Source organism: Corynebacterium sp. HMSC062E11 (genome assembly GCF_001811845.1).
In the GTDB taxonomy this organism is placed as follows: domain Bacteria; phylum Actinomycetota; class Actinomycetes; order Mycobacteriales; family Mycobacteriaceae; genus Corynebacterium; species Corynebacterium hesseae.
The window spans coordinates 1-55,838 of sequence record NZ_KV806784.1 but is presented as its reverse complement, the minus strand read 5'-3'; the positions used below and the strand labels follow the sequence as shown (position 1 = coordinate 55,838).

The following is a 55,838-nucleotide window of genomic DNA, read 5'->3' as shown; positions in this document are numbered from 1 at the left end:
TGAATATCCAAGCCCCGACGGTGGAATGCAGGCGGGTGGCCTTCCAGCGGGCAGAGCGCTTAGGCTGCTGCTGTGCGGCGTTCGCGGTTGCTTTGTTCTTCGGGCGGCGGCGAATCCACCACATGTAGAGGCCTCCACAGGCCATGACCCACAACCACGAAGCGGCTAGCTCCGAGTAGAGCTCACCGACCTTGCCCAGGTGGAAGCTTTCGTGCAGGGAGGAAATCCAGCGGCGCAGCGGCATCTCGCCTAGGCCCGAGTAGGTGGGGTAGTCCCTGATGACCTTGGCGGTTGCGGGGTCGATGAAGACGGTGCGCTGCAGGCTCTCGTCGATGCTTTCATCGGAGACCAGCACGCGCGTGGAATCCGTCGGTGTCGTGGCCGGCCAGACCTGCGTGACCGGCATGTCGGGGTGTTCCTGCTGCGCGGCCTGGATTTGTTCCTCCAAGCTCAGCGGATTCTCCACGGTAGGCACCGTCAATACGTCGTGGTAGACCACTTTCTCCAGGGAGGGCGCCACGGCATAAAGACAGCCGGTCAATGCCGCGATGAGGATGAAGGGGCCGACGAACATGCCGCCATAAAAGTGGATGCGTTGAATGAAGGATCGCAGAGCCGTCCGACTCATAAGTAGTGCTCTTTCGGGGTCTATTGATTAGGGCCTCTGCTGAACGTTCGCGGGGCGTTCAGGAGGGGCGATGGACAGGTGCTGATATCAACTGCACTAGTAGTCGGAGGCGAGGGTTTCTCGGTTCCCAGGTATTGAAAAACTTTTTAACTAACTGGGGTCCTCGGTGCTCAAAGGATGAAAATCCCGCGAGATAAGGCGCGAGAAGCAAGAAACAGTCAAGAAAAAATCTTCGCAGCTCAACGGGTAAAAATAGCGTCGCGGAGTGCTGTTTTAGGCCTGTTTGTGGTTAATGAAGCAAGAAAGCGATCCCTATTCGCTCCAGAACGGAACATAGCGCAACGAACGCGGACCGGCGTTGGGATCGTAGGCATGGATGAGTCCTTCCTCGACGGTGGCGGCAAGCAGGCGTGTGGCCTGAGCGGCTTGTGAATTCTTCAGCCCGAAGCGCTGACGGATTGAGGAATTGTTAACGGGGAGGTTCTCGAGGAAGCGAAGGCAAGCGTGTTGATAGACGGCTTGGGTCTTTTCTTCCATAGTCATCAGCGCAAAGGGGCGGTAGGCGCTGAGGGAGACGGTGGTACTTCCGTTGGCGCGAATGAGAGCAGGTGGGAAGTGCTCGGCTTCGAGTGAAGAGACGATTTTATCCCAGCCACTTCCGCGTTGCTCGACAAAATGCGCCAGACGTAAAGCTTCACCGAGATGGGTATTGCGTGTGGTGGACGCCGAGTCAATGAACCGTTGGGGGTCGATAAGCGGGGTGCCTGGGTTGGTTACTTCGACCCGATCGCTGAAAATCTCCACGGTTAAGAACCGGCCACGCTGTTCAAGATCCTGGTGCATGAGCGCATTTGCTAGCACCTCGCGGAAGGCTACCGTTGGCAACAACGGAGTCACTACGCGCTTACCACTGGAATCAATATGTTCGCCACCTGGACGAATGGTGTTGAAGAGCGTGACTATGTGGGTGAAGGAAGACGCATAGCCTTCGGTGAATTCCCATTCTCGTTCCACCTCCGTGCGTGAAGGACCGTTGAAATGTAGGACGCGGGGAGCGCGCCCGCGCAGCTCCGGAAAGTCCTGAAGAGAGCGCGCATACATGAGCGCGGACCAAGCCGGAATATGCCAGCCTTGCTCGTGTGAGTAGGAGATGGCTTTGGCGCTCCTCAACGTGTCGATGAGGGCGGCGCCTGTCGTATGTGGGAGTTCCGGTCTATTAAGGAAGAAAGCCTCAGGATCAAGCAGGTCGGTAATCGATTCGGGCTCAAGGCCCTCGGCCACTACTGTGTTCTCAAATTCGAACTGGTTGAGTTTTTGCCAGAGCTGACGTTCCTCATTGGGAAAGTCCATGAGGTTTTTCATGTAGCTGCCCTTGCGGAAATACCGCTTCCCTTCGAAGGAATACGGGGCGGACAATGCGGCGGGGATGCGCAGAAGCACAACGAGATGTCCATCAACCGTGATCTCGTCGAAGGTCAGTTCAGGGGCTGGGCTAATGACGCGGTTGAGCCAAGGAAGGAGATCCTCGTTTCCCTTCCCTTTGGTGAGCTGCCAATTAAAGGTCGTCCCGACGATGGTTCGGTCGTCGTTGACACCCCACACGAGATATCCCGCAGGCTCATCATGCAGGCGCGCCGAATTTCCCAAGGCGCAAGCATATTTCGCAATCTCCGCGCCGGAGGATAGCTTGTTTACCTTGAACTCGAGCCACGGTAGCTCAGCCGGAAGCGTTGTAAACCGTTTCACGCGGGCTACAAGTTGTTCCTCAGGCGCAGTATTGATGGGAGTCATGAGTAAAAGTATGCGCGAGAAGCAAGAAACAGTCAAGAAAAAGTCTTCGCAGCTCAACGGGTAAAAATAGCGTCGCGGAGTGCTGTTTTAGGCCTGTTTGTGGTTAATGAAGCAAGAAAAGACCGCCTCGAACTCCGGGGAGGAGACGAAGCGGTCTTTTGTTAAGCGCCTAGCGCAGAATTACTTCTTCAGGCCGTCAATGATTTCGTTGAAGGCAGCGACCGGGCGCATGGTCTGGTTGAGCTTCTCCTCGTTCGGGGCGTAGTAGCCGCCGAGGTCGACGGGGGAGCCCTGGACGTCGAGAAGCGCCTGCTCAATCTCGCCAGCCTTGGCCTCGAGGGCCTCAGCAACCGGCTTGAAGGCCTCGGCCAGCTCGGCGTCGTCAGTCTGCGCAGCCAGCTCCTTGGCCCAGTTGAGGGTCAGGAAGAAGTGGGAGCCGCGGTTGTCGTTCTCGCCTACCTTGCGGGACGGGGACTTGCCCTCATCCAGCAGGGTCTCGGTGGCCTTGTCCAACGCTGCGGCCAGCACGCCAGCCTTGGCGTTGCCGTTGGTGTTGTGCTCGTGGCGGAAGGACTCAGCCAGGGCCAGGAACTCACCGAGGGAGTCCCAGCGCAGGTGGTTCTCCTCCTGAACCTGCTGGACGTGCTTCGGAGCGGAGCCGCCGGCACCGGTCTCGAACAGGCCGCCGCCAGCCATGAGCGGAACCACGGACAGCATCTTCGCGGAGGTGCCCAGCTCCAGGATAGGGAAGAGGTCGGTGTTGTAGTCACGCAGGACGTTACCGGTCACGGAGATGGTGTCCTCGCCCTTGCGGATGCGCTCCACGGAAATCTTGGTTGCGGTGACCGGATCCTCGATGGAGATGTCCAGGCCCTCGGTGTCGTGATCCTGCAGGTACTTCTTGACCAGCTCGATGAGGTTGGCGTCGTGGCCGCGCTCCGGGTCGAGCCAGAAGATGGCCTTCATGCCGGACAGGCGGGCACGGTTGACAGCCAGCTTGACCCAGTCCTGGATCGGGGCGTCCTTGGTCTGGCAGGCGCGCCAGATATCGCCAGCTTCCACGTCGTGGGAGATAAGAGCCTCACCCTTGGAGTTGCGAACCTCAACGGTGCCCGCAGCCGGCACCTTGAAGGTCTTGTTGTGGGAGCCGTACTCCTCAGCCTTCTGTGCCATGAGGCCGACGTTCGGGACGGTACCCATGGTGGTCGGGTCGTAGGCACCGTTAGCCTTGCAATCCTCGATGACAGCCTGGTAGACACCGGCGTAGGAGGAATCCGGGATGACGGCGAGGGTGTCCTGCTCTTCGTCGTTCTTGTTCCACATGTGGCCGGAGGTGCGGATCATGGCCGGCATGGAGGCGTCAATAATGACGTCAGATGGAACGTGCAGGTTGGTAATGCCCTTGTGGGAGTTGACCATCGCGAGGTCCGGACCCGCGGCCAGCGCGGCGTCGAAAGCGGCCTTGATCTCAGCACCGTTCTCCAGCTTGTCCAGGCCCTCGTAGATAGCGCCCAGGCCGTTCTCGCCATTGAGGCCAGCGGCCTCGAGCTCCTCGCCGTACTTCTCAAAGACATCAGCGAAGAAAGCGCGCACGACGTGGCCGAAGATGATGGGGTCAGAAACCTTCATCATGGTGGCCTTGAGGTGAGCGGAGAAGAGAACGCCCTCTTCCTTGGCGCGGGCAACCTGTGCCTTGAGGAACTCATCGAGTGCCTTGGCGGACATGAAGGTGCCGTCGATAACCTCGCCCTTGAGGACCGGCAGCTTCTCCAGCAGGGTCTGCTCGCCCTCGGCGGTCTTCAGAACGATGGAGAGGGTGTCCTCCTCCGGCATGATGACGGACTTCTCGTTGTGGCGGAAGTCGTTAGCGTCCATGGTGGCCACGTTGGTCTTGGAATCAGCGGACCAAGCGCCCATCTTGTGCGGGTTCTTCTTAGCGAAGTTCTTGACTGCAATCGGGGCGCGGCGGTCGGAGTTGCCCTCACGCAGAACCGGGTTCACAGCGGAGCCCTTGACGGCGTCGTACTTCTCCTGAGCCTCTTCGTACTCCGGGAGATCAAAACCGGCTGCCTGCAGCTCAGCGATGGCCTTCTTCAGCTGCACCAGGGAAGCGGAGATGTTCGGCAGCTTAATGATGTTGGCTTCCGGCGTCTTGGCCAGCTCGCCGAGCTCAGCCAGGGCATCGGAGACCTTCTTGTCACCAAGGCGCTCCGGGAACTGGGCCAGGATGCGGCCGGCTAGGGAAATGTCGCGGGTTTCCACCTCGATGCCTGCGGTGGACGCGAAGGCCTCCACGACTGGCTTGAAGGAGTAGGTCGCCAGCAACGGCGCCTCGTCGGTACGGGTCCAGATAATCTTTGCCATGGTTCTCCTAAAGAAGTTGAAAACTGTTCAACCTCACAGGATACCTGTCTTATTTTCTCGCGGTGCCGGTCCCCCTGTGACTCGCACCACCAGTGGGGGAGGTCTGTGTATTTGGCACAACCTTTCCGGCTGGACTTACGAGCAACGCGGCGAGAGTACTAAGGTCTGCCCCCGTGAAACCGATGAATACCAGTATCCAACGCCGTCCCGTCCCGCGCCAGACGGAAATCTCCGCGACGCGCCGCACCATCGTGATGATCGCCATGGCGCTGGGTGCCTTCGCCATCGGCACCACCGAGTTCACCTCGATGGGCCTGCTGCCACTCATCGCGGATGATTTCGGTATTACGGAAGACACGGCGTCGGTGGTTATCGCCGTCTATGCGCTTGGTGTCGTCGTGGGCGCGCCAGTGATTGCGGCGCTCACGGGCAAACTTCCACGCCGCCGACTGATTATCCTGCTCATAGGCTTTCTACTCGTGGGTAACCTGCTGACGGCCCTGGCCCCGAACTACGGTGTTCTGCTGGTGGCGCGCTTCATTGCGGGTCTGCCGCATGGCGCATACTTTTCCGTAGCTAATCTGGCGGCGGCCTCGATGGCCCCACCGGGCAAGCAAGGTTTTGCCATGTCGATGGTGGGCATGGGCCTTTCCGTTGCCACCGTGATCGGTGTACCGGCAGCCCAAGCCCTAGGCCAGGGACTGGGCTGGCATTCGGCCTACTACTTGGTCGTGGTCCTTGCAGCCTTAACGATGGTGCTGCTCTTTTTCCTCTTCCCGCACATGACGCGTATGCCGGAAACGGATATGTTCACCGAGCTCGGCGCGTTGAAGAACAGCCAGGTCCTGCTCACCGTGTTCCTCGGCACCGTCGGCTTTGGCGGCATGTTCGCCGTCTACACCTACATCACGTGGACCATGACGGAGGTCGCCGGCATGGATCCGAACCGCACCTGGATTGTGCTCATGGCCTATGGCATCGGTATGACTGTCGGCAACGTCGCTGGCGGTGCACTGGCGGACCGAAACCTGGAATTTGGCATCATCTTTGCTCTCATTTGCATGGTCGGTGTGTCCGTGGCCTTCTACTTCCTGGCCCACAACGCTTGGGCGGGCACGAGTGCCTTTGGTGTCTTGGCCTTCTTCGGCTCCATCCTCGTTCCTTCCCTGCAGTTGCGCTTGGTGAACGTGGCGGGGGATGCGCAGACCCTCGCGGCGGCCTTGAACCAGTCGGCCCTCAATATCGCCAATGCGGCGGGTGCTGCTATCGGCGGTGCGGTCGTGGGCGCAGGTTATTCCTATAACTCCACCGCCCTCGCTGGTGCGGGGTTGGCGGTGGCCGGCTGCATCACCTGGGTTATCACCATGTGGGACAAGCGCCGCCGCGGCCCTTCCGTGAAGATTATTGAACAGAGTTAGACTGGCCGGCATGAGTTTCACCATCGCCTCCGTCAACGTTAACGGCATCCGCGCGGCCTGCAAACAGCGCAATGAGAACAACCCGGGTATGAACGCGTGGTTGGAGACCACGCCGGCCGACGTCGTCCTCATGCAGGAGGTGCGCGCCAACCCCGAGCAGACCCAGAAGGCCCTGGCCCCAGCCCTGGAGGCCGGATGGAACCTGGTGCAGGCCGAATCCGCCGCCAAGGGCCGCGCGGGTGTGGGAATCCTATCGAAGCACGCGCTTGGCGACGTCGCCGTGGGCTTCGGCTCCTTCGCCGAATCCGGCCGCTTCATCGCCGCCACCGTGGAAGGCGTGCGCGTGGCCTCTTTGTATCTGCCCTCCGGCGATACTGATTCCCCGAAGCAGGATGAGAAGTACCTTTTCTTGGATGAATTCTCTGAAGTTTTGGATGAGATGGCCGCGACGTATCCGGAGTCTGTTATCGGCGGTGATTGGAACATCTGCCACCGCGCCCAGGACTTGAAGAACAACAAGCCCAACGAGAAGAAGTCCGGACACTTGCCGGAGGAGCGAGCCTTCATGGACCGCGTTTTTGGCTCTTTCCCGGATGATGAGCCCCAGGAGAAGAAGGGGCTTGGGGACTGGCTCGGCGTGGTGGACTACGAGACCAAGACCGCCTGGGAGGCGGCCAAGGATCCGCAATGGTTTGACGTCGCCAGGCGCCTGCACCCGGAGGCCGAGGGGCCCTATACCTGGTGGACCTACCGCGGCCAGGCTTTCAACAACGACGCCGGGTGGCGCATTGACTATCAGGCTGCCACGAAGGCCATGCTGGAGCGCGCGCAGCGCACGTGGGTGGAGAAGGCGCCGACGGTGGAGGAGCGCTGGTCCGATCACTCTCCGCTTCTGGTGGAGTACAAGTAGCCCACGCCAAGTAGTGGTACGATAATCCCGTCTTAACGTCCTTTCTATTTCGCAGGAGATGCTCATGACCCGCGCAATCATCTACTTTGTCCTCGGCGCTATTCTGCTTGCCCTGGGTATCTGGTGGTGGACCATCGTCGGACCGTCCTTTGCCTTCCTTGGCCCGATCGTCCTCCAGGGCGTTGGCGGCGCGTTCATGGTGGCCGGTTTTGCCGTCATGATGGACGTCATTAGCCCGACCTCCCGCAAGATTTAATCGACGCAGCGCCTCCCCGGCGGAGGCGGCAGAGTAGAGTGATCAACCATGACTGACTCCACTTCTGCATCGACCTCCGCTTCTCGAGTCCTCTCTGGCATTCAGCCCACGGCGGACTCCTATCACCTGGGTAACTACCTTGGAGCGCTCAAGCAGTGGATTGACCTGCAAGACTCCCACGAGGCTTTTTACTTCATCCCGGACCTGCACGCCATCACGGTGGAGCAGAATCCGGAGGAGCTGCGCCACCGCACCGTGGCGGGCGCCGCGCAGCTCATCGCATTGGGTATTGACCCGGCGAAATCCACCCTCTTTGTACAATCCCACGTCCCCGCACACGCGGAGCTGACGTGGGTTTTGCAGTGCCTGACCGGCTTCGGTGAGGCCTCCCGCATGACCCAGTTCAAGGACAAGTCCCTCAAGCAGGGCCAGGACCGCACGTCCGTGGGCCTTTTTACCTATCCCGTCCTGATGGCCGCGGATATCCTCCTGTATTCCCCGCACTATGTGCCGGTGGGGGAGGACCAGCGCCAGCACCTTGAGCTCACCCGCAACCTGGCGGAGCGCTTCAACAACAAGTACGGCGAGGTCTTCCGCGTGCCGGAGGCCTTCATTCCGGAGGGCTCGGCCAAGATTTATGACCTGCAGGAGCCAACGGCCAAGATGTCGAAGTCGGGCGCAAACCCGAAGGGCATCGTAAACCTGCTCGATGCTCCCAAGACCTCCGCCAAGCGCATCAAGTCCGCGGTGACCGATGACCTTGGCGTGGTGGCCTTTGACCGCGAGAAGCAGCCCGGTGTGTCCAACCTGCTGGCCATTCAGTCCGCGCTGACTGGCGAGAGCATCCCGGACCTCGTGGACAAGTACGAGGGCCAGGGCTATGGCCACCTGAAGGTGGACACGGCGGAAGCACTTGAGGCTTTCACCACTCCGCTGAAGGCTCGCTACGACGAGCTCATGGAAGACCGCGGCGAGTTGGAGCGTATTTTGGCCAAGGGCGCCGAGCACGCCACGGAGATTGCCACCCCGCTCGTGGACAAGGTCTACGAGGCGGTGGGCTTTCTCCCCGCGCGTCGCGGCTGAGTTGGCTAGCATGATGAAGACTGTGTAGAGGATTCTGTAACTTATTTCTGTAATTCATAAAAAGGGGAAAGCCTGTGGCGCCAACGACTCAACCCGATGAGAAGAAGACCGATGATTACGGCATCGAGCGTGCTTATGCCGATGAGCCGGGAGCGGTAGATAAGGTCCGCGAGAAGTCCGGTTTTATCGACCACATCATGAAGATGCTGGATCGCTACGGTAGCCAAGGCGGCAACCAGTTCGCGGCCGGAATTACGTATTTCTCGGTTCTTGCTATCTTCCCCATCTTCATGCTCACGGTGGCAGCCATCGCCACCGTGTTGGCCAATCGCCCCGATCTCATGCAACAACTGGAAGAGCAGATCGCGAACGCCGTGTCGGGCGATCTGGGGGATTCGATTACGGAGCTTCTCCATACCGCGATTGAACAGCGCGGTGCGATGTACGGCATCGGTGGCCTCACCACCCTGTGGTCTGGGCTCGGCTGGATGAATAACCTGCGCATCGGCATTTCGGCGATGTGGATGCAGGATCCGACTGACGCCCCGGGCAACTTTGTGACCAAGAAGCTCAGCGACCTGCTGGGGCTCATCGGCCTGCTCGTGGCCATGGTTATCGCCTTCGGCGTGACGGCGGCGGGCTCCTCCGGACTGACCCAAAAGATCTTCGAGTGGGTTGGTATCGAGTCCTTCCCAGGAATGGGAACGGTGCTGGTTATCGCCGGCATCGTGATCGGTCTCATCGCTAACTTCCTCGTCTTCTGGTGGATGGTGGCTTTCCTGCCGCGCACGAAGGTGCCCACCAAGTCTGGTCTGAAGGGCGCGGCTATCGGCGCTGTGATCTTTGAGGCCATCAAACAGCTGTCCACCGTCATCATGTCCTCCGCGGCAGGCAACCCAGCCGGTGCCGTGTTTGGCCCGGTGATCGTCCTCATGGTGGTCATGTACTTGGTCTGGCGCGTCGTGCTCTATGTTTCCGCATGGACGGCTACTACTGAAGAATCTCTCGAACTGCTGGTTCCGCCGGTTCCGGATCAGGCAGTCATCCGCGTCCGCAACGAGATCCGCCAGGGCCCGAACACGGGCGTGACCTTGGGCGCCGGTGCTGCCCTTGGTGCGGCCGCCGCGGGTGCGTGGGCCCTGCTGCGGCGAAAGTAGGGCGGGATGCTACCAGCGTCTTTTGCCCCGAACCTTTATGCGCACTTCACCCTGGATTCGCGCGCGACCTCACGCGAGCTCAGCGTGCAGCTAGCGGCTGCTGACGCCCACCTCGAAGGCCTCGGCTACCTCCCCGAGGACTCCGAACGCGAGGAACTCGCCGTTGCCGCCCGCATTCTCTGCGAGCCCTCGTCCCGAGCCAGCTATGACCAAATGATGGAATCAGGTGCTCGGCTCACGTGGGCGCAGCTCGATGACTACGCCACTACCGGCCGCTGGGGCGAGAACCATCATGCTGCCACACCCGCCGCGCCTGTTCAGGACGCCCCGCGCGCTACTCCCGGTACCCGAGTGCTTTTGGCCGTCATCGACTACGTCATTGCGGCGATTGGTGTCTCCCTCTTGCTAAGCGTCGGGGTGTACAACTCCACTCTCAATGAGGTCTGGCTCACCAGTTTCTCGGGGATCATCACGGTGGCCTATTACATCTGCTTCGAAGTCCTAGTTGGGGCAACGCCGGCGAAGCTGATAGCTGGATACACGGTGCGCGATGTCACCACCCACAACAAGCTCACCTGGCAGCAGAGCATCAAGCGCAACTGGTGGCGCGTGGCCTCCCTCGTGCCGCTCATCGGCCCGCTCATTGCCTTCTTTGGTGCCCTGTACGTGGTGACCACGATTGGTCCGAAGAATGCGCTGCGCGGCCAGCACGACATTATGGCTAACGCCGAAGTAGTGAAAAAGTAGCAACCACTACGACCAGGAGAGCGACGAGCCCTGCCACGAGCCACCCAATCCAGCCCTGCGAGTCCCCAAAGGATGAAGACCCCGCAGTCGCCTCCGGGGTGGCGGGCGTGGACGGCGTGGTAGGAGCCGGGGTGGTTGGTGCAGATTCCGAGGGCTCCTCTTGTCCAGCCGCGAAATCATCCACAAGCCCTACGCCATCGCCGGGGCGGACGTCGGAGGCTTCGTCGAGAAGCATCTGCGCCTGCTCCCAAGCGCGGAAACCATGCTCGACGGTTGTATCGAGGAGGACCGCCTGCAGGCGGCGCCCGCCGCGATTAATCGCGCCGACGAAGGTATGGTGCGCGTCCTCGGTATAGCCCGTCTTGCCGCCGATACCGTCCGGGTCGTTGAGGAAGAGCCCATTGTCGTTCCACAGCTCATAACCGGGCATGTCACCCCAGCCGGGAAACTCCACGTGCTCGGTATCGACGATGCGCGCGAAGGTGTCGTTGGCAAAAGCCGCGCGGTAGATCAACGAGATATCCGCCGCGGACGTCGACATGCCTGCCGCGTCCAAACCGGAGTAGCTCGCCGCCACCGTCGAGCGCGTGCCAATCTCCTGTGCCTTCGCGTTGACTTTCTCCAGCGCCTTCTCATCCCCGCCAACAGCCTGCGCGAGGGCGTGCGCGGCGTCGTTGCCGGAAGCCATGAGTAGACCCTGTAAAAGCTGCTCCACGGTATAGACACCATCGGGGCCGAGGCCGACGGCGGAGCCTTCGACGGAGGCGTCGTCAAGCGTGGCGGTGATGCGCTGGTCCAGGGGCAGCTCTTCGATGACCACGAGCGCCAGCAGCGCCTTGATGATGGAGGCTGGGCGGTAGCGCCCGTTGGGATCCTTCATGGCGATGATTTCGCCAGTATCCAGGTCGCTAACCATCCACGCCGAAGCCACAACGTCCTTATTGACCCGAAAACCGCGCGGGGCTGTCACACCGCACGCAGCGCCCTCAACCGCGGGAAGGGGAGTGGGCGCTTCCTGGCCAGGTGCCAACCTCTCAGAGGTGGTCGTCGGTTCCTCGGGAACAAGGGAATGCGGGCAGGAGTCGGTATCCGGCGCGGTGGTGCGCGTGGGCGATGAGGACTCTTCCTCTTCTGCAAACGCGGGCGGCGTCGCGGCCAAGGCGAGGGCAGTGAGGATCGCGGGGACATGTTTCATAGCGTGCTTAATCCTAGACCGCGTCCTAGGATGATCCTCATGCATGACGCACCTCTGATTAGCCCCGAAAATAAAGACTCCGGCGCTGAGATTTTCGCCGGCCTGCCCAAGGTGACGCTCTTGGCGCCGTTGCCCACGGATGCTTCCACCCCAGAGGAGCTCCGCGCGGCCACGCACGCTGTTGTGCAGGCGCTTGCCAGCGACCACGTGGTCTACGCCGAGCTCCGCCTGCGCCCCAGTGCTTTCTCCTTCGGTGCCGCCGAGGCGCTCGCTGCAGCGCGGGAAGGACTCGACGTTCCCGGAATTGATGCTCGCCTCATCGTTGAGGGCGATGCCAATAGCTGGGATGTAGGCGAAGGCGTTGCCGGTGCTGCGCTGACAAAGTTGTCTGCGGCTGAGAAGCTCCGCGCAGATTTCATCCCGTGGGAGCGGGACGTTGCCTCCTATGAGGATGCCGTGGTGGCTGTGCAGGCGGGTGCGACACGCCTTGTGCACGCCACTGATCTTGTCGATGACTTCAGCGCTGATCTCGACGGCGTTCGCCCTGGCAAGGCATCCGCGTGGGTGCGGGATCGCCGCATCGCGTTGACCTTCGCGCCGCTGGAGGAGCTGCCCGCAGAGGAGCTGGCTGACCATCCTCTGCCGCTGCTGCAGCAGCTTGGCTTTACCTGCACCGTGGCAGGCGAGAAGCTCAGTGACGTTTTCCTGGCCCTGAGCGAGACCTTCGGCTATGGGCTGGAGGAGTTCTTCGATCTCACTATCAAGGCGATTGAGAACTCTTTTGCCAGTGAAGAAGACCGCCAGCGCCTCATCGAGCAGGAAATCCTACCCGCCTACGAGGAGCTAGCGGATCCGGAATTCGCGGAAGACGCTTCTGATGTGAACGCTTCCGAAGCGGAAGAAGACAGCGAGTCTTCCGAGTAAAAACTAGAAGCGGGAGAAGCGCTTCGTCAGCATTTCCTCCAGGCCCTTCCAGGACTCCGCGTGCTCGGTGTAGGGCTTGGAGGGCACGTAGCCTGCGTGCTCGGTGGAACCCAGCATGTAGCCCAGGTAGTCCTGGAAGCGCGGGTTCTGCAGCATGTAGGAGTTGATGGAGTCATCCCCGGCCCAGTCGGCGGCATCTGCGCAGACCTCGTAGCAACGGCTCATCTGGTCCGTATCAACGGATTCGGGGCCCTTTTCAATATCGCGGACAATGCCGTAGAAGCTGTACTGGTTATCCGGGTGAACGGTGACCTCGAGCTCACCAGCGTTCGCTGCGGCAACGACTTCCTCCCAGGTGGATACCTTTGCTAGGTCGTGGTCATCGTTTTCCATGATCCAGCGCACCAGCACCTTGGAGCTGGGGAAGGTGAAGATTTCGCCCCACTTGCCCAAGAAAACCGGCTTGCCGTCGAGGTAGGTGCGCAGGGTGTAGACCGTCCTCTGATCGGCGGTGATCTTCACCGGGTCGATGCCCGCGGCTGCCCAGGGGGAGCTGTCATAAGGATCGGCGGATTCTGCGGCGGCCTTGCGCTCTTCCTCGGCCTTCTTGCGGGCTTCCTCTGCTGCTTCGCTGGCGGCGGAGATGCGGGTGGCGGCGTTGGTGGTTGCATCCTGGGTGAAGTCAGAGGAAGGAACGACCTTGACCACCTTGTCGAGGTCTTCGATGACCGAGCGCCAGTTGCTGTGGATAACGCGGCCCACGCCGGACCACTCACTCATGCCCTGTTCACCGGCGTAGTGATCGGCTCCGCGGGCAGGGTTGCGCAGGATGGAGTGCGATGCGAAGAAGATGACGGTGTGTTCCGCGGCGCAGACCTCCGCTAGTGCCTGTGCAATCTCCAGGCAGCGTGCGACGGTGGACACGTTCTCGTGGCTGGGGCGGCCGGCCAGGTGCTTCGGCATGCCGATGAGGTCGTAGACGCGTTTCTTTTCTGGCACGACACGGTCCGCCGCTTGGGAATTAAAGGCTTCCCACTTCGGGTGGTCGAGCAAGTCGTGCTTCGTGCCGGATTCGAGGAAGCAGAGCATCTCGGCTTCGGTGTTAAAGAGCAGGACGGATTCGTCGTCACCGAGAAAGGCCTGCCACTCGGAACCGTTCTGGCGCCACTTTGGCGCCCATAGGGTATAAAAATCGCCCTCAGAAAGGGAGAGCTTGATGGGGACAATAGCGCGGGTGTTCATGGGCAAATAGTCTACCCTGTGGGCCTCCAGAAGCCTTTGAAAGCCATCCCCATGTTGTTGGTGCGCAGTGGATTGGTTTGCACGGGGCTGCCGGCCTCCACCATCTGCCCGTCACCGGAGTACATGGCCACATGCCCATCCCACACAACGAGGTCGCCGGGCTGCAGCTCATCCGCGCTCACCTGGCGGCCCACGGTCTGGCTTTCAGCGGTGCGCGGCAGTTCCACCCCAGCCTGGCGCCAAGCCCATTGGGTTAGCCCCGAGCAATCGAAGCTGCCGTTGCCGGTGCCGCCCCATCCATAGGGTGTGCCCAGCTGGGAGAGTGCGGCTTGCACCGCGGCCTGGCCTTGCGCGCTTCCTTTGCTATCAGAGGACGAGGACGTGGTCAGCGCGTGGCGTGCTCCGCCTTCCTCCTGCGGACCGCGCACTGAAGGGCGCACCGCGCGTTGTGCAATGGGCACGAGGGGCGCGGCCGCCTGAAGGAGCTCCCCGGCCAGCTGCTTTACGCGCAGCATCGCCTTGCCGACGTACTCCATTGCCAAGGCCTGCAAAGCCGAGCGGGCTGCGGCCTGTGTGGCTGGGTTGGGGATGAGCAAGCCCAAGGCTAAAGGCAGTCCGCGCTGGAGCAGCTCGAATCCCAGCCCGATGAGGTCCCTGACGGCCGCCGAGATGAGCCCGCGCGCGGAATCTAGCGCAGAGCGCGCCGTGGAAAGGTCCTCGGTGGCCTGGCGTGCGGTGGCGAAAAGCGCCCGCGGATCTCCGTGCGCTATCTCCGCTAAGGGCCCGGCAGCAGTGAGATCGGGCACAGTGGGCAGGGAGACATCGGGAAGCTGTGCCGGCTGCATCCGGGCGATGTGAGCGAGTGCTGACTCCAACATCACAGACCTCCACAGGCGCTAGCAAGAGCACCGTCAGCGTCCTCGGCCTCGCGGGCCATGCGGAAGCTGGAGTCCGCCACAGCTCCGGCATCCGCCCTGACCTGGGCAAGGCGGGCAGCGAGGTTTTCCATGGCGGAGTTAAATGCGCCGGTGAAGCCACCCAGAACGGAATCTATAGGTAACGCAGGAGGGGGAGTGGCGGAGGCTTGGGAGACGGTGGCCAGTTCGTGTGCCAGCCGGCGGGTGTATTCGGTGTCAATAGTGAATGTGTCAAAGCTAGTCATGCCTTTTTAGACTGCGCCGCCCGCTGATCGGTTCCCGGCGGATTCTTATACAGTGAAGGGCATGGATATCCACGTAGTAGACCACCCCCTCGCCGCCTCCCGGCTCACGCTGATGCGTGATGCCCGCAGCGATAACACCGCTTTCCGTGCCGCCCTGCGAGACCTGGGCACCATGCTGGTGTATGAAGCAGCCCGTGATTTGCCCGTCGAGCATTTTGATTGCGTCACTCCCGTCGCCACGGCGGAGGGCACCCGCCTGCAAAACCCGCCGATTATCGTGCCCATCATCCGTGCTGGTCTGGGCATGATTGACCCGGCCCTGTCCATGATTCCGGATGCCCAGGTCGGCTTCATCGGTATGGCGCGAGATGAGGAAACCCACGAGCCGGTGCCTTATCTGGAGGCCCTACCGGAGGATCTCAGCGGCCGCAGCGTCTTCGTGGTTGACCCGATGCTCGCCACGGGTGGTTCCCTCCTGCACTCCCTGAAGCTCCTTGCGGACCGTGGCGCTACCGACATCACGGCGATTTGCATGGTCTCCGCCCAGCCGGGCGTTGATGCGCTGGCTAACTCGGGCTTGCCAGTTCGCTTGGTCACCGCAGCGATTGATCCGGCCCTCAACGAGGACGCTTATATCGTGCCGGGGCTGGGTGACGCCGGCGATCGCCTCTACGGCCCCCGTAATATCGACCTGTAGCGAAACCGTCGGTCAGGGCAGACCGCTCAGTATATCTAGCGTGTGACCTGCCCGGCTAACTGAACCGCATGGTCTAGTTGTAGACTCTTCCCAAGAGGAAACCACGGAGGAGGAAGCAGTGATCTCGGACTACGTCAGTGAGTGGTTCAGCAACCACCGCGCGGAGGTCATCGCGTGGCGCCGCCATATTCACCGCCACCCGGAGACTTCCAATAACGAGGTGGAAACCACCCGCTTCCTGTCCCGCACCCTGCGCGAGTACGGCTTGGAGCCGCATCTTTTCCCCGAGACCGGCCTCATGGTGGACATCGGCCCCGATACGGAACTCGGACGCCTTGCCTTCCGTGCCGATATTGATGCGCTCCCCGTCACCGAGGTTACCGGCCTCGAGTACACCTCCGAGGTCCCCGGCGTCATGCACGCGTGTGGGCATGACATACACACCACCATTGCGCTGGCCACGGCCTGCGCCCTGGCGGACCTTAATCGCGAGCATCCGCTAGATTTCGGTGTTCGTGTCATCTTCCAGCCCGCCGAAGAAGTCTGGGTAGGCGGCGCCACCGATGTCATCGAGTGGGGTGCACTCGAAGGCGTGAACTCCATCTTTGCCGTGCACGTCGAACCAAAGCTGCGCGTCGGGCGTATCGGCGTTCGCGCTGGGGCGATCACCTCCGCGACCGATGTTGTGGAAATCAACGTCTCCGGCCCCGGCGGGCATACCTCGCGCCCGCACTTGTCGGCGGACGTCGTCTATGCGCTGGGCAAGCTGCTGACGGACCTGCCAGGTTTGCTCTCACGCCGCGTCGATCCGCGCACCGGCACCGTCTTGGTCTTCGGCCAGGTGAATTCCGGCTATGCCCCGAACGCGATCCCTGAGACCGGCTCTGTGTCTGGCACTATGCGCACGGCAGACATCGGAATCTGGCGGGATATGCAAACGCTCTTCTCCGAGTTGGTGGAACAGGTGCTAGCGCCCCTGGGTGTGGAGCATGAGCTGGTCTACCACCGTGGGGTTCCGCCCGTGCTTAACGACGACGTCTCTACCGCCCTCCTTGCCAGCGCTGCCCAGGCCATTGACCCGCAGGCTGTGGTTCAGGCGCCGCAGTCTTCCGGCGGCGAGGATTTCTCGTGGTACCTAGAAAAGGTGCCCGGCTCCATGGCTCGCCTTGGCTGCTGGTCCGGTGAAGGCGAGCAGCATGATCTGCATATGGGTGATTTGGCCCCCGATGAGCGAGCCATCGGCGTGGGCGTCAAACTCTTCGGCTCCGTGGCGGAGCAGTTTGCCAACGTGGAGGATTAAGCGCCTAAGCACTACACTGTGACAAGGATTTCCCAGAGTTCTTATAGGCAGAATTTTAAAAAAGGAGCGACAGTGTCACAGGAAGCCCCCCGCATCGTAATCATCGGCGGTGGCCCCGCAGGCTACGAGGCTGCGACCGCCGGCGCCAAGTACGGCGCGCACATTACGTTGATTGAGGAACAGGGCCCCGGTGGCTCCTCCGTTCTCTTGGACTGCGTGCCCTCAAAGTCCTTCATCGCTGGCGCCAACATTCGCACCGACTTCCGCCGCGCCGATGACATGGGCCTGAACCACCAGCTCAGCTCCTTGCAGCTGAGCCTGGAGGCCCTCAACGGCCGTGTTCAGGCGCTGGCTGCTAACCAGTCCCGTGACGTCCGTGCGGGCCTAGAGAAGATCGGCGTCAAGGTCATTGATGGGCGCGCTGCCTTTTCTGAGGATCAGCATGGCGTGAAGGGGGCAGCGCACAAGGTTGATGTCACCCATAAGGATGGCACCACTGAGACCCTCGACGCGGACCTCGTCCTCGTTGCTACCGGTGCCACCCCGCGCATTCTGCCGGGCGCGCAGCCGGACGGCGAGCGCATCCTCACCTGGCAGCAGGTCTATGACCTCAAGGAGGAGCCGGAGCACCTCATCGTCGTCGGCTCCGGCGTGACCGGTGCTGAGTTCGTTTCCGCCTTCGCCGAGATGGGCGTGCGCGTGACCATGGTGGCTTCCCGCGACCGCATTCTGCCGCACGACGACGCCGACGCTGCCGACGTCCTCGAGACCGTCCTGGCTGAGCGCGGCGTGGAGCTGGAGAAGAACTGCCGCGTGGAGACGGTCTCCCGTACAGAAGACGGCAACGTCGTGGTCAAGACCCAGGATGGCCGTGAGATTCACGGCTCCCACGTCATCATGTCCATCGGTTCCATCCCGAATACCAAGAACCTCGGCTTGGAGCACGTTGGTGTGGCTACCACGAAGTCCGGCCACATCGAGGTTGACCGCGTTTCCCGCACCAATGTCGCTGGCATCTATGCCGCCGGCGACTGCTCCGACCTGTTCCCGCTGGCTTCCGTTGCCGCGATGCAGGGCCGTATCGCTATGTACCACTCCCTGGGTGAGGGCGTGTCCCCGCTGCGCCTGAAGACCGTAGCAACCGCCGTGTTTACCCGCCCAGAAATTGCTGCTGTGGGCTTTACCCAGGCGGAGATTGAGGCCGGTGAGGTTGCCGCCCGCACCATCACGATGCCGTTGAATACCAACCCGCGCGCCAAGATGCGCTCGCTGCAGCACGGCTTTGTCAAGCTCTTCTGCCGTGCGACCTCCGGCCGCGTCATCGGTGGCGTGATTGTTGCTCCGACTGCCTCCGAGCTCATTCTGCCCATCGCGGTCGCCGTGACCAACCAGCTCACCGTGAACCAGCTAGCGGATTCCCTGGCGGTCTACCCGTCCCTGTCCGGCACCATCACGGAGGCGGCCCGCCGCCTCGTTGCTCACGATGACCTTGAGTAAAGACCTCGCGTAAATCAGACCCGGGTCTGATTTATCTACGGCCCGCTCTTATAAGCCCAGTGTGCTCACCGCATGCTGGGCTTCTTCCATGGTGAACTGCTCTCCGTATTCGCTGGTGAGCTGCTCTAACAATGCGGAGCCGGACATTGGCATGAGCTCCCGATAGCTCTCTGCTGCCTCGACGGCTTCGGCCATCCAATCAGCATTGACGGTGTCTACGGCGTATTGAGCTTGTTCTGGCGTGAACTTCTCCCCGTACTCGGAAGTCAGTTGCTCATAGAGCTTTGCCTTGGAAAAGGAGGAGAAATCGAGGTAACTCTCTGCGGACTCGAGCGCCTCGGCGTTCCAGTCCACATCCAGCTGATCCATTGCGTACTGCGCCGCCTCGGGTGAGAATTGCGAGCCGTATTCGCTCGTGAGCTGGTCATAGAGCTTAGCTTCGGAGAATGAGGAAAAGTCCAGATAACGCTTCGCCGCGCGCAGAGCATTCTTGTGTTCTGCGGGCACGGTGTTGTCATCGCTGCCGGTACCGCCTCCGGCGGTTTCCACGTCAACTACGGCGTGGTTGATATCGAGCGTCGGGGTGCTCAGCGCAGACTCCAGCGATTCGGCGGCAGTGACGCTTGTGCTTGGCTCCGGTGAGGCGGTGTTAGTCGGGTCATCGCTATCAGAACCTGCATTGAGGGCGATGCCGCCGAGCACGAATACCGCGACGGCACCCGCACCCCACTTCAGGCAGCCGCCCTTCTTTTTCTGTGGTGCCGGCTGCACCGGGGTTGGTTCCGGAGAGAACTGAGGAGCTGCATAAGGGTTGGGCATGAGAGAGAACCTCCTGCGTAGGTGAGGGAAGAGAACTCGGCGTGGTGCCGAACACGTCCTATCTTGGCAAGCCCACCGGACATCGCAGTAGGAAATTCGAAAGCCTAGGCGAAAATGAAAGAACTATGAGGTGGCATAAGCCGAAACCGGCGTGGCATTGAGGTCGAGGCTGACGGGCCGCCCCACCTGTGGGAAGGCACGCTGCGGGCACGCTGGACGTGGGCAGGCGGCGCAGCCAGGGCCGATGGGGGTCGCCTCAGAAGGGGAGAGGTTGAGCGCATCCGCGTAGACCACGCGATCCGCCTGTGCGATATCGCAGCCTAAGCCCACGACGAATTCTTTGCGCGGCGTGCCCCAGGCCTGGGCCTGGCCTTGGACGAAGCGCGCAATCCACAAGTAGGTGTGGTCATCGGGCATCGAGGCCACCTGCCTCGTGATGCGGTTGGGCGTTTCAAAAGCGCGGTGCACGACCCACAACGGGCAGGAGCCGCCGCTGCGGGCGAAGTGGAAAGCGGTGGAGGACTGGCGCTTGGAAATATTTCCTGCGCGGTCGGTGCGGATGAAGGAGAAGGGAACGCCTTGGTGGCCGGGTCGCTGTAACGTCGACAAGCGCTGCGCGGTGGTCTCGAAACCAGTGCCAAAGGCCGTCGCGATGACGTCGATGTCATAGCGCGTTTCCTCCGCAGTGGCGAGGAACTGGGTATAAGGCATGGTCACGGCGGCGGCAAAATATTGCGCGAGGCCCAGCGTGCCAATAGTCTGTGCTTCCTCGCCCGGCAATTCGGCGACGAGTTCCGCGCAATGCTCCGGGTAGGCCAGCAGGCAGTACTGGAGCGCCATTTCAAAGACGAGTTGGGATTCCGTAAGGCCCGCGCGCAGGTGCAACTCGCGGTCGTGGAAGGTGCGGCGCCGTGGTGAAGAGGAGGAGAATCGCGTCGTGACACCGAATTCATCCTGCAAGACGGAAGCTAAGCGCCCGCGGCGCAGGACTCGGTCTCCGAGCGAATCGGAGAGCTCCTCGGCGGCTATGTCGAGGCTATGGACGTAGTTGTGGGCGTCGTAGAAGAAGTCACGGACCGCTTCGAAAGGGCCGGGTTCGGCGGGGGTGTGTGCGGCGGCGTCGACAAGCCGGGGTAAAAGTTCGGGGAAGCGCCCGCTTAAGTCAGTAAGGGTGGCTTCGGTGGCTTCGGGGAAGAGCTGGCGCAGCTCGGCGAGAGCGCGCAGATCGCGGTCCCCTGCAAAGTACGTGGCGTCAACGCCGAAGCGTTGGGTCAGCTGCAGGAGGACGGTGACGGTGAGGGGGCGCTGGTCATTTTCCAGCTGGTTGAGGTAGCTGGTGGATAGCCCCAGCTGCTTCGCCATGGCGGCTTGTGTGAGTTTGCGTTCCTTGCGTAGTGCGTGGATTCTCGCCCCCGCGTAGTGCTTGGTCACCGTCTGCTTCCTCCTAAAAGATTGCGCTAGCTGGGGATTCCACAAGTTTTGCAATTAACGCAAATCCCTGCAACAGATAGTCACAGTTTACACATGTGGCAGGTCACACGGGGTGGGGTTAGTGTGATGCCTATCGCAATCGTTGTTCTGGTCTAGGAGGGAATCCCGTTGATTAACCACGAAGTACGTACCCACAAGTCCGCCGAGGACTTTCCTATTGAAGAGCACTTGGCCTACAAGGTTGCCAAGGTAGCTGCCGATCCCGTCGAGGTTCCGGCCGAGACCACCGAGATGATCATCAACCGCATCATCGATAACGCCTCCGTGGCCGTCGCTTCCGCAACGCGCCGCCCGGTTGCCTCCGCCCGCGTCATTGCACAGGCCCACCCGGTGCAGGAAGGCGGCGCCACCATCTTCGGCGTGGACGGTAACTACTCCGCCGAATGGGCTGCGCTGGCCAACGGCACCGCCGTGCGCGAGCTGGACTACCACGACACCTTCCTTGCTGCCGACTACTCCCACCCAGGCGATAACATCCCGCCGATTCTGGCCGTGGCACAGCACAAGGGGCTGACCGGCAAGGACCTCATCCGCGGCCTGGCCACCGGCTACGAAATCCAGGTCAACCTGGTCAAGGGCATCTGCCTCCACGAGTGGAAGATTGACCACGTGGCACACCTTGGCCCGTCCGTCGCCGCGGGCATCGGCACCATGTTGAACCTCGACGTGGACACCATTTACCAGGCCATCGGCCAGGCACTGCACACCACTACCGCCCCCCGCCAGTCCCGCAAGGGCCTGATTTCCTCCTGGAAGGCCTACGCCCCAGCCTTCGCGGGCAAGATGGGCATCGAGGCAGTGGATCGCTCCATGCGCGGCGAGGGCGCGCCGGCCCCCATCTGGGAAGGTGAGGACGGCTTCATCGCCTGGATGCTCCACTCCCCGGAGCGCACCTACACCGTCCCCCTTCCGGCGGAGGGTGAAGAAAAGCGCGCCATCCTGGACACCTACACCAAGGAGCACTCCGCGGAGTACCAGGCACAGGCCCCGATCGACATGGCCTTTGCCCTCAAGAAGACCCTCGCGGAGAAGGGCCTGAAGACGGAGGACATCGAGTCCATCGTCCTGCACACCTCGCACCACACCCACTACGTCATCGGCACCGGCGCTAACGACCCGCAGAAGATGGATCCGAACGCCTCCCGCGAGACCCTGGATCACTCCATCATGTACATCTTCGCCGTGGCCCTGCAGGACGGCGAGTGGGACTACGAGACCTCCTACTCCGACGAGCGCAAGCACCGTCAGGACACCATCGACCTGTGGCACAAGATTTCCACCGTTGAGGATCCAGAGTGGACCCGCCGCTACCACTCCAACGACCTGGATGAGAAGGCTTTCGGCGGCAAGGCCGTCATCACCTTCAAGGACGGCACTGTCATTGAGGATGAGCGCGCGGTAGCCGACGCCCACCCGCTCGGCGCCCGCCCCTTCGGCCGCGAGGAGTACATCAACAAGTTCAAGAAGCTGGCCGCTGGCAAGGTCTCGGAGGAGGAGCAGGAGCGTTTCCTCGCTGCCGCGCAGAACCTGGAGAACCTCACCGACCTGAACGAACTCAACGTTCGCCTCACCGACGAGGCCATCGCCACCGCACCCGAGACCCCGAAGGGACTGTTCTAAATGGCTGGCCTATTTGGCTCCACTATCAGCAACGCAGACAAGCGCAAGAGCTTTCGCGAGGCGCTGAATGCACCGGAAATCACCACGCTGCCGGGCGCCTTCAACCCGCTCACCGCGCGCCTTATCCAGGATCTCGGTGGCTTCGGCGGCGTCTACGTCTCCGGCGCGGTGCTGGCCAATGACCTGGGCCTGCCGGACATCGGCCTGACCACGCTCACCGAGGTAGCGCAGCGCGCCGGGCACATTGCCCGTGCCACGGACTTGCCTGTGCTTGTCGACGCCGACACCGGCTTCGGCGAACCCATGTCCGCCGCCCGCACGGTTGCCGCGCTGGAGGACGCTGGCCTGGCCGGCTGCCACCTGGAGGACCAGGTCAACCCGAAGCGCTGCGGTCACCTCGATGGTAAGGAAGTCGTGCCGACGGATCTCATGGTTCGCCGCATTACCGCCGCCGTCAATGAGCGCCGCGATGAGAACTTCATCATCTGTGCCCGCACCGATGCCGCCGGCATCCACGGCATCGATGAGGCCATCGAGCGCGCCAAGGCCTACGCCGATGCCGGCGCGGACCTCATTTTCACCGAGGCCCTCTACTCGCCGGAGGACTTCGAAAAGTTCCGCGCCGCCGTGGACACCCCGCTGCTGGCCAACATGACGGAGTTCGGCAAGACCGAGCTGCTGTCGGCTAAGCGCATTGAGGACTTGGGCTACAACGCCGTCATCTGGCCGGTGTCCACCCTGCGCGTGGCCATGGGTGCTACCGAAGAATTCCTCCGCGACATGCAGGAGACCGGACTGCAATCCGAGGAGTGGCTCGAGCGCATGCAGCACCGCTCCCGCCTCTACGAGCTGGTGCGCTACGACGAGTACAACGCCTTCGACCAGAGCGTGTTCACGTACTCCAAGGACAGCTACAAGCCCACCTTTGACTAATCCCCCCGGCCTAGCCCACACGCTAGGCCCCCCACTTAAGGAGAAACACCATGTCTGAAACCCCAGAGATCCGCAAGGGCCTGTACGGCGTTGTCGTCGACGAGACCGCCGTGTCCAAGGTTGTCCCGGAGACCAACTCCCTGACCTACCGTGGCTACCCGGTGCAGGAGCTGGCCCGCTACTGCTCCTTCGAGGAGGTTGCCTACCTGCTGTGGAATGGCGAGCTGCCGACCCAGGATGAGCTGGTCCGCTTCTCCGCCCGTGAGAAGGCACTGCGTCACCTGGACCGCCACCTCATCGACCTGATCACCTCCATGCCGAAGTCCTGCCACCCGATGGACGTGCTGCGTACCGCAGTCTCCTTCATCGGCTCCCAAGACCCGGAGGAGTACACCAAGGACTCCGAGCACATCCGCCGCACTGCGCTGGAGCTCATGGCGAAGCTGCCGACCATCGTCGCACTCGACATCCGTCGCCGCCGTGGCGAGGGATACCTCGAGCCTTCCCGTAAGAAGGGCTTTGCGGAGAACTTCCTGTGGATGGTCTTCGGTGAGGAGGAAGGCTCCCCAGCCCTCTCGCGCTCCGATATCGAGGCCTTTGATAAGTCCCTCATCCTCTACGCGGAGCACTCCTTCAACGCTTCCACCTTCGCTGCCCGCGTGGTGACCTCCACGATGTCCGATACCTACTCCGCTGTTACCGCCGCCATCGGCGCCCTCAAGGGCCCGCTACACGGTGGTGCTAACGAGGCCGTGATGAAGAACTTCCTGGAGGTCGGTGACCCGGCCAAGGCAGAGGAGTGGACGCTCAACAAGCTCAAGAACAAGGAGCTCGTCATGGGCTTCGGTCACCGCGTGTACAAGAACGGTGACTCCCGTGTTCCGACCATGGAGGCTGCCTTCCGCGAGCTGGCCAAGGATCACGGCCAGGAGCAGTGGGTGGAGATGTACGAGAAGATGGCTAAGACCATGTACGAGAACACCTCCATCAAGATCCAGCCGAACCTGGACTTCCCGGCTGGCCCCGCGTACCACATCTTGGGCTTCGACATCGAGTTCTTCACCCCGATCTTCGTGATGGCCCGCATCACTGGCTGGACCGCACACATCGTGGAGCAGAACGAGAACAACTCCCTCATTCGCCCGCTGTCTGCTTACAACGGCAAGGAGCAGCGCTCCGTTCCTCCGAAGCAGATCTAAGAGAAGCGGACCTAGTCAGCGTAAAACCAGCGCACGAAACTTTCTTCTCGTGGGCTGGTTTTCTTCTTTGTCCGACTATGTGCAGCGTGTGGATTCCTGTTGACATATAAGCCGATTCTCGCCCGCGTTGTCGCCTCGGACACTATCCTTGTCTTCGTATTGTTCCTATCTGAAAGGATCACTCCTAGTGTCTGATACCGCCCACAAGTCCTTCTCCAAGATCTTGGTGGCCAACCGCGGTGAGATTGCCGTGCGTGCCTTCCGCGCCGCCTTTGAGGTCGGTTCCAAGACCGTTGCAATTTATCCCAAAGAAGACCGCAACTCCTTCCACCGCGCCTTCGCGGATGAAGCCGTGCGTATCGGTACCGAGGGTCAGCCGGTCAAGGCTTATCTCGATATCGATGAGGTTATTCGCGCCGCCAAGAAGTCCGGTGCGGATGCCATTTACCCGGGGTATGGCTTCCTTTCAGAGCGTGCAGATTTGGCTCGCGCCTGCCGTGACAACGGCATCAAGTTCATCGGCCCCACGGCTGAGACCCTCGACCTGACCGGCGATAAGGCCGCCGCTGTGGCTGCAGCTGAGGAAGCAGGGCTGCCTACGTTGAAGGACTCGAAGCCCTCGACGGACGTCGACAAGCTGGCGGAATACGCCAAGGACTTTGAGTTCCCTGTCTTCGTGAAGGCAGTGGCCGGCGGCGGTGGCCGCGGCATGCGTTTCATTGAGAACGAGGCGGAGCTGAAGACCAAGTGCGCTGAGGCCTCCCGCGAGGCGGAGGCCGCCTTCGGCGATGGCAATGTTTACCTCGAGACCGCGGTCATTCGCCCGCAGCACATTGAGGTGCAGATTCTGGCTGACTCCCAGGGCAACGTCATGCACCTGTACGAGCGCGACTGCTCCGTGCAGCGCCGTCACCAGAAGGTCGTGGAGATCGCCCCGGCGCCGACGCTGGACCCGGAGCTGCGGGACCGCATCTGTGCGGACGCCGTGAAATTCTGCGAGCACATCAACTACGAAGGCGCCGGTACCGTCGAGTTTCTCGTGGATGAGAAGGGCAACCACGTCTTCATCGAGATGAACCCGCGCGTGCAGGTCGAGCACACCGTGACCGAGGAGGTCACGGGCGTGGACATCGTGAAGTCCCAGATGCAGATTGCCGCGGGCCTCTCCCTGGAGGAGCTGGGCCTCAAGCAGGAGGATATCCACATCACCGGCGCGGCACTGCAGTGCCGTATCACCACTGAGGACCCCTCTAACGGCTTCCGCCCAGATACCGGCACGCTGACCCAGTACCGCTCGCCGGGCGGCGCGGGCGTGCGTCTCGACGGTGCAACGGCCGTCGGCGCGGAGATCTCCCCGAACTTTGACTCGCTGCTGGTGAAGATGACCTGCCGCGGTGTCACTTTCGAGCAAGCCGTGGCCCGTGCGCAGCGCGCGCTCAACGAGTTCACCGTGGCCGGCGTGGCCACCAACATCGGCTTCCTGCGCGCTCTGTTGCGCGAGCCCGACTTCGTCAACACTCGCGTGGACACCAGCTTCATTCCGGAGCACCCGGACCTGCTGAAGGCCCCGCCGGCTGTGGACGAATCTGGCCGCATCATCGACTACATCGCTGACGTGACCGTCAACAAGCCGAACGGTGAGCGTCCGACCACCCTGCGCCCCTTCGATAAGCTGCCGGATCTGGACTTTAACTCCGAGCTGCCGCGCGGTTCCCGTGACGACTTGCTGGAGCTGGGCCCGAAGAAGTGGGCTGAAAAGATCCGCAAGCAGGACGCCCTGGCGGTCACCGATACCACCTTCCGCGATGCTCACCAGTCCCTGCTGGCTACCCGCGTGCGCGGTACCGCTCTGGTCACGGCTGCTGAAGCCGTTGCCCGCATGACCCCGGAGCTGTACTCCGTGGAGGCGTGGGGTGGTGCTACTTACGACGTGGCCATGCGCTTCCTCAAGGAAGACCCGTGGGTCCGCTTGGATCTGCTGCGTGAGGCCATGCCGAACCAAAACATCCAGATGCTGCTGCGTGGCCGCAACACCGTGGGCTACTCGCCGTACTCCAACGACGTGTGCTCCGGCTTCGTGCAGGAGGCCGCCAAGTCCGGCGTGGATGTCTTCCGCATCTTTGACGCGCTGAACGACGTCACCCAGATGCGCCCGGCTATCGACGCCGTCCTGGAGACCAACACCACCGTGGCCGAGGTTGCCATGGCCTACTCCGGCGACATGTGCTCCCCGGATGAGAAGCTCTACACGCTGGATTACTACCTCAAGCTGGCCGAAGAGATCGTCAACACCGGCGCTCACGTCCTGGCTATTAAGGACATGGCAGGCCTGCTGCGCCCGGAGTCTGCATCTAAGCTGGTTATGGCTCTGCGCAAGGAGTTTGACCTGCCGGTTCACGTGCACACGCACGATACCGCGGGTGGCCAGCTGGCTACCTACTACGCGGCGGCCCTCTCTGGCGCGGACATCGTCGACGGTGCCTCCGCACCGCTAGCGGGAACCACCTCTCAGCCATCGCTGTCCGCCATCATCGCGGCATTCTCGAACTCTTCGCGTGATACCGGCATTTCGCTTAAGGCAGTCTCCGATCTGGAGCCCTACTGGGAGGCAGTACGCCAGCTCTACCAGCCGTTCGAGAAGGGCATTCCTGGACCGACCGGCCGCGTCTACCGCCACGAGATTCCGGGCGGCCAGCTGTCCAACCTGCGCGCGCAGGCTACTGCGCTGGGCTTGGAGGACCGCTTCGAAATCATCGAAGACACCTACGCGGCAGTGAATGAGATGCTTGGCCGCCCGACCAAGGTGACTCCGTCCTCCAAGGTGGTCGGTGACCTCGCTCTGCACCTCGTGGGTGCTGGCGTGGACCCGGCTGACTTCGAGGCCAACCCCACCAAGTACGACATCCCGGATTCCGTCATTGCCTTCCTGCGCGGTGAGCTTGGTACGCCTCCGGGTGGCTGGCCGCCGCTGCGCGACAAGGTCCTGGAAGGCCGCGCGCCTGGCGACGTCGCCGTCAAGCCCGTCCCCGAAGAGGAGAAGAAGCACCTGAGTTCGGATGATTCCACCGAGCGCCGTGCCTCCCTCAACCGCTTGCTCTTCCCGAAGCAGTTCGAGGAGTTCAACGAGTTCCGCCGCACCTACGGCAATACCGAGGCGCTGACGGATACCGTCTTCTTCTACGGTCTGGAAGAAGGTAAGGACTACATTGTTCACCACTTCCCGGAGGGCTCCAACGACCGCGCAGACCTCAAGCCCATCACCTTGCGTCTTGACGCTATGGGTGAGCCGGACGAGAAGGGCATCCGTAACGTGGTGCTCAACGTCAACGGTCAGATCCGCCCGCTCAAGGTGCGTGACAACAACGTGGAGTCCACCGTCGCCACCGTGGAGAAGGCTGACCCGTCCAACGATGGCCATGTGGCCGCACCGTTCGCTGGCGTGGTCAACCCGACTGCCAAGCCTGGTGACGAGGTCAAGGCCGGCGACCAGATCGCCGTCATCGAGGCCATGAAGATGGAAGCCTCCATCTCCGCCACAAAGGATGGCACCATCGAGCGCGTCGCCATTGGCGCCGCCACCAAGGTGGAGGGCGGCGACCTCATCGCCGTCATCAACTAAAGGCCGACTTAGGTCATGGATGGGTGAGCAGCGTCATTCTTGGCGCTGCTCCCTGGTGGTTTTAGCGGTGGGGTGGGATTCTTCCGCACTACATTGGCCTAAGCCAGGAGGGCGTCTCGCAAAAGGCATCTGGCAGAAGGCATCTTTGGGTCCAAAAACGCCATCTGCACTGAGTAAAAGGCGTTTTCAGCCGTGAAAACGCCTTTTGACTGATGCCTTTCATCAGACGCCTTTTGCCAGATGCCTCCCGCATGTCGATGGAGGCACGTAGGCGTTGCGCGTTGCGAGGGGAGCGAAGAAGCTAGTCGCGTTTCGCGAAGATACGTGCAGTGTTCTACGGAAACCGTCGTTGTGACCCGACTTGGATCCTGGGTGGGTGAGCAACGTCGCTGTTCGCGCTGCCGTCGACGCGCCGCCGAAGGCGTCGAGTATAGTCGACACCCTTTGCGGACTTGTGCTGCTAGAAACGCTTGAGCATCACGTGGGCATCTGGGCGGCCGGGGACGTCGATGTCGACGAAACCCTCGGATTCATAAAGCTTGCGGGCGCCGGTGTTCTCCGGCTCAATCCACAGCGAAATGGCGGGCGCCTCCTGTGCCTCGGCGAGGTCGCAGGTGTTGCGCAGGAGGCGTCGCCCAGCGCCCAAGCCCCTGTAGCGGGACTCCACCGCAAGGAAGAGCTCGGGGATTTCCTCCGGATCCAGGTCGGTGGCCCACTGGGACTCATCAAAAGGATCGGCCTCTGGATTGCCGGTGTAAGCAGCACCCTTCGCTTCGGTGGTGTAGTAGCGCAGCCACGCGCCACCAACGGGCACGCGGTGGCTGGAGACAGCGATGACGCCGCCGTCGACATGGGGCGACCATTCGTCGACGTACAGCCCCACATCAGGCGTGTGGAAATCACCGATATGGGCGTCCTCGTCACCGAGGACATCGGCGAGGAAAAGGAGGCGGGAGAGGTAGGTACGGTCGTGCTCCTTGGCCAACCGTACACCGAACTCAGAATCGTTAACGCTCATGCCTTCCGAGGCTACTTGATCTCCAGAATCGGCTCGCCCTTGTTGATCTGCGTGCCGGTGGACACCTTGAGGTCGGTCACGGTGCCGGATTTGTGGGCCTTGACGGGGTTCTCCATCTTCATGGCCTCGAGGACGACAACGACCTCGCCCTCTTCCACTTCCTGGCCCTCCTCGACGGCGACCTTGATGACGCTGCCCTGCATCGGCGCGGTCACGGTGTCGCCGGACACGTTTGCCGACGCCCCCTTGCCACGACGCTTCTTCGACTTCTTGCGCTTATTGCCACCGCCCAAGAGGAGGTTGCCCGGCAGGGCCACCTCGATACGGCGGCCGCCCACCTCGACGACGAACTTCTGGGCGGCCTCCTGTTCCTCGTCCTCGGGGGCCTCGGTTGTGTCGGTGTACTCAGGCAGTTCGTTTACCCACTCTTCCTCGATCCACTTGGTGTAGACCGTGAAGTTGCCGTCTTCGGCGGTGAAGGCAGGATCGGTGAGAATGGCCTGATGGAAGGGGATAACCGTGGGGAGGCCTTCGATGCGGTACTCGGCCAGGGCGCGGCGTGCACGCGCAATGGCAGTCGCGCGGTCCGGGCCCCAGACGATGAGCTTGGCCAGCATGGAATCGAACTGGCCACCAATGACGGAACCTTCGCGCACGCCGGAGTCCATGCGCACGCCCGGGCCGGAAGGCTCGGAGTACGTGGCGACGGTTCCGGGGGCTGGCATGAAGCCCGCGGCGGCGTCCTCGCCATTGATGCGGAACTCGATGGCGTGGCCGTGCGGAGCCGGGTCCTCGGAGATGGAGAGCTCACGGCCCTCCGCGATGCGGAACTGCTCGCGAACCAGGTCGAAGCCAGTGGTTTCCTCGGTAACGGGGTGCTCGACCTGGAGGCGCGTGTTGACCTCAAGGAAGGAGATGAGGCCATCGTCGCCCACAAGGTACTCCACGGTGCCGGCACCGTAGTATCCGGCCTCGCGGCAAATGCGCTTGGCAGATTCGTGGATGGAGGCGCGCTGCTCATCGGTGAGGAAGGGGGCAGGGGCTTCTTCAACGAGTTTCTGGAAGCGGCGCTGCAGGGAGCAGTCGCGGGTGCCCATGACGATGACATTGCCGTGCTGGTCGGCGAGGACCTGAGCCTCGACGTGGCGGGCCTTATCCAGGTAGCGCTCGACGAAGCACTCTCCGCGGCCGAAGGCGGTAACGGCTTCGCGTGTAGCAGACTCGTAGAGGTCCTTGATCTCTTCGCGGGTGTGGGCGACCTTCATGCCGCGGCCACCGCCACCGAAAGCGGCCTTGATGGCAACCGGTAGACCGTGCTCGTCGGCGAAGGCCTCGACCTCCTCTGCGCTGGCGACGGGATCCTTGGTACCCGGTGCCATGGGAGCGTCAGCACGCTCGGCAATGTGACGGGCGGTGACCTTGTCACCCAAGTCGGCGATAGACTTCGGGGAGGGGCCGATCCAGATCAGGCCCGCGTCGATGACGGCCTGGGCAAAATCGGCGTTCTCGGAGAGGAAGCCGTAGCCGGGGTGGATGGCGTCGGCGCCGGATTTGGAGGCGGCGTCGAGAATCTTGTTGAAGTCGAGGTATGACTCTGCGGAAGTTTGACCGCCGAGTGCAAAGGCTTCGTCGGCAAGCGTGACGAATGGGGCGTCAGCATCGGGCTCAGCGTAGACCGCTACGGATGCGATGCCGGCGTCGCGAGCCGCGCGGATAACGCGGACCGCGATCTCACCGCGGTTGGCCACGAGGACCTTGGTGATGTTCTTGGTTTCAACTGCCACGGCAGGAACCCTCCTCCATTATTTCTGATAGGACTGCGTACTATTCTTGCACACCAAAACATGAGGATACCTTCACATCTTGGTTTCGTGTCAAAAAATAAACCCGCACCAGCGTGGATGCGGGGTTAATTCGGTGTGTTCTTAGCGCTCAACGGGCATGCGAACCATGTTGCCCCACTCTGCCCACGAGCCATCGTAGACGCGCGGGTTGTCGAAGCCGAGCAGGTACTTGAGTACAAACCAGGTGTGCGCGGCCTGAGCGCCGACATGCGAGTAAAGGACGGTTTCCGTTGCGGGCTCTAGCTCGCCATAGTTGACCTTGAGCTCGCTGAGCGCGCGGAAGCAGCCGTTGGGGTAGACCGCTCGATCCCACTCGAGGTTGATGGCGCCTGGGATGTGGCCGTGGGTCAAGGTGGTGCCGTAGGCAGACTCACCAGTTCCGTTCTTGAGGGCGGCTTCGCCGCAGAACTCGTCTGGACTGCGGGTGTCGACCACCGTGGTGGTGGAGCCGCGCAGCTCGTCGACGAAGATGCGGGATGATTCTTCGCGGGAAACCTCAGGGTAGGAGGAAGCGGTTGGGTCAGGGACCATAAACGAGGTATCGCGTTCCTCGGACATCCAGGCATCCCGGCCACCATCGAGAAGCCGCACGTCTTCGTGGCCGTACAGCTCAAAGATCCACAGGGCGAATGCAGCCCACCAGTTGGACTTGTCTCCGTACAGGATGACGGTGTCATCGCGCTCGATGCCCTTCGAGCGAAGGAGGGCTGTGAAATCTTCCGCGCTGATGATGTCCCTCGTTGTGTTATCGAGCAGTTCTGTCTGGACGTTGATACGGATAGCGGTGGGGATGTGGCCGATATCGTAGAGGAGTGAATCCTCATCGACCTCGATGACGTGGAGGCCGTTGATGCCCAGTCGCGCGGATAGCCACGGTGCGGACACGAGGCGCTCAGGGTGCGCGTACTCCTGGAAAGGGGGATTCGGGTCGAATTCGGCCACGGTCCACCTGCCTTTCTCGTTAAGGGGAAACGTTCGCTTCAACTCTAGCGCGCTCGGCCGAAAAGTGGTCACGGGGGAGGGCTCTTTGTGGTGTTGGATACATTTTTATGCCGTAGGGTGCCAGCTCGCGTGTGCTGGTTATAACAAGTGTGCAGGTCAGGGGCTAAAAACTGCGTTAAGCTCGACTTTTATCGCATTTTGGCGTCGCTTCTTCAGGTGAGCGAACAGGCCTCACCTGGGTTATTTTAAGAAGTGACACTCATCAACCCCCTAGCGAAAGGGAAGCACTGTGCACAAGGCAATCGTCGTCTTCGAGGTCGAGGGCGGATCCGACAAGCAGATCAATGGACACCGTAAGGACACCATGCCGATCGTCGACTGCATCAAGGATGCAGGCTGGCACGCAGAGGTCGTGTTCTACCGTCCCGAGTGGTCTGAGAAGCTCTTTGAGTATGTATCTGAGAACTTCGATGCCTACATTTCCCGCGTGAACCCGGGCAACATCCCGGGCGGTGAGAAGGGCTACTTCGACTTGCTCACCAAGCTGTCCGACGCCGGCCTGGTCGGCATGTCCACCCCGTACGAGATGATGGCTTACGGTGCCAAGGATGCCCTGGTTAAGCTCAATGACACGGACCTGGTTCCGGCTGACACCGCCGCCTACTACGACGTCGAGTCCTTCCACAAGACCTTCCCGGCCTCCCTGTCCTACGGCGAGCGCGTGCTCAAGCAGAACCGCGGTTCCACTGGTTCCGGCATCTGGCGCGTGCGCCTTGCCGACGAGAAGCTGGCCGAGTCCGTCGAACCGGGCACCGCACTGCCTCTCGACACCAAGATCAAGTGCACCGAGGCTGTGGACAACCACACCGAGGAGCGCGAGCTCGGCGAGTTTATGGATTTCTGCGACCAGTACATCGTGGGTGACAACGGCATGCTCGTGGACATGCGCTTCATGCCGCGCATCGTTGAAGGCGAGATTCGTATTCTTCTCGTGGGCCCGGATCCGGTCTTCGTGGTGCACAAGAAGCCGGCTGAGGGCGGCGACGCTTTCTCCGCGACCCTGTTCTCCGGTGCAAAGTACACCTACCAGAAGCCGGAGGAGTGGCAGGAACTCGTCGACATGTTCGCTGAGGTCCGCCCGGTCATTGCAGAGAAGCTCGGTGGTGACAACATCCCACTGATCTGGACCGCAGACTTCATGCTGGCGGACGGTGAGAACGGCGAAGACACCTATGTCCTTGGTGAGATCAACTGCTCCTGCGTGGGCTTCACCTCTGAGCTGGACATGGGCATCCAGGAAAAGGTGGCGGCTGAAGCCATCAAGCGCGTGGAGGCCAAGCACGCATAAGCGTTTATTTTCGCGCTAGCCTTATCGAGTTTCCCCTGCCGCGGCAGGGGAAATTTGCATTTTCTTGGGGCTTATTCCCCGAGCCGGGCTGCCGGTGAGCGAGATCTCAGGTACGTTCGAAGGGGTAAAAATTGCGCCAGTGTAGTGCTGTAGCGTGCTGCGAAATTCGATGATTCTCCGAAAGGTCTAAGGAATAATGACGAACCCCAACCAGTTTGGTGAGAACGCCGACAACAGCGATAGCAACGTGGGCGATAACAGCTTTAACGGTTCCCACGGCGAGAACTCTGGGAACGATAACTTCGGTAGCTTTGGCGGCTACGGCAGCCCCCAGTCCAACAAGGATAGCTCGGCGTCTGGCTGGAATGCCCAGGATTCGAACTCCGGCTTTGGCTGGGGTGGCCAGGCAGGATACGGCGATTACTCCGAGAACTCTGCTGAGACTTCCTCGTTTGGTAGCGCCTCTTCCCAGGATTCGCAGCCGGACACTGACCGCGAAGCTAAGGACAGCATGTTTAGCGAAGGCTTTGCTTCTGCTGAGCCCGCATCCGAGTCCGCTAAGGACCAGGACACCCACTCCACCCAGGACTCCTTTGGCGCCTCCTATGCTTCCTACAACACCGATAGTGGTGCTGGCGCCGAGCATGCCGCTGAGTCGACGAACTCGAACCAGAGCCACAGCGACAACGGCTACGGCACTAACGGCTATGGCAACGACGGCTTTGGCGGTGGTGCGCAGACGGAATCCAACCAGGGCCATGGCTTTGGGCAGCAGTCAAGCAATGGTTTCGGTAGCCAGGCCTCTCACTCCAACTCCACGTCCGGTTTTGGTAGCTACTCCCAGCAGAACCAGGGCTTCGGAGCACAGGAGCAGCAAGGTTTCGGCACCCAAGGACAGCAAGGTTTCGGCACCCAGGAGCAGCAGGGCTTTGGCCAGCAGAACTCGCCCTTTGCGGCCTCCCCGCAGAATCAGTACCCGCAGCAGGCTGCGCCGAATGGCGGTTCTTCCAAGGGCACGGGATTCTTCAAGGCGCTATTTGACTTCTCTTTCAGCAACTTTATCACCCTGAAGTTCTCGTCCTTCATTTATATGCTGCTCGTCATTTTGTCAGCAGTCTTCTGGGTAGGAACGATCCTCTTCTCCTTCGCGTTTTTCGCTGATAGCGTTCTTTTGGGAATCCTTGCGTTCCTCGGTGCTGTGATCTTCGGCGGAATCACCTTCCTTTTTTACGTCATCCAGTTCCGATTGATCTTGGAGTTCTTCGTGGCAAACATCCGCACCGCGCAGAACACCGGCGATCTGGTTGCCAAGGCGGATGGCGATAAGGCTTAAAAGTCACTCTCCGCGCTGCTGTAGGGCAGACAAACAAATCCCGCGGCCTCAGTATTCGAGGTCCGCGGGATTTTTCTATGCAGGGGCCGCCGCGGTTTACGCGGCGAGCAGAGCGGCGTTGTTCCTAGCCAGTCGGGCTGGCCGAGCTGCTTAGTCCAGCAGCGCGGCGACGGACTCGGAGTCGGCGTCGGAAAGCATCTGGCGGATGCGGTCATACTCCGCGTCCTCACCGATGGCCTTCGCAGCATGGCCCAGAGCGGCAATCGCGCGCAGCACACCCTGGTTGGGCTCGTGGGAGAAGGGGACAGGGCCCCAGCCCTTCCAACCATTGCCGCGCAGGCGGTCGAGGCTGCGGTGGTAGCCGGTACGCGCATAGGCGTAGGCGGTGATGAAAGCGGTGGGCTCAGCACCCTTGTTCTTGTCTAGTTCCTGTTCCGCCAGCAGAGCCCAGAGCAGCGGGGAATCCGGGTGGGTGACAATTCCTGCGGTGAGATTGGAGGTGCTGTCAGCACCCGGATCGGCGGGCAGCTTGATGGGCGGGGGAGCGAGCATATCTTTCATTTCCATGCCGCCCCACTCTAGCCATGTGGCGCCACGGCCACCAGAGGGGGCGAACCTTGAAAGGGGCGAACCTGGAAGGTTCGCCCGGAACTAGAAGGGCTCGCCCAGAATTAGTGCTGAGCCCAGAAATCGGAAACGTTGAGCCCAAAGGAATACAGCGCGCGGCGCAGCACTGGTAGCGAAAGGCCGATAACGGAGGAGGGATCGCCCTCAATGCGGTCGATGAACCAGCCACCGAGGGCCTCCAAGGTAAAGGCGCCGGCGCATTCGAGTGGCTCGCCGGTGCGGGCGTAGGCCTCGATATCGGCGTCCGAAGCCTGGGCAAAGTGCACCGTCGTGCGCGAGGCTTCTACGAAGCGCTTATCGCCCCGCAGCACGCAATGGCCGGTGATGAGCTCCGCGGCGCGCCCGGCCTGCGCGTGCCAGCGCTCCACGGTGGCCTCGGGGGTATGGGGTTTGCCTTGGAGGGAGCCGTCGAGAAGCAGCATGGAATCCCCGCCCACCACGACGTCCTCGGGATAGTCAGGAGCAATAGCCTCTGCCTTAGCAGTAGCCAGCGCACAGACGATCTCGGCGGGCTCAGCACCCGCCAGGCGCTCCTCGATGGCCCGCTCGTCCACGTGGGCCGGGGCGATGACGGGTTCCACGCCCGCACCCCGCAGGATGGACAGGCGGGAGGGGGACTGGGAAGCTAGAACCAGGCGCATGCGCTTAGTAGTAGCGGACGTTGCGGAAGGCGGACGGGTTGAATACGTCACCCGGCTGGCCCCACAGGTCGCGCTCGGAGCGGGTATCGGCGGCCTTGGCGCGCGCCTCAGAGTCGAGCTGGCTGAGCACCGTGGACAGGGCCGCCACCTCAGCGTCGGTGGGATTGCCGCGCAGAACGGTAAACAGGGAAGCGGTCATAGGGAAACCTCTACAAAACGATATTGCCGTGTTTCTTCGGCAGGGTTGGAATAATCTTGCGATCCAGCAGGCGCAGGCCCTCGATGAGGGAGCCGCGGGTGGCTGCCGGGGTAATGACGGAATCGACGAGACCACGCTCAGCGGCCTGGTACGGGGTCAGGTAGGCGGCGGCCTCCTCCTCGCTCAGCTCTAGCTCTGCGGCCAGTGCAGGGGCATCGGCCACTGAGATCTCGGCCGTCGGCCACGCATAGGACAGGTCCGCACCGAGTTCCTTGGAGCCGAAAGCGATGTAGCCGGTGCCGTGCGCGCGGCGGACGATGACACTGATCTTGCCTACGCTCGCCGCGGAGTAGGCGTGCACCAGCTTGGCCAGCGCTGCCTTCTCCACATCCAGCGCCGGGGAGTCGACGAACTCGATAATGGGGGTATTGAAGGCATCGCAGAGGCGGATGAAACGCGCGGCCTTAGCGGCAGCTTCCGCATCGAAGGAGTCGCGGTTGGCGATGATGCCCACGGTGCGGCCCTCCACGCGACCGAAGCCGGTGAAGACACCGCGCACCTGGGCGCCGAGCTCGAAAACATCCTCGCAGGTGGCGGTGACCACGTCGGCGAGATCGACGGCGCCGTCATCTCCCACGAGGGTATCGAGGGCGTGGTCGGCGTCGGTAATGTTCTCCTCCACAGAGCCCGCAACGATGGTGGCCTCGGTGCGGGGAGCGGCGGCACGGTTATTGGAAGGCAGGTAGGAGAGCACGCGCTTGGTGACGTTCACCTCGTGCTCCCCATCCGCCTGCAGGTCACCGTCCGGAGCAATGACGACATCCGACAGCGCAGCCACCAGCGAGGCCTCCTTGGAGTCCGCGTAGACCGCCGTGACCTGCGGGATGAGGCCGGAAGCGGTGGTGGCGCGGGCCAGGATGCGGGCCTGCATGGCGGAGGAGACAATGCCCTCCTGGGCGCGGGGCTTATCGCTGGCGACGAGTGCGACGATGGGCACGCCGGTCTTAATGGCCAGGTCATAAAGCTTGGTGACCTTTTCGCCATAGACCTCGCCCATGGTGCCGTCGAAAAGCGAGGCGTCCTGCGCATAGGCGCAGACCTTGCGGCCATCGACAGTGCCGAAGCCGGTGACGACGCCATCGGTGTAAGGACGGATGTGCTCGCGGCCGAACTCGGTGGAGCGGTGGCGAGCGAGCGCGTCGGTCTCCACGAAGGATCCGGCGTCAAAGAGCGCCTCGATGGCGCTGCGGGCCGCAGGAACCTCTCCCTGCGGCGCCCGGGACTCGGTGAGCTTAGCGCTCAGGTCCTCGATCTTGCCAGCGGTCGTCTTCAAGTCAGTCATGGGACACTAGTGTAATACAGTGCGTCTGCTGCACTACGCTGCGCTCGTTCCGAGCGCAGCCTAAAGCGGGATGTTGCCGTGCTTGCGTGCCGGGCGGGCCACATTCTTGTCCGTGAAGAAGCGCAGATTCTTGGCGATTGCACTGCGGGTTTCAGAGGGGAGAATGACGGCGTCGATAAGCCCGCGCTCCGCTGCCTTATACGGGTTGAGCATGTGGTCTTCATACTCGCGCTCGAAGGACTTGGTCAGCTCAGCTACGTCGAGGCCCTTTTCGTGGGCTGCCTTGATCTCCTTGCGGTAGATAAAACCGACGGCGCCGGCAGCGCCCATGACCGCGATCTGGGCGGTGGGCCAGGCCAGGTTGACGTCCGCTCCCAGTCCCTTGGAGCCCATCACACAGTAAGCGCCGCCGTAGGCCTTGCGCAGGGTGACGGTGATCTTCGGAACGGTGGCTTCGGCGTAGGCGTAGAGCAGCTTGGCGCCGCGGCGTAGGATGCCATCGTGTTCCTGGTCGGCGCCGGGGAGGAAGCCGGGGACGTCGACCAGCATGATGATCGGGATATTAAAGGCATCGCAGGTGCGCACGAAGCGCGCGGCCTTCTCCGAAGAATTGATGTCGAGGCAGCCGGCGAAGACCTGGGGCTGGTTGGCCACGAACCCTACGGTGCGCCCTTCGATGCGGCCGAAGGCGGTGACGACGTTATCGGCGCGGTCGGCTTGGATCTCCAGGAAATCGCCGTCATCGGTGAGAGCCTCGATGATCTCCTTGACGTCATAGGGCTGGTTCGGGGAATCCGGGATGATGCTATCCAGCACGAGGTCGTCGACGGTTTCTTCGCCCAGCTCCTCGTAGGGCTCAACCGGGGTCAGCTGGCGGTTATTGGAGGGTAGGTAGGTCAGTAGGTCGTGTACCCAATCGAGCGCTTCCTCGTCGCTAGAAGCGGTGTAGTGCGAGGTGCCGGACTTATGCATGTGGACGCCGGCGCCGCCGAGTTCTTCCTGGCTGACTTCTTCACCGGTGACGGTCTTGATGACGTCGGGCCCGGTGACGAACATCTTGGACTTCTCATCCACCATCACCACGAAGTCGGTCAGTGCGGGGGAGTAGGCGTTGCCGCCGGCGCAAGCACCCATGATGACGGAGATTTGTGGGACGACGCCGGAGGCCTTGACGTTCTGGTAGAAGGTCTTGGCAATCCAGTCCAGGGACACGGCGCCATCCTGGATGCGGGCGCCGGCGCCCTCGTACAGTCCGATGAGCGGGCGGCCGGTGGTGATGGACAGCTCCATGATCTTGATCATCTTCTCGCCGTAGACTTCGCCGAGGGCGCCGCCGAAGACGGTTCCGTCCTGGGAGAAGATGCAGACCTCGCGGCCGTCGATGGTTCCCCAACCGGTGACGATGCCATCGGTCAGCGGGCGCTTCTTGCCCATCCCGAAGTCCGTGGTGCGGTGCACGGCGAGCATGTCGGTCTCCACGAAGGAGCCTTCATCGAGGAGGTAGTCCAAGCGCTCCCGGGCTGTGAGGCGGCCCTGGGCGTGGACCTTGTCGTGGGCTTTTGCACCCATGGGCTGCGCCGCTGCTTCGCGACGCCTCTTCAGTTCAGCGATCTTGCCTGCGGTGGTGTCGGCGCTCAGGGAGTCAAGCTCCGACAAATGTGAGGAAATAGTCATGTTTCGACAGTGTAGAGAAGTTTTGTATAGGAATGTATAGCGGCGATCGGGTGATTTCTCTCACAGCCCGCGTTTGTGCAGGTAGGTGGGATGAAAAAGGTGAGGGTTTCCTCGGGAATGGTGTGTCGGGCACATGGTTGCCAGTGTAATTGGCGTGGTATTGGTGGGATTGGCTGGTGCGGGTAAAAGAAAAGCCTCGCTCCCTGGAGGCGGGGGCGAGGCTTGAGTTAAGCGGCTTTATCTGGAGCGTCGGCTAGCCAGCCGAGGTTGTAAAGGAAGAGTTCAACCTCTGTGAGATCCTCTTCGCTGGGAAAGGAGTTGGTCAGCGCCGCGTAGGACTCTTCGATGTCGGTGCGGGTGGCTGGGACGAGGCCGTGCTTGTGCAGATCTTCGGCGATCTGCGATACCAGCGGCGCCGGGTGCACCGTGTCAAGGTTGATTCCGGTGGCACTCTTGAATTCGTTAGTGATGGCGGAAAGGAATCCGGTCAGGGTATTCATTTGGCTCACCTCTCTATTTCTTGTCGTAATGATGCGGCCGTCCGCATCATGGGGTTAAACCAACTATATAGGTAAAGTTCTCTAAAAGCTAGCTTTCGTTCACGGCGAGTTAACTTTCAGTTAACCTAGCGCGAAATATGAGGTGAGAAACGAGCGCCTTTTTAAGCCTCAATGGGCAGCCAGGCGTAGCCATAGGGCCCGAGCTCCACAGGGCCTAGGTCGACGGTCTGATCCGTGAAGTTATGGAGGCACAACAACTCACCGCGCTGGAATCCCAGAACGCCCGTCTGACCGGTTTCCACGGCTTCGAAAGGTGCGGTGCCGAGTTCCGGATGTGCCTTACGCTGCTGGATTAGACCGCGGAGGCGGTGGAGGAGCGAGGAGTCGTCGGCAAGCTGCTCTTTCACTGAGACCCCTACGCCGCCGACGATGGGACGGCGCGGGTGAGCGGATGTAGTGAAACCTGCGCCCTCACCGGGCTCCCATTGCATGGGCGTGCGCACGGCATCGCGGTCGGGCAATTCGGGGGCATCGTTCATACCAATCTCATCGCCGTAATACAGGAAGGGCGCACCCGGCAGAGTCATGAGAAGTGAATAAAAAAGCTCAATCTTGCGGTAATCATTGCCCAACAGCGGCGCGAGGCGCCGCGCGATGCCCACGTGGGCGCGCATCTGCTCATCCGGCAGGTAGTGCTCGTACATGATGGCGCGCTGGTCCTCGTCGACCATTTCTAGGGTCAGCTCGTCGTGGTTGCGCAGGAAGGTGCCCCACTGACAACCCTGGGGAAGCTCCGGAAGCTCCGCCATGATGTCGTAGACCGGTGTGGCGTCCCCCAGCGCGAGGGCTTGGTAAAGCCGCGGCATCACTGGGAAGTTGAACACCATGTGGAAGCGATTGCCCGTGCCATAAAACTCCATGGTTTCTTCGGGCGGCTGGTTAGCCTCCGCGATCATGATGGCCTCGGGGTAATTCTCGTCGATGAAGGCGCGGACCTTCTCCACAAACTCGACCGTCTCCGGCAGAGACTCGCCGCCCACCCCATCACGCTCGTACAGGTAGGCGATGGCATCGAGGCGGAAGCCGTCCACGCCCTTATCTAGCCAGAAGGAAAGAATCTTGAATACTTCCTCGTGGACCTTCGGGTTGTCGTAGTTTAGGTCCGGCTGGTGTGAGTAGAAGCGGTGGAAGTAGTACTGCTTGCGCTCCGGGTCCCATGCCCAATTCGAGGTTTCCGTATCGGTGAAGATAATGCGGATCTCGGGGTAGCGCAGGGGATCATCGCCCCACACGTAATAGTCGCCGTAAGGGCCTTCCGGATCGGTGCGGGAGGCCTGGAACCACGGATGATCGGTAGAGGTGTGGTTGAAAGCCAAATCCGTCATGAGGCGCATGCCACGAGCGTGAAGTTCGGTGACGAGCTCGTCAAAGTCTTCCATCGTGCCGTAGTCAGGGTGAATGGAGTAGTAGTCGGCGATGTCATAGCCGTCATCGCGCAGCGGGGAGGTATAGAAGGGGGAGAGCCACAGGCAGTCCACTCCGAGCCACTTGAGGTAATCTAGCTTCTCAATAACTCCACGTAGCGTGCCAACGCCTTCGCCGTGGGTGTCCTTGTACGAGCCCACGAGGGCCTGGTAGAAAATGGCGTTATTGTGCCAGGTCATCGGAGATCCTTCCGTTTGGCCCGCCACAGCAGAAACTCCGCCAGGCACAGCGCGCCCGCCAGGAGCCCCGGCCAGATGGCGGGGGAGGGGTGAAAAAGATTGAGGACTGCTTGCACCAGCGCTAGGAAGGCAAAGAAGCCAACGAATCCCAGCGCGGTGTCCCATAGCAGTTCACGGCGCATTAAGCCTTGACACCTCCGGCGGTGAGGCCGGCGACGATGCGGTGCTGGAAGATGAGCACCATGATGATGAGCGGAACCGTTACCAGCGCGCCCGCGGCCATGGTGGCGGCATAGGGGTACTCGAAGGCCGAGGGGCCCGAGAAACGCGCGATAGCCACGGTCACCGGCTCAGTAGCAGTGGTGGATAGCTGCTTGGCCAGCATGAACTCGTTCCACGTTGTGATGAAAGCGATGATGGCGGTGGTAAACAGCGCGGGCGCGGCCAGGGGCAGGAGCACGAGGCGGAAAGCCTGACCGCGGGAAGCGCCGTCCACGCGGGCAGCTTCCTCCAGCTCCCAGGGCAGCTGACGGAAGAAGCTCAGCAGTGTGTAGACAGTCAGGGGCAGCGCGAAGGAGATATTCGGAATGATCATCGCGCGGTAGGTGCCAATCCACTCGAGGTTGCCAAAGAGCTGGAAGAGCGGGGTCACCAACGCGATGGCCGGGAACATCGAGGCGGCCAGGATGATGCCGGTGACAATACCTTTGCCCGGGAAGTCATAGCGTGCCAAGGCGTAGGCGGTAAACACACCGATAAGGACCGCCACCGCGGTCGTGACCAAGGAAATGATCAAAGAGTTCCCCAGCGCATTGAGGAAGTCATTGCCCTTGTCCGTGGCTAGGGCGTCCCGGAAGTTATCCAGGGTCACGTGCGTGGGCCACGGAGTGGCGTCGAAAGTATGGGACTTGTGCCGCAGGGCGGTGACGACCATCCAGTAGAAGGGCGCGAGCCCCCAGAACATGATGAAGAGGATGCCAAGGTAGTGTCCGATCTTTTTCATGACTTCTTCTCCTTCTTCTGGCGAGCAGTACCGGAGACATCAGCGCCGAGGAAGCGAACGAGGATGAACGCGACGGTGAAGATAAGCAGGAAGATGAGTGTGGACAGCGCGGAGGCTGAGTTGAAGTGGCCCTGGCGCATGTCTTCCACCACCAGCTGGGAAATGGTGGCCGTCGGCGCGTTGGAGGAAGCGGAGATCATGATGACCGGCAGGTCGTACATGCGCAGCGCGTCCAGCGTGCGGAAGAGGATGGCCACCATGAGCGCCGGGCGCACCAGCGGCAGGGTAATGGTGAAGAAGGTTTGGATGCGCGAGGCACCGTCCACGCGGGCCGCGTCATAGACATCGCGCGGGATCATCTGCAGGCCGGCCAGGATGAGCAGCGCCATGAACGGGGCGGTCTTCCACACATCGGCGATGATGACCGCGAGGCGGGCATAGAACGGGTCCGTGGTCCACGCGATGTTCGAGCCGATGAGCGCGTTGATGATGCCGTCCGGCGCGAACATGAACTGCCACAGCTTCGCAGTCACCGCGGTGGGAATGGCCCAAGGCACCAGCACAGCCGCGCGCACGAGGCCGCGCCCGCGGTACTCGCCGTTCATCACCAGCGCCATGAACATGCCCAAGATCGTCTCCAGTGCCACCGTGACCACGGTGAAGAAGAGCGTGATTTTGAGCGCTGGCCAGAAATCGGTGGCGATGACGCCGTCCGGGCATGTGGTGGCCTGGCCGGTGGCAGACATGCATTTATTGGTGAGCCAGTACAGGTAGTTCTCGAGCCCTGCGAATGAGCCTTCCTCGAATACACCCGTGGTCGGGTTAAGCCGCTTGTTGCCCTGGAAGGACAACATCACAGCGCGCACGATGGGATAGCCGATGACCACGGCCAGCGCTATCAGCGCCGGTGCGATGAGCGCAGCGACGCGCAGATACTGTCTGCGGGGCTGCGCGGTAGCCGGTGCTCCAGCCATGCGGTGCCTGCCTTTCTGATTAATAGGGGGAGGGGTTTATCGGGGGTTGGGGAAAATCATAGCGGGTGGCTGAGACATCCTCTGTGCACGAGCACCCAGATCAAAGCCAGATCAAAGAAAGAGGCGCGGGCAAGTCTCGTGGACTTACTCGCGCCCCATTCACGCTGGGAAGATTAACCCTGCGCGGCTGCCTCGATGGCTGCCTTCATGTCCTTCGTTGCGTCGTCGACGGACTTGCCCGCGGTCAATGCCGCGTAAGCGTTATCCTGCACGGCCTTGGAGATGGCGGTGTAGAACGGGGAAACCGGACGCGGTGCGGCGTTCTCCAGGGATTCCTTCAGGGCCGGAAGGTACGGGAACTCCTCCACCAGGGACTCATCGTCGTAGATGGAAGCCAGTACCGGCGGGAAGGAAGCCTCAGCGAAGGACTTCTGGTTCTCCTCGTTGATGATGAACTTCATGAAGTCCAGGGCCGTAGCCTTGTGCTCGGAATTGATGTTGATGCCGTTGTTGTAGCCACCCAGAGTGGAAACACCGACGCCGTCCTTGCCCACCAGCGGCTGGACCTCGAACTTGACGCCCTTTTCCTCAGCGTTGGTGTACATGTACGGCCAGTTGATGGCGAATGCGGTCTTGCCCTCGGTGAAAGCCAAGTTGGTCTCCTCCTCCGTCGTGGCGGTGGAGTCCTTGGAGATGGTGCCGTCCTCGTAGGCGTCGACAAGCGCTTGCAGGCCTTCCTTGGACTTGTCCGAGTCAACGGTCACGTTGCCCTCGTCATCCAAGATGGAGCCGCCCCAGCCCTCGATGAAGCCGGCGGTGTTGACGGTGAGGCCTTCGTACTGCTTGAGCTGGGTGGTCAGGCAGGACGCATCGTCCTTGATGGCCTCGCAGGCAGACGCGATGTCCTCGAACTTCTCCGGAGCCTTGTCCGCCAACTCGGTGTTGCGGAAGAGTAGCTGGCCGTTGGTGTTCTGCGGCAGCGCGTAGAGGGTGTCGTTATAAGTCGCGGATTCCACGGTGGGCTCCAGCAGGCCAGAGGTGTCAACCTCCAGGTCACCGGTCAGCGGTGCCAGCCACTGGTTAGCGGCGAAGTCCGCGGTCCAGACCACGTCGAGCGCCATGACGTCGTAGTCGGAGTTGCCCGCTTGCAGGGACTGCACGAGGGTTTCGCGCTGCGCGTCGGCCTCGCCGGCGAGCTCCTTGAGCTCGACCTTCTCGTCCGGGTGCTCGGCGTTCCATGCCTCGATGATGGGGGTGATCTTGTCGGTGTCGTTCTTGCCCATGGCAAAGGTGATGGGCCCGCGGCCGCCACCATCGGTGGAGGAGGCATCGGAGCCAGCGCTTGACGACGACCCCTCGTCACCCGACGAGCAACCTGCCAAGGTCAACGCGAGTGCAGCGGTGGTGACGACTACGCCGCGGCGGACAGAACGCAGCGAGCTAGGGAGAAACGGCTTCTTCATGGAGTATTCACCTTTCGGAAAACTTCTGATGACTTCAAAATAGGGGATCATCCCCACAAGGCACGTGGTTTTGGCTTTTAATTCACTTCAAACGGGGGTGAAGCTACCCCTGTTAACGCTACTGCCTAAGCCTCGATGCGCTGGCCGGTTTCCGGATCGAAGTGGTGGGCCTCGCGGGGGTTGAAGGTGAGGACGACGGTGTCGCCGCGCTGCGGAACGTTGTCGCTCGCGCGGGCAACGAAGCGCTGCTCGCCCACCATGGCGTAGACGAAGGATTCCGAGCCCAGCTCTTCCACGAACTCCACCGTTCCCTGGAAGCCCACCGGCCCCTTATTAATGAATAGCTTTTCGGGGCGAACGCCGATGCGGCCGCCGTTGTAGTCAAAGATATTCATCGAGGGGGAACCGATGAAGCCGGCGACGAACTCGTTAGCGGGGGCGTCGTAAAGCTCGCGCGGTGGGGCGACCTGCTGCAGTTCGCCGTCTTTGAGCACGGCGACGCGGTCTCCCATGGTCATGGCCTCGACCTGGTCGTGGGTGACGTAGACGGTGGTGGTGCCGAGGCGCTGCTGGAGGCTGGCCAGCTCCGCGCGGGTTTGTACGCGCAGCTTGGCATCGAGGTTGGACAGGGGTTCATCCATGAGGAAGGCCTTCGGCTCGCGCACGATGGCGCGGCCCATGGCCACGCGCTGGCGCTGACCACCGGACAGGTCCTTGGGCTTGCGCTGCAGGTACTCCGTGAGCCCGAGGGTCTTGGCGGCTTCCTCGACCTTGGCTTTGATGTCTGCCTTGGGCATTTTGGCCAGCTTGAGGGAAAATCCCATGTTCTGGGCCACGGTGAGGTGCGGGTAAAGCGCATAATTCTGGAAGACCATGGCGATATCGCGCTCGCCGGGCTCCAGCCCCGTGACGTCTTTGCCGTCGATGAGGATGCGGCCGCTGGAGACAGGCTCGAGTCCCGCGAGGGCGCGCAGGGTGGTGGACTTACCGCAGCCGGACGGTCCGACGAGGACCAGGAATTCGCCATCCGCAATCTCGAGATTGAGGTCTTTGACCGTGGGGTTCTCGGCGCGGGGATAGGTGATGCCGACGTTCTCAAAAGTGACCTTTGCCATGGACACACACTAGCACCCGGCGGCACGTGGATTAGGCTGGAATTCGCTATGAAGAAGTTCGCCCCGCTCCTCGCAGTGCTCTTGGTTGGTTGCTCTAGTACGGAATCTGCAGAGGCTTTCACACCGCTAACAACTGTTTCCACTGGGACCGCTGACGCGTCTTCGACGCAGTCCACTTCGCCTTCCGCGGCTCAGCGCGATACTGTGTTCCGCGCTATTTTCGGCGACACCGTGGACTCATCAAAGGTGCGCTCACAACTGGTGGACAACGGCAAGGTTGATCGCGCCACCATGCGCGCCAGCATGAAACGGATGGGGTTGGACCTCTCGGATTCGGAAGCGCAAGAATACGGCGAGTGGGTGTGTAAGTGGGTCGCCCCGGAGATCCGCTACGTGCTGGTGACTGAAGGGAAACCAGATAGCCTCGGTGCGAAAGAGCGCGCGGACTACGACAAGCTGGTTGAGGATACCGTGTCCTTCCTAGCGGATTCTCGGCAGATCTCCGTTACTCCTGAACAGGTAACCCATGCTTTGCCGCAAGCGGTCTTGACCACCTGTCTTGACGAGGCCACCGCACACACAATTCTGGCCAATCCGGATTACTTTTAGTCACGTCTAGAAGGCCACTGCCCGGCGGGTAACCTAGGGTGCATGACTGCACTTGATATGGACCGCATCCGCGAGGCGTTGAGTGACGACTTCGCTGTCATCGATTTCACCGAGTCCACTGGCTCCACCAATACCGATCTCATGCAGGCGGAGAAGGTGGCTGATGGCACCGTACTGCTTGCCGACGAACAGGTGGCCGGCAAAGGCCGCTTGGGCCGCCAGTGGGTGAGCCCGGCGGGGGCGCAGCTTATCTTTTCCGCACTGATCCTCCCGGAGTCGCTAGAGCACCTTGGCACCCTGCCCCTGGCTGCCGGTTTGGCCGTGACCGACTCGGTCGAGGGAGCGGTGCTCAAGTGGCCCAATGACGTGCACATCGATGGCAAGAAGCTGTGCGGCATCCTCGCGGAAGCCGGCCCTGTGGGGGAGGCTTTCAAGTCCGCTCCGAAGACTGAAGTCTCGAAGGCGGAGGTGAACAAGGCCGAAATCAACAAGGCTGAAGTTAATAAGGCCGAGATCAATAAGGCTGAAGTTAATAAGGCTGAGATCAACAAAGCGGAAATCAACAAGGCTGAGGTCGCGCCCAAGACTCAAGCCGCTAACCCGCTTTCAGCACGCGTGGTCGTGGGCATGGGCATCAATGTCACCCTGACCCGGGAGGAACTGCCCATCGAGGCCGCGACTTCGCTTGCGCTCGAAGGGCTTGATACCGACCGCACTGAGCTGGCCATCACCGTTCTGAAGAACCTGCGCCGCCGCATCACCCAGTGGGAGCAGCAGGACCCACAGCTCATGGCTGATTACCGCAAGGTGTGTTCTTCCATTGGCCAGGAGGTTCGCCTCGAAGCCCCGACGGGCGATGTGATCGGCACCGTCGAGGGCGTGGCTGACGACGGCCGCATCAACGTCGGCGGCGAGTACTACTCCGCCGGTGATGTCATCCACCTGCGCCCGGCTGATAAATAAGTCGGCGCGCGTCTTTTCCACGGCTCCTCCTAGCGGAGCCAAGTGGCGAGGTACTCAACCAGGGCACAACTAGGGCACTCATCCAGGGCACTCAGTTACGGTGCTTTCCACATGGCGTCTGTCAAAAGGCATTTATCAAATGGCATTAGTCAAAAGGCGTCTTTGCCCCTGAAAACGCCATCTACAGACCCGCAAAAGGTGTCTTTGGCCCCAAAGGCGCCTTTTGACTAATGCCTTCTGTGAGATGCCATTTGCGGTGTCCCTTGCCACAATAACCCAGAGCCAGCCGTGGGCAGGGAAGGAATGGAGTGTACGTGGACGGGAGGTACCATGAGCCCCATGAACCTCATGCAGATGGGCCGCGGCGAAGTTGTTCGCGCTGACATGACCGCCCCGTTTCGCACGCTGCTCTTTCCTTTTCTAGAGCTCGTCGTGATTACCGGGGTGTGCTGGATCGCCATCGGCTGGTGTGACTATAACGGCATTGACCTGGCGCTTCGCAATGGCCTGGTAGCTATATGGGCCTTGCTTGCCGTCTGGCGCTTTGTCCTTCCCCTCATCAAAGCCCGCCGCAAGCGCTTCATCGTGACCAACCTGCGCGTCATCGCCCGCGAAGGCAAGCGCGTTGATTCGATCCCGCTCACCGATATCCGCGGTGCGCGCCGCCGCCGCGGTGGGATCTCGCTGGCACTTCACGGCTATGACAAGCCGATGTATTTCCCCTCCATCCCCAAAGCAAAGCGCGTCGAAGACATCCTCAACGAGCAACCGGTCTGGGGCTAGTCCTTAATCTCCGTCGTATGCAGCTGCTGGTCCAGGTCCTCCGGCGCCAAGTTGGCGGAGCGGAACTCGTGGGTCAGCGGCAGACGCAGATCGAGGTCCGTTCCGGGGCAGAGATCAATCATGGCCTCATCCACCGTGTAGTCCAGCACGTGCCCTCCGGAGGTACGCGCAGCGTCGATGAAGTGCACGTGGCATCCGGGAACGGAGATTCCCTTCTCAAAGACCGGCGTGCGGAAACCGCCGATGACGCCCTCGACGTAGTCAAAGCGCAGCTCCTTGTCACCGCCCACCGCCTGCGCCATCGGCGGGTAGGGCTTGCTCTGCTTGACCACCGTGCGGGTCACCACGTTGCTGAACCGCCCAGAGATGCGCACCGCGTACATGAAGTTGGCGGAAGGCTCCACCTCATCGATGAATGCCGAAAGCTCCTCGCGCCTCAGACCCTTGGGCGCGGCCACCTTAATACGGGGGACAAAGTTAGTGGCCACCGCAAAGGGCGTGCCCTGGTCTAGGTCAGCGACCGTTGCGGTGCCATCGCCGCGCAGCTGGTAGCACACCCCGTCGAGGATGATCATCTCTCCGTCCAGCGCATCGAAGGTTCCAATACCGAAGTTGCCCTTGCCCAAGAGCTCACCGATGGTCATTTCGCCGTCGTAAATGCCATCCAACAGGGCGGTCATGAGGGAGTTCTGAAAGATGGTATGCCGGACGATCATGGCCCCAAGGCTAGTATTGGAAGAGTGAGTGAACAACACAAACCCCTCGTTACTGTTTATGGAGACGGCCAGCTTGCACGCATGATGCAGCCGGCCGCCGCCGAGCTCGACATCCACCTGCGCGTGCTGGCCTCCGCTCCGGAAAAGTCCGCCGCACAGGTGATCCCGGACGTCGTTCTCGGTGACTATCACGATCTCGACGTGCTCACCGCCGCCGCAGAAGGCGCGGATGCAATCACCTTTGAGCACGAGCACGTTCCCGCCGAGCACGTGCAGGCGCTCATCGCCGACGGCCTCAACGTCCAGCCCCAGCCTTCCGCCCTCCTCTACGCGCAGGACAAGCTGCTCATGCGCCAGAAAATGGCAGAGCTGGGCGCCCCAGTGCCGCGCTTTGCCGCCATCGAATCGGTGGAGGATGCGCGGGACTTCGCCGCGCTTGTCGACGGTTTCGTGTGCCTCAAAGCCCGCCGCGGCGGCTACGACGGCCATGGCGTGTGGTTCCCGTCCGCGGAGGAGCTGGAGCCGCTCGTCGCTAAGCTGCTTGCGGCCGATACCCCGCTCATGGCCGAAGAAAAGGTCAACCTCACCCGCGAGCTGTCCGTGCTCGTCGCCCGCCGCCCCTCCGGCGAGGTGAAGGTCTGGCCGGTCACCGAGTCCGTGCAACGGGACGGCATCTGCGCCGAGGCTTTTGCCCCCGCCCCGAACCTTTCGCCGGAGTTGACCGAGCGCGCCATGCAGGTGGGCATCAAGGTGGCCACCGAACTTGGCGTTACCGGCGTGCTGGCGGTGGAGCTCTTTGCCTTCGCCACGCAGCAAGACGCCGGCTCCATCATTGCTTCCGCCTCCGGCGCGCCGGGCGCGATTGTTGAGGAGGATATCGCCGTCAACGAGCTGGCCATGCGCCCGCACAATACCGGCCACTGGACTCAGGATGGCTGCGTGACCTCCCAGTTTGAGCAGCACCTGCGTGCCGTACTGGACTTGCCGCTGGGCTCTACCGCAGCCCTGGCTCCGGTCACGGTGATGGCTAATGTGCTGGGCGCCGAAGAAGATCCGCAGATGCCCATGCCGCAGCGCGTTCGCGAAGTGATGGAGCGCTACCCAGAGGCGAAGGTCCACCTCTATGGAAAGGACCACAAGCCGGGCCGCAAGATTGGCCACGTCAACGTAGTCGGTGAGGACGTGGCGGAAACCCGCCGCATCGCCCACGATGCCGCCCACTTCCTCGTCCACGCGCAGTGGGCTTAAGCCCGCAGCGAGCGTGAAACCTATCTACTAAGGAGAGTTTTATGGAACCACTCGTCGGCCTGATTATGGGCTCTGATTCCGATTGGCCCACCGTCAAGCCCGCCGCAGAGGTGCTCGCTGAGTTCGGCGTGCCCTTCGAGGTAGGCGTTGTCAGCGCGCACCGCACCCCGGAAAAGATGCTGGCTTATGCCAAGTCCGCGCACGAGCGCGGCCTCAAGGCCATCATCGCCTGCGCCGGTGGCGCGGCTCACCTGCCGGGCATGGTCGCCGCGGCCACGCCGCTTCCGGTGATCGGCATCCCGCGCGCGTTGAAGGATCTTGATGGGCTCGATTCGCTGCTCTCCATCGTGCAGATGCCGGGCGGCGTGCCGGTGGCCACCGTCTCCATCGGCGGAGCGAAGAATGCCGGCTTGCTTGCCGTGCGCATTCTCTCCGCGGGTGACCCGGCACTGGTGGACAACATGGTGGCCTACCAAGAGAACATGGCCGCCGAGGTGGAGAAGAAGGACGAGAACCTGCGCTCCCAGCTCCTCGGGGAGTAATCAGCTGGGGAGCTTGCTCTTCAGATCGGGGTAGGAGGCCTGCGCGCCTTCTCCGGTGACGGCGTAAGCCCCAACTCGAGCGGCATAGGTGGCGGCCTCCACGAGGTCATCGCCGTGGAGCAACCGGGCGCACAGCGCGCCGGCGAAGGCGTCACCCGCGCCGGTCGTATCGATGGCGGTGACCTGCGGGGAGGGAACGTCAACAAGCTCAGCCCCTTCGGCCACGAGGGCTCCCCGCGCACCCAGCGTGAGGACCACCGAGGCAAAGCCGGCCTCCGTCAGGCGCCGCGCCAGCTCCTCCGGCGCGCCCTCGCTGCTCAATCCCAACTGCTCCAGGATGAGCCCGGCCTCGTGCTCGTTGGCTAGCAGCGGATCGGCACGCAGGAGCACTTCCTTTTCAACCTCGATGACCGGTGCGAGGTTGACCACGACGCGCCCCTTCGCCAGCTCGATAGCCTTGGCACAACCCTCCGCCGGAACCTCGCCTTGGAGCAGAATGAGTTCCGATTCGGTGATGGGGGAGGAGTGGGTGGTGACGAAGGGAGCGTCGACAAGCGCATTGGCCCCCGGCACCACGATGATGGTGTTCTCGCCCTGCTTGTCCACGGTGATGACCGCCAAGCCCGTCACCTCCTCGCTGGATTCGACGTGCGTGAGGTCCACGCCGCTGGCCTGCAAGTAGTGCATCGCAGGCTTGGCGTAGGCATCGCTGCCCACCGCGCCGACGAAGCTGACCTGAGCACCCAGACGGGCGGCAGCGACCGCCTGGTTCGCTCCTTTACCGCCCGCGGTGATGGTGCCGCCGCTGCCCAGAAGGGTCTCGCCCGGCTGCGGGTGCCGGGCTGTGTGGACCACGAGGTCAGCGTTGATGGAACCGACTACGCACATGCTCATGCTGACTAGTATGCACGCTAAGCTAGCGGGCATGCAGTTTCCGCTTCTGGTGTTGGGCGCGCGCGTGGAGGGCGGCGAGCCCGGTTCGCTCCTGCGCAGCCGCTTGGACCGCGCGGTGGTGCTGGCGCGCGTGCTGCCGGAGGAGCCGATCATCGTGTCCGGTTTCGGGGAGGCGGAGCCGATGGCGCGCTACCTCATCGAGCGGGGCGTGGACCCAGAGCGGATCCGTGTGGAGCCGCTGGCTACCAGCACTAACGAAAACCTTGAGCGCGCCCACGCGCTGTGCCCGGACTATGACTATTTCCGCGTCGTGACCAATGACTTCCACGTGCTGCGCACCCGCCTGTGGGCCTGGCACCTGGGGATTCGGGTTCGCATGCATGGTGTTGGCACCCCGCGGAAAGACCGCCCATGGAATTACCTGCGCGAGGTGGTGGCGACTCCTCATTCGCTGCTGCGCATTGTGTGGCGGCGGGTCGTCGCGCAGTGGCCTATGGACTAGGCGCCGAAGAACATGAGCACGATGGCGATGAGCCAAATGACAAACCAATGGCGCTTTTGCGGCGTGGTTGGGTTGGCCTTCTGCTGTAGTGACTTGATGAAATACCAGGCGCCGGGCAAGGCGAAGCCGATGCCCATTGACACATCGCCGTCAGTAATTCCGGTGAAGCCTACGAGGAGCGAGAACAGACTCAATAGCCCCTTGAAAAGGGAGAAGCTGTGGATCGTGCCTTCCATTGGCTGCTGGGCAGGGGCATGGTCAGGCAGCGGAGCTGGGGCGTAGGTGCGCTCCGGCTCGGCAAAGGGCTCTGCGATAGGTTCAGCAAAGGGCTCCACACTCGGATCCTCATACGAGTCAACGAAAGGGTTCGCCGAAGGCTTCGCGTCTGACTCGCGCGCGGGTTCCGCGAAAGGATTCGACCCACGGCCGGGGAGAGGCTTGTCCGGCTCCTCAAAAGGGGTGGGGTCAAAGGGATTGCTCATGTGGCTTAGCCTATGTCACCAGTGAACCAAAGCCCGAATTAGAGCTTGGCCAACGCCTTCGTGATTCCTTCCTTGAGCGTTGCCTGCGATTGCTTCATTGGATGCGCAATCGCCCGCAGGCCCATGTACGCAATCTGATCCGCAGCCCGGTTCAGCGGGTCGCCCGCATGCCCCAACACGCGGCGGATGGTCACCTCGCAGACTCCTTCCACGTCATGCCACGCCTGCTGGAAGCGCGAGCGCGAGCCCGAGGACAGCCCGCGCCACACCCCGCGCGAGCGCATCGCCTTCGAGCCCTTCTTCCGAATCTGCTCCACCGCTTCCAGAGCAGCTACTGAGTCCGACTCGATGATCGCCTTGGTTGCACCGACCTTGAGCAGGTATTTCAGCGCCAAGGTGAGGGATTCGAGCTCGAGCTCATCGGTGCTGGCCGTCGTCTTGCGCGTGCGCAACCGGTAGTCGCCGTTGCTGGCCACGAAGCACATGGAGCCCTTGAAAACCGTGTCCGAGGAGGCGTCCGTGGCGATGCGCACGGTGGCCCCCTCGGGCCAGGAGGAGGCCGTCGAGAAGTTCGGCCACCAGTGCGCCTTCGGTGTGTCCACCTTTACTACTTGCTTCTTGCGCGGGGCCTCGCCTTCCTTCTTGGCGCGGCGCGCGGTGATTCCGGCCTGCTTGCGCCGCACGGAGCTGGCGCTTTTCGACGCCCTATTCTCCTCCGCAAAACTCCCCGTCACGGCATAGCCACGCTTTTCCAGCGCGACCCGCAACCCCGCCTGCCGGCGCCCGGTGACGATCCACCTGCGTCCTCGGAGCCCCTTGGTGGCCTTTTCGAATTCGCGGACGGCCACCTCAACGATGTCGCCCTTTTTAATCTGGCCCTTGCGCACGAAGCGCGTCTTCTTGGTGTTGACGGCGATGACCCAGCCGTCGACAGTTCCGTTTTCGGCGGAATCCCAGCGCTCATCCCACAGCGCAATAGCCACATGCACGGGTGCTGAGATCATGTCTTTGGTGATCTTGCGCGTGCCGTAGGTGCGCGATTGCGTGCCCGTCAGGGCGGAGAGCTCGAGTGGTTCCATCCCCTTTAGTAAACCATTTCATTGCTGTGCTGTAACGCTCGGGCGTCTAGTGCAACATACTCAGTGAGCCCATTAGCATTCTGGAGTTTTATTAGTGTCTGTCCTTACCTTGCCTGGTTCGCGTAAGCGGGAGTTTTCCCGCCTGTTTCGCGAGCATTACCCGGCGGTGCTGGCGTATCTGCGCCGCCGCGTCCCACCGAGCCACGCCGAAGAGCTGGCTGCCGACGTCTTCGAGCGGGCCTGGTCCGGGTTCGACTCCTTGCGCGGCACGCCGCTGCCGTGGCTTTATGGCATCGCCCGCAACGTGATGCGCGAGTTCTACCGCACCCGCCGGGAGACGGAGAACCTCGATGATCATGAGCTGGAATCCTATGCCGGCTATGACGCCGTCGATGCCAACCTCGACATCACTCGCGCGCTGATGCAGCTTCCGCACGCGGAGCGCGAGATTCTCACGCTCCACGCCTGGGAGGGACTCGACCACCCCGATATCGCCGAGGTCCTCGGCATTTCCCGCAATAACGTGCGCGTTCGCCTGCACCGCGCGCGTACCCACCTTTCCGAACTCACAGGAGAAACCGATGCCTAGCTCTCTCGATATGCTCCGCGCCGCCAACCCCGTTCCTGACACAGCGCTTGACGACGCCTCCCTCGCCCGCTCCGAAGAGACCCTCGCAAAGATAACGAAGGGCCGGCCCACGTGGACAATAGCGGCGGCTTCCGTCGCGGTGCTTGCGCTCATCGGTGGTGCCTTCCCGCTGCTCAATAATTCGGAACCCGTGGCCTCGGCCGCGGAGATTCTGACCCAGGCCGGCGAGGCAGCCGCAACCCAGCCCGATGCCGTGGATAAGGGCGTGACCGCGAAGGAATACATGAAGCGCGTCGATACGCTCGGCGATGCCACGGCAATCACCGAGTACGCGGTGGATGCCGGGGGAGCCGTGGAGGTCTCCTCGCAGGGCGAAGTGCCGGGTTTTGACCCGCAGCCTTCCATTAACCCGGAGGACCTCGTCATCGCGTCCGACCGCGCCGGGCTGGAGAAGCTGGCGGATTCCTTCCCGAACCGCGCGCTGGGCGCGCTGGAGCTGCTGCTCCAGCCGGGCTTGAGCAGCGAGCAGCAAAAGATTGCCTATGACATGCTGGCGGAAGCCGACGGCAACGAGGTCGGCACCGTCGAGGGCGAAGGCGAGGACCAGCTGGTGACCGTGATTCGCGATTCCGACCGCGTCTCCTTCTCCGTCCTGCCCGCCACCGGCCAGCTGGTGCGCGTAGTCGGCCTGGTAGGCCCGGACGTGGAAACCACGATCGATGCCACCGCCATCTTGGACTGCGTGTCCGTGACGGGTCTGGAGGGCCCGGACCGCATCTCACTAGCGTGCGCGGATAATAACTACCTGGTCAACGAGTTGGACTGGCAGCGCTGGGGAGACGATTCCGCGGAGGCAGACGGCGTGGCCGTCGAGAATGACTGTGACCCCAATTGCGCGGAGGGCACGTTCAATGAGGATCGGGTGAAGGTGGTCGTCGACAAGCGCGTGGCGTGCGGCTACCACGCCGAGGTCTACTCCCGCGTGCGCGTGCAGTACCCGGATGGACGTGAGGAAGAGCAGCAGATTGGCTGCGCGCCCTAGGTGAGTTCTTAGGTAAGTTGGCGCAGGGCGAACTGGCCGTACATATCACCCAAAGCCTCGGCGGTGTAGTCACCGTCGGGGCTGAACCATTGGGCGACGCCGATGCCCATATCAATGAGCGCCCAGCAGGCGATTTTGAGGTTTTCGGCGTGGAAGTCGCCCTCGTTGACCACGGCCATCCAGCGGGCGACATAATCGCGGCGCAGTTGCAGGACGACGGATTTGTGGGGCTCTTCGAGGTTGGTGAGCTCGTTGTTGACCACGCGGACGCGCCGGGCGTGGGTGGCGTGGTAAATGACGTGGGCTTTCATGGTGGCGACGAGCTTGTCGCGGGGGTCTTTCAGCCCGGCGAGGCAAGCGGCGTTGGCGCGAAGGAGGTCCTCCATGGCGGTGATGGTGACTTCGGCGAGGAGCTCCTGTTTGGAGGAGAAGTGGTTGTACAGGCTGGAGGCGCGCATGCCGACGGCTTTGGCGATGTCCTCCATGCCGGTGGCGTGGTAGCCGCGCTGGTCAAAGAGGTCGAGTGCGGCGGCGGCGATTTGGTCGCGGCGTCTCTGGTTGGCCATGGTGGGTGTCCTCCTCATTGAGCTAATGGCGGTTAGTATACCTGCGGGGGCAGTGTTCAGAAGACTGAAATGGTAGCGGTGTGG

The 55,838-nt window shown here is 62.0% G+C and carries 53 protein-coding genes (1 of these 53 running past the window's edge); 24 read left to right on the top strand and 29 right to left on the bottom strand.

The window, feature by feature from the left end; all coding sequences use genetic code 11:
• The 3 genes from HMPREF2822_RS04310 to HMPREF2822_RS04300 form a co-directional block, all read right to left on the bottom strand.
• Positions 1-628, bottom strand: partial view of a PepSY-associated TM helix domain-containing protein gene (locus tag HMPREF2822_RS04310; RefSeq protein WP_070521418.1) — the 5' end (the start) only. It extends 731 nt beyond the left edge of the window; 628 of the gene's 1,359 nt are visible here — the first part of the coding sequence; it begins with the start codon at positions 626-628; its stop codon lies off the left edge, out of view.
• Positions 629-940: 312 nt separating this feature from the next.
• Positions 941-2,419, bottom strand: coding sequence for an RNA-binding domain-containing protein (locus HMPREF2822_RS04305; RefSeq protein ID WP_070521413.1), 1,479 nt, complete (start codon positions 2,417-2,419; stop codon positions 941-943).
• A gap of 180 nt (positions 2,420-2,599) precedes the next feature.
• On the bottom strand, positions 2,600-4,783 hold the full coding sequence (locus tag HMPREF2822_RS04300) for an NADP-dependent isocitrate dehydrogenase (RefSeq protein WP_070521410.1): 2,184 nt from the start codon (positions 4,781-4,783) through the stop codon (positions 2,600-2,602).
• Between the two features lie 182 nt (positions 4,784-4,965).
• On the opposite strand from HMPREF2822_RS04300, the gene HMPREF2822_RS04295 reads away from it, so the two are divergent.
• From HMPREF2822_RS04295 to HMPREF2822_RS04270, 6 genes are all read left to right on the top strand, one after another.
• On the top strand, positions 4,966-6,201 hold the full coding sequence (locus HMPREF2822_RS04295; protein ID WP_198530955.1) for an MFS transporter: 1,236 nt from the start codon (positions 4,966-4,968) through the stop codon (positions 6,199-6,201).
• A 10-nt stretch (positions 6,202-6,211) separates the two neighbouring features.
• On the top strand, positions 6,212-7,111 hold the full coding sequence (locus tag HMPREF2822_RS04290) for an exodeoxyribonuclease III (RefSeq protein WP_070521404.1): 900 nt from the start codon (positions 6,212-6,214) through the stop codon (positions 7,109-7,111).
• A gap of 64 nt (positions 7,112-7,175) precedes the next feature.
• Entirely contained in the window at positions 7,176-7,367 is a 192-nt protein-coding gene (locus tag HMPREF2822_RS04285; protein WP_049157254.1) for a hypothetical protein, read from the top strand.
• A 48-nt stretch (positions 7,368-7,415) separates the two neighbouring features.
• Complete coding sequence (gene trpS, locus HMPREF2822_RS04280; RefSeq protein WP_070446415.1) at positions 7,416-8,450, top strand: tryptophan--tRNA ligase; 1,035 nt, start codon at positions 7,416-7,418, stop codon at positions 8,448-8,450.
• Positions 8,451-8,524: 74 nt separating this feature from the next.
• Positions 8,525-9,607 (top strand): YhjD/YihY/BrkB family envelope integrity protein, encoded by a 1,083-nt coding sequence (locus HMPREF2822_RS04275; RefSeq protein WP_070521401.1) that lies wholly within the window; start codon positions 8,525-8,527, stop codon positions 9,605-9,607.
• Positions 9,608-9,613: 6 nt separating this feature from the next.
• Positions 9,614-10,354, top strand: a complete 741-nt coding sequence (locus HMPREF2822_RS04270; protein WP_070521398.1) for an RDD family protein — start codon at positions 9,614-9,616, stop codon at positions 10,352-10,354.
• Here HMPREF2822_RS04270 and HMPREF2822_RS04265 read toward each other — a convergent pair.
• Entirely contained in the window at positions 10,329-11,549 is a 1,221-nt protein-coding gene (locus HMPREF2822_RS04265) for a D-alanyl-D-alanine carboxypeptidase family protein (protein ID WP_070446409.1), read from the bottom strand. The genes HMPREF2822_RS04270 and HMPREF2822_RS04265 overlap by 26 nt on opposite strands.
• A gap of 39 nt (positions 11,550-11,588) precedes the next feature.
• Here HMPREF2822_RS04265 and HMPREF2822_RS04260 point away from each other — a divergent pair, with 39 nt between their 5' ends.
• Positions 11,589-12,473, top strand: coding sequence for an amidohydrolase family protein (locus HMPREF2822_RS04260; protein WP_198530952.1), 885 nt, complete (start codon positions 11,589-11,591; stop codon positions 12,471-12,473).
• A gap of 3 nt (positions 12,474-12,476) precedes the next feature.
• Here the strand turns inward: HMPREF2822_RS04260 and HMPREF2822_RS04255 are convergent, their stop codons facing one another.
• From HMPREF2822_RS04255 to HMPREF2822_RS04245, 3 genes are read right to left on the bottom strand one after another with little or no spacing between them, the layout of a single operon-like run.
• Positions 12,477-13,715 (bottom strand): hypothetical protein, encoded by a 1,239-nt coding sequence (locus tag HMPREF2822_RS04255; RefSeq protein ID WP_070446405.1) that lies wholly within the window; start codon positions 13,713-13,715, stop codon positions 12,477-12,479.
• An 11-nt stretch (positions 13,716-13,726) separates the two neighbouring features.
• Positions 13,727-14,593, bottom strand: coding sequence for a C40 family peptidase (locus HMPREF2822_RS04250; protein WP_070446404.1), 867 nt, complete (start codon positions 14,591-14,593; stop codon positions 13,727-13,729).
• Complete coding sequence (locus HMPREF2822_RS04245) at positions 14,593-14,877, bottom strand: hypothetical protein (protein WP_070521391.1); 285 nt, start codon at positions 14,875-14,877, stop codon at positions 14,593-14,595. Before HMPREF2822_RS04245 ends, HMPREF2822_RS04250 begins: the two co-directional genes overlap by 1 nt.
• 61 nt (positions 14,878-14,938) lie before the next feature.
• Here HMPREF2822_RS04245 and upp point away from each other — a divergent pair, with 61 nt between their 5' ends.
• From upp to HMPREF2822_RS04230, 3 genes are all read left to right on the top strand, one after another.
• The gene (gene upp, locus HMPREF2822_RS04240) at positions 14,939-15,574 is read left to right on the top strand and encodes a uracil phosphoribosyltransferase (RefSeq protein ID WP_010189385.1); all 636 of its coding nucleotides are present in this window, start codon (positions 14,939-14,941) and stop codon (positions 15,572-15,574) included.
• Between the two features lie 118 nt (positions 15,575-15,692).
• Positions 15,693-16,874 (top strand): M20 family metallopeptidase, encoded by a 1,182-nt coding sequence (locus tag HMPREF2822_RS04235; protein ID WP_070446401.1) that lies wholly within the window; start codon positions 15,693-15,695, stop codon positions 16,872-16,874.
• Between the two features lie 72 nt (positions 16,875-16,946).
• Positions 16,947-18,371: an NAD(P)H-quinone dehydrogenase gene (locus HMPREF2822_RS04230; RefSeq protein WP_070446399.1), complete on the top strand. Its 1,425-nt coding sequence runs from the start codon at positions 16,947-16,949 to the stop codon at positions 18,369-18,371.
• 48 nt (positions 18,372-18,419) lie between these two features.
• Here the strand turns inward: HMPREF2822_RS04230 and HMPREF2822_RS04225 are convergent, their stop codons facing one another.
• Together HMPREF2822_RS04225 and HMPREF2822_RS04220 are read right to left on the bottom strand one after the other, a co-directional pair.
• A complete protein-coding gene (locus HMPREF2822_RS04225) occupies positions 18,420-19,190 on the bottom strand; it encodes an Ltp family lipoprotein (protein WP_070521388.1) in 771 nt (256 codons plus the stop codon).
• A 123-nt stretch (positions 19,191-19,313) separates the two neighbouring features.
• Complete coding sequence (locus tag HMPREF2822_RS04220) at positions 19,314-20,621, bottom strand: short-chain fatty acyl-CoA regulator family protein (RefSeq protein WP_070521386.1); 1,308 nt, start codon at positions 20,619-20,621, stop codon at positions 19,314-19,316.
• 168 nt (positions 20,622-20,789) lie between these two features.
• Between HMPREF2822_RS04220 and prpD the strand changes: the two genes are divergently transcribed.
• From prpD to HMPREF2822_RS04200, 4 genes are all read left to right on the top strand, one after another.
• On the top strand, positions 20,790-22,301 hold the full coding sequence (gene prpD, locus HMPREF2822_RS04215) for a 2-methylcitrate dehydratase PrpD (RefSeq protein WP_070521383.1): 1,512 nt from the start codon (positions 20,790-20,792) through the stop codon (positions 22,299-22,301).
• On the top strand, positions 22,302-23,234 hold the full coding sequence (gene prpB, locus HMPREF2822_RS04210; protein WP_070521380.1) for a methylisocitrate lyase: 933 nt from the start codon (positions 22,302-22,304) through the stop codon (positions 23,232-23,234).
• A 50-nt stretch (positions 23,235-23,284) separates the two neighbouring features.
• The gene (locus HMPREF2822_RS04205; RefSeq protein WP_070446391.1) at positions 23,285-24,433 is read left to right on the top strand and encodes a bifunctional 2-methylcitrate synthase/citrate synthase; all 1,149 of its coding nucleotides are present in this window, start codon (positions 23,285-23,287) and stop codon (positions 24,431-24,433) included.
• A gap of 187 nt (positions 24,434-24,620) precedes the next feature.
• Positions 24,621-28,052, top strand: coding sequence for a pyruvate carboxylase (locus HMPREF2822_RS04200; RefSeq protein WP_070521376.1), 3,432 nt, complete (start codon positions 24,621-24,623; stop codon positions 28,050-28,052).
• A 460-nt stretch (positions 28,053-28,512) separates the two neighbouring features.
• Here HMPREF2822_RS04200 and HMPREF2822_RS04195 read toward each other — a convergent pair whose 3' ends face one another.
• The 3 genes from HMPREF2822_RS04195 to HMPREF2822_RS04185 all read right to left on the bottom strand — a co-directional run bounded on the left by HMPREF2822_RS04195 (position 28,513) and on the right by HMPREF2822_RS04185 (position 31,856).
• The gene (locus HMPREF2822_RS04195) at positions 28,513-29,070 is read right to left on the bottom strand and encodes a GNAT family N-acetyltransferase (RefSeq protein WP_070521373.1); all 558 of its coding nucleotides are present in this window, start codon (positions 29,068-29,070) and stop codon (positions 28,513-28,515) included.
• A gap of 11 nt (positions 29,071-29,081) precedes the next feature.
• On the bottom strand, positions 29,082-30,854 hold the full coding sequence (locus tag HMPREF2822_RS04190; RefSeq protein WP_070521370.1) for an ATP-binding protein: 1,773 nt from the start codon (positions 30,852-30,854) through the stop codon (positions 29,082-29,084).
• A 141-nt stretch (positions 30,855-30,995) separates the two neighbouring features.
• Entirely contained in the window at positions 30,996-31,856 is an 861-nt protein-coding gene (locus tag HMPREF2822_RS04185; RefSeq protein ID WP_070521366.1) for a sulfurtransferase, read from the bottom strand.
• A 289-nt stretch (positions 31,857-32,145) separates the two neighbouring features.
• On the opposite strand from HMPREF2822_RS04185, the gene HMPREF2822_RS04180 reads away from it, so the two are divergent.
• Both HMPREF2822_RS04180 and HMPREF2822_RS04175 read left to right on the top strand, forming a co-directional pair.
• The gene (locus tag HMPREF2822_RS04180) at positions 32,146-33,204 is read left to right on the top strand and encodes a Cj0069 family protein (protein WP_010189357.1); all 1,059 of its coding nucleotides are present in this window, start codon (positions 32,146-32,148) and stop codon (positions 33,202-33,204) included.
• Between the two features lie 196 nt (positions 33,205-33,400).
• A complete protein-coding gene (locus HMPREF2822_RS04175; protein WP_070521363.1) occupies positions 33,401-34,537 on the top strand; it encodes a DUF4282 domain-containing protein in 1,137 nt (378 codons plus the stop codon).
• A 150-nt stretch (positions 34,538-34,687) separates the two neighbouring features.
• Here HMPREF2822_RS04175 and HMPREF2822_RS04170 read toward each other — a convergent pair whose 3' ends face one another.
• The 12 genes from HMPREF2822_RS04170 to HMPREF2822_RS04115 form a co-directional block, all read right to left on the bottom strand.
• Positions 34,688-35,104, bottom strand: a complete 417-nt coding sequence (locus HMPREF2822_RS04170) for a DUF3151 domain-containing protein (protein WP_070521360.1) — start codon at positions 35,102-35,104, stop codon at positions 34,688-34,690.
• Between the two features lie 104 nt (positions 35,105-35,208).
• Complete coding sequence (locus tag HMPREF2822_RS04165) at positions 35,209-35,805, bottom strand: Maf family protein (protein ID WP_070521357.1); 597 nt, start codon at positions 35,803-35,805, stop codon at positions 35,209-35,211.
• Between the two features lie 4 nt (positions 35,806-35,809).
• Positions 35,810-36,004, bottom strand: a complete 195-nt coding sequence (locus HMPREF2822_RS04160) for an acyl-CoA carboxylase subunit epsilon (protein WP_046647024.1) — start codon at positions 36,002-36,004, stop codon at positions 35,810-35,812.
• A 10-nt stretch (positions 36,005-36,014) separates the two neighbouring features.
• Positions 36,015-37,346, bottom strand: coding sequence for a carboxyl transferase domain-containing protein (locus HMPREF2822_RS04155; RefSeq protein WP_070521355.1), 1,332 nt, complete (start codon positions 37,344-37,346; stop codon positions 36,015-36,017).
• Positions 37,347-37,406: 60 nt separating this feature from the next.
• Positions 37,407-39,020 (bottom strand): acyl-CoA carboxylase subunit beta, encoded by a 1,614-nt coding sequence (locus HMPREF2822_RS04150; RefSeq protein WP_070521352.1) that lies wholly within the window; start codon positions 39,018-39,020, stop codon positions 37,407-37,409.
• A 227-nt stretch (positions 39,021-39,247) separates the two neighbouring features.
• Entirely contained in the window at positions 39,248-39,520 is a 273-nt protein-coding gene (locus tag HMPREF2822_RS04145) for a hypothetical protein (protein WP_070446363.1), read from the bottom strand.
• Positions 39,521-39,681: 161 nt separating this feature from the next.
• Positions 39,682-41,184, bottom strand: coding sequence for a maltose alpha-D-glucosyltransferase (gene treS, locus HMPREF2822_RS04140; protein ID WP_070521349.1), 1,503 nt, complete (start codon positions 41,182-41,184; stop codon positions 39,682-39,684).
• Complete coding sequence (locus HMPREF2822_RS04135) at positions 41,181-41,366, bottom strand: hypothetical protein (RefSeq protein ID WP_070446358.1); 186 nt, start codon at positions 41,364-41,366, stop codon at positions 41,181-41,183. Before HMPREF2822_RS04135 ends, treS begins: the two co-directional genes overlap by 4 nt.
• A complete protein-coding gene (locus HMPREF2822_RS04130; protein ID WP_070521347.1) occupies positions 41,366-42,187 on the bottom strand; it encodes a carbohydrate ABC transporter permease in 822 nt (273 codons plus the stop codon). The genes HMPREF2822_RS04135 and HMPREF2822_RS04130 overlap by 1 nt, the downstream gene beginning before the upstream one ends.
• Positions 42,184-43,161, bottom strand: coding sequence for a carbohydrate ABC transporter permease (locus tag HMPREF2822_RS04125; protein ID WP_070521344.1), 978 nt, complete (start codon positions 43,159-43,161; stop codon positions 42,184-42,186). The genes HMPREF2822_RS04130 and HMPREF2822_RS04125 overlap by 4 nt, the downstream gene beginning before the upstream one ends.
• A gap of 173 nt (positions 43,162-43,334) precedes the next feature.
• Positions 43,335-44,624: an ABC transporter substrate-binding protein gene (locus HMPREF2822_RS04120; protein WP_070521341.1), complete on the bottom strand. Its 1,290-nt coding sequence runs from the start codon at positions 44,622-44,624 to the stop codon at positions 43,335-43,337.
• 125 nt (positions 44,625-44,749) lie between these two features.
• On the bottom strand, positions 44,750-45,739 hold the full coding sequence (locus HMPREF2822_RS04115) for an ABC transporter ATP-binding protein (protein WP_070521338.1): 990 nt from the start codon (positions 45,737-45,739) through the stop codon (positions 44,750-44,752).
• A 48-nt stretch (positions 45,740-45,787) separates the two neighbouring features.
• On the opposite strand from HMPREF2822_RS04115, the gene HMPREF2822_RS04110 reads away from it, so the two are divergent.
• From HMPREF2822_RS04110 to HMPREF2822_RS04100, 3 genes are all read left to right on the top strand, one after another.
• A complete protein-coding gene (locus HMPREF2822_RS04110; protein ID WP_070521336.1) occupies positions 45,788-46,348 on the top strand; it encodes a hypothetical protein in 561 nt (186 codons plus the stop codon).
• A 42-nt stretch (positions 46,349-46,390) separates the two neighbouring features.
• On the top strand, positions 46,391-47,311 hold the full coding sequence (locus HMPREF2822_RS04105) for a biotin--[acetyl-CoA-carboxylase] ligase (protein ID WP_070521333.1): 921 nt from the start codon (positions 46,391-46,393) through the stop codon (positions 47,309-47,311).
• Positions 47,312-47,650: 339 nt separating this feature from the next.
• Positions 47,651-48,094 (top strand): hypothetical protein, encoded by a 444-nt coding sequence (locus tag HMPREF2822_RS04100; protein ID WP_070521601.1) that lies wholly within the window; start codon positions 47,651-47,653, stop codon positions 48,092-48,094.
• Here the strand turns inward: HMPREF2822_RS04100 and budA are convergent.
• On the bottom strand, positions 48,091-48,810 hold the full coding sequence (budA, locus tag HMPREF2822_RS04095) for an acetolactate decarboxylase (protein WP_070521330.1): 720 nt from the start codon (positions 48,808-48,810) through the stop codon (positions 48,091-48,093). The genes HMPREF2822_RS04100 and budA overlap by 4 nt on opposite strands.
• Here budA and HMPREF2822_RS04090 point away from each other — a divergent pair.
• Complete coding sequence (locus tag HMPREF2822_RS04090; protein ID WP_070521327.1) at positions 48,796-50,058, top strand: 5-(carboxyamino)imidazole ribonucleotide synthase; 1,263 nt, start codon at positions 48,796-48,798, stop codon at positions 50,056-50,058. The two genes, budA and HMPREF2822_RS04090, sit on opposite strands and share 15 nt — an antisense overlap.
• 41 nt (positions 50,059-50,099) lie before the next feature.
• Positions 50,100-50,600, top strand: a complete 501-nt coding sequence (gene purE, locus HMPREF2822_RS04085; RefSeq protein WP_070521325.1) for a 5-(carboxyamino)imidazole ribonucleotide mutase — start codon at positions 50,100-50,102, stop codon at positions 50,598-50,600.
• Here the strand turns inward: purE and HMPREF2822_RS04080 are convergent, their stop codons facing one another.
• Positions 50,601-51,494, bottom strand: coding sequence for a ribokinase (locus HMPREF2822_RS04080; RefSeq protein WP_070521322.1), 894 nt, complete (start codon positions 51,492-51,494; stop codon positions 50,601-50,603).
• Between the two features lie 31 nt (positions 51,495-51,525).
• Between HMPREF2822_RS04080 and HMPREF2822_RS04075 the strand changes: the two genes are divergently transcribed.
• The gene (locus HMPREF2822_RS04075) at positions 51,526-51,996 is read left to right on the top strand and encodes a YdcF family protein (protein WP_070521598.1); all 471 of its coding nucleotides are present in this window, start codon (positions 51,526-51,528) and stop codon (positions 51,994-51,996) included.
• Here the strand turns inward: HMPREF2822_RS04075 and HMPREF2822_RS04070 are convergent.
• On the bottom strand, positions 51,993-52,478 hold the full coding sequence (locus tag HMPREF2822_RS04070; protein WP_070521319.1) for a hypothetical protein: 486 nt from the start codon (positions 52,476-52,478) through the stop codon (positions 51,993-51,995). The two genes, HMPREF2822_RS04075 and HMPREF2822_RS04070, sit on opposite strands and share 4 nt — an antisense overlap.
• Before the next feature lie 38 nt (positions 52,479-52,516).
• On the bottom strand, positions 52,517-53,557 hold the full coding sequence (locus HMPREF2822_RS04065) for a ribonuclease HI (RefSeq protein ID WP_070521316.1): 1,041 nt from the start codon (positions 53,555-53,557) through the stop codon (positions 52,517-52,519).
• Positions 53,558-53,651: 94 nt separating this feature from the next.
• Here HMPREF2822_RS04065 and HMPREF2822_RS04060 point away from each other — a divergent pair, with 94 nt between their 5' ends.
• Both HMPREF2822_RS04060 and HMPREF2822_RS04055 read left to right on the top strand, forming a co-directional pair.
• Entirely contained in the window at positions 53,652-54,146 is a 495-nt protein-coding gene (locus tag HMPREF2822_RS04060) for an RNA polymerase sigma factor (protein ID WP_070521314.1), read from the top strand.
• Positions 54,139-55,188, top strand: a complete 1,050-nt coding sequence (locus tag HMPREF2822_RS04055) for a hypothetical protein (protein WP_070521311.1) — start codon at positions 54,139-54,141, stop codon at positions 55,186-55,188. Before HMPREF2822_RS04060 ends, HMPREF2822_RS04055 begins: the two co-directional genes overlap by 8 nt.
• Before the next feature lie 8 nt (positions 55,189-55,196).
• On the opposite strand, the gene HMPREF2822_RS04050 is transcribed toward HMPREF2822_RS04055, so the two are convergent.
• On the bottom strand, positions 55,197-55,754 hold the full coding sequence (locus tag HMPREF2822_RS04050) for a TetR/AcrR family transcriptional regulator (RefSeq protein ID WP_070521308.1): 558 nt from the start codon (positions 55,752-55,754) through the stop codon (positions 55,197-55,199).
• Between the last annotated feature and the right edge of the window lie 84 nt (positions 55,755-55,838).

Bases quoted from the DNA above. Each gene is read 5' to 3' on its own strand.
- HMPREF2822_RS04305 (WP_070521413.1), bottom strand. From the start codon at position 2,419: ATGACTCCCATCAATACTGCGCCTGAGGAACAACTTGTAGCCCGCGTG.
- HMPREF2822_RS04300 (WP_070521410.1), bottom strand. From the start codon at position 4,783: ATGGCAAAGATTATCTGGACCCGTACCGACGAGGCGCCGTTGCTGGCG.
- HMPREF2822_RS04295 (WP_198530955.1), top strand. From the start codon at position 4,966: ATGAATACCAGTATCCAACGCCGTCCCGTCCCGCGCCAGACGGAAATC.
- HMPREF2822_RS04290 (WP_070521404.1), top strand. From the start codon at position 6,212: ATGAGTTTCACCATCGCCTCCGTCAACGTTAACGGCATCCGCGCGGCC.
- HMPREF2822_RS04285 (WP_049157254.1), top strand. From the start codon at position 7,176: ATGACCCGCGCAATCATCTACTTTGTCCTCGGCGCTATTCTGCTTGCC.
- trpS (WP_070446415.1), top strand. From the start codon at position 7,416: ATGACTGACTCCACTTCTGCATCGACCTCCGCTTCTCGAGTCCTCTCT.
- HMPREF2822_RS04270 (WP_070521398.1), top strand. From the start codon at position 9,614: ATGCTACCAGCGTCTTTTGCCCCGAACCTTTATGCGCACTTCACCCTG.
- HMPREF2822_RS04265 (WP_070446409.1), bottom strand. From the start codon at position 11,549: ATGAAACATGTCCCCGCGATCCTCACTGCCCTCGCCTTGGCCGCGACG.
- HMPREF2822_RS04260 (WP_198530952.1), top strand. From the start codon at position 11,589: ATGCATGACGCACCTCTGATTAGCCCCGAAAATAAAGACTCCGGCGCT.
- HMPREF2822_RS04255 (WP_070446405.1), bottom strand. From the start codon at position 13,715: ATGAACACCCGCGCTATTGTCCCCATCAAGCTCTCCCTTTCTGAGGGC.
- HMPREF2822_RS04250 (WP_070446404.1), bottom strand. From the start codon at position 14,593: ATGTTGGAGTCAGCACTCGCTCACATCGCCCGGATGCAGCCGGCACAG.
- HMPREF2822_RS04245 (WP_070521391.1), bottom strand. From the start codon at position 14,877: ATGACTAGCTTTGACACATTCACTATTGACACCGAATACACCCGCCGG.
- upp (WP_010189385.1), top strand. From the start codon at position 14,939: ATGGATATCCACGTAGTAGACCACCCCCTCGCCGCCTCCCGGCTCACG.
- HMPREF2822_RS04225 (WP_070521388.1), bottom strand. From the start codon at position 19,190: ATGCCCAACCCTTATGCAGCTCCTCAGTTCTCTCCGGAACCAACCCCG.
- prpB (WP_070521380.1), top strand. From the start codon at position 22,302: ATGGCTGGCCTATTTGGCTCCACTATCAGCAACGCAGACAAGCGCAAG.
- HMPREF2822_RS04205 (WP_070446391.1), top strand. From the start codon at position 23,285: ATGTCTGAAACCCCAGAGATCCGCAAGGGCCTGTACGGCGTTGTCGTC.
- HMPREF2822_RS04195 (WP_070521373.1), bottom strand. From the start codon at position 29,070: ATGAGCGTTAACGATTCTGAGTTCGGTGTACGGTTGGCCAAGGAGCAC.
- HMPREF2822_RS04175 (WP_070521363.1), top strand. From the start codon at position 33,401: ATGACGAACCCCAACCAGTTTGGTGAGAACGCCGACAACAGCGATAGC.
- HMPREF2822_RS04170 (WP_070521360.1), bottom strand. From the start codon at position 35,104: ATGGAAATGAAAGATATGCTCGCTCCCCCGCCCATCAAGCTGCCCGCC.
- HMPREF2822_RS04165 (WP_070521357.1), bottom strand. From the start codon at position 35,805: ATGCGCCTGGTTCTAGCTTCCCAGTCCCCCTCCCGCCTGTCCATCCTG.
- HMPREF2822_RS04160 (WP_046647024.1), bottom strand. From the start codon at position 36,004: ATGACCGCTTCCCTGTTTACCGTTCTGCGCGGCAATCCCACCGACGCT.
- HMPREF2822_RS04155 (WP_070521355.1), bottom strand. From the start codon at position 37,346: ATGACTGACTTGAAGACGACCGCTGGCAAGATCGAGGACCTGAGCGCT.
- HMPREF2822_RS04150 (WP_070521352.1), bottom strand. From the start codon at position 39,020: ATGACTATTTCCTCACATTTGTCGGAGCTTGACTCCCTGAGCGCCGAC.
- HMPREF2822_RS04145 (WP_070446363.1), bottom strand. From the start codon at position 39,520: ATGAATACCCTGACCGGATTCCTTTCCGCCATCACTAACGAATTCAAG.
- treS (WP_070521349.1), bottom strand. From the start codon at position 41,184: ATGACCTGGCACAATAACGCCATTTTCTACCAGGCCCTCGTGGGCTCG.
- HMPREF2822_RS04135 (WP_070446358.1), bottom strand. From the start codon at position 41,366: ATGCGCCGTGAACTGCTATGGGACACCGCGCTGGGATTCGTTGGCTTC.
- HMPREF2822_RS04130 (WP_070521347.1), bottom strand. From the start codon at position 42,187: ATGAAAAAGATCGGACACTACCTTGGCATCCTCTTCATCATGTTCTGG.
- HMPREF2822_RS04125 (WP_070521344.1), bottom strand. From the start codon at position 43,161: ATGGCTGGAGCACCGGCTACCGCGCAGCCCCGCAGACAGTATCTGCGC.
- HMPREF2822_RS04120 (WP_070521341.1), bottom strand. From the start codon at position 44,624: ATGAAGAAGCCGTTTCTCCCTAGCTCGCTGCGTTCTGTCCGCCGCGGC.
- HMPREF2822_RS04115 (WP_070521338.1), bottom strand. From the start codon at position 45,739: ATGGCAAAGGTCACTTTTGAGAACGTCGGCATCACCTATCCCCGCGCC.
- HMPREF2822_RS04110 (WP_070521336.1), top strand. From the start codon at position 45,788: ATGAAGAAGTTCGCCCCGCTCCTCGCAGTGCTCTTGGTTGGTTGCTCT.
- HMPREF2822_RS04105 (WP_070521333.1), top strand. From the start codon at position 46,391: ATGACTGCACTTGATATGGACCGCATCCGCGAGGCGTTGAGTGACGAC.
- HMPREF2822_RS04100 (WP_070521601.1), top strand. From the start codon at position 47,651: ATGAACCTCATGCAGATGGGCCGCGGCGAAGTTGTTCGCGCTGACATG.
- HMPREF2822_RS04090 (WP_070521327.1), top strand. From the start codon at position 48,796: ATGCCGGACGATCATGGCCCCAAGGCTAGTATTGGAAGAGTGAGTGAA.
- budA (WP_070521330.1), bottom strand. From the start codon at position 48,810: ATGATCGTCCGGCATACCATCTTTCAGAACTCCCTCATGACCGCCCTG.
- purE (WP_070521325.1), top strand. From the start codon at position 50,100: ATGGAACCACTCGTCGGCCTGATTATGGGCTCTGATTCCGATTGGCCC.
- HMPREF2822_RS04080 (WP_070521322.1), bottom strand. From the start codon at position 51,494: ATGAGCATGTGCGTAGTCGGTTCCATCAACGCTGACCTCGTGGTCCAC.
- HMPREF2822_RS04075 (WP_070521598.1), top strand. From the start codon at position 51,526: ATGCAGTTTCCGCTTCTGGTGTTGGGCGCGCGCGTGGAGGGCGGCGAG.
- HMPREF2822_RS04070 (WP_070521319.1), bottom strand. From the start codon at position 52,478: ATGAGCAATCCCTTTGACCCCACCCCTTTTGAGGAGCCGGACAAGCCT.
- HMPREF2822_RS04065 (WP_070521316.1), bottom strand. From the start codon at position 53,557: ATGGAACCACTCGAGCTCTCCGCCCTGACGGGCACGCAATCGCGCACC.
- HMPREF2822_RS04055 (WP_070521311.1), top strand. From the start codon at position 54,139: ATGCCTAGCTCTCTCGATATGCTCCGCGCCGCCAACCCCGTTCCTGAC.
- HMPREF2822_RS04050 (WP_070521308.1), bottom strand. From the start codon at position 55,754: ATGGCCAACCAGAGACGCCGCGACCAAATCGCCGCCGCCGCACTCGAC.